The organism is Cupriavidus nantongensis (assembly GCF_041726985.1).
GTDB classification, from domain to species: domain Bacteria; phylum Pseudomonadota; class Gammaproteobacteria; order Burkholderiales; family Burkholderiaceae; genus Cupriavidus; species Cupriavidus nantongensis_A.
This window is the reverse complement of sequence record NZ_CP168303.1, coordinates 2028820-2086097: the sequence shown is the minus strand read 5'-3', so window position 1 is coordinate 2086097 and position 57278 is coordinate 2028820. Positions and strand designations below refer to the sequence as shown.

At 66.9% G+C, this 57278-nt stretch carries 48 protein-coding genes and 1 tRNA gene (2 of these 49 only partly in view); 40 read left to right on the top strand and 9 right to left on the bottom strand.

The genetic code is table 11. The features are described from left to right. Nucleotides 1–1066, top strand: the 3' portion of a protein-coding gene (rlmD, locus tag ACEI37_RS20825) for a 23S rRNA (uracil(1939)-C(5))-methyltransferase RlmD (RefSeq protein ID WP_373380291.1). The gene continues 239 nt to the left of window position 1, outside the view; only the last 1066 of its 1305 coding nucleotides appear in the window; the start codon falls outside the window, past its left edge; it ends in the stop codon at nt 1064–1066. 67 nt (nt 1067–1133) lie between these two features. Here rlmD and ACEI37_RS20820 read toward each other — a convergent pair whose 3' ends face one another. Beyond that, nucleotides 1134–1838 (bottom strand): Bax inhibitor-1/YccA family protein, encoded by a 705-nt coding sequence (locus ACEI37_RS20820; protein ID WP_012353168.1) that lies wholly within the window; start codon nt 1836–1838, stop codon nt 1134–1136. 373 nt (nt 1839–2211) lie between these two features. Between ACEI37_RS20820 and ndk the strand changes: the two genes are divergently transcribed. From ndk to ACEI37_RS20740, 16 genes are all read left to right on the top strand, one after another. Continuing rightward, nucleotides 2212–2637: a nucleoside-diphosphate kinase gene (gene ndk / locus ACEI37_RS20815; RefSeq protein ID WP_012353167.1), complete on the top strand. Its 426-nt coding sequence runs from the start codon at nt 2212–2214 to the stop codon at nt 2635–2637. 36 nt (nt 2638–2673) lie between these two features. Beyond that, complete coding sequence (gene rlmN / locus ACEI37_RS20810) at nt 2674–3828, top strand: 23S rRNA (adenine(2503)-C(2))-methyltransferase RlmN (RefSeq protein ID WP_373377994.1); 1155 nt, start codon at nt 2674–2676, stop codon at nt 3826–3828. Further along, nucleotides 3825–4604 carry a type IV pilus biogenesis/stability protein PilW gene (gene pilW / locus ACEI37_RS20805; RefSeq protein WP_373377993.1) on the top strand — a complete coding sequence of 260 codons (780 nt, stop codon included), beginning with the start codon at nt 3825–3827 and terminating at the stop codon, nt 4602–4604. The genes rlmN and pilW overlap by 4 nt, the downstream gene beginning before the upstream one ends. Further along, nucleotides 4597–5604, top strand: a complete 1008-nt coding sequence (locus ACEI37_RS20800; protein ID WP_373377992.1) for a helix-turn-helix domain-containing protein — start codon at nt 4597–4599, stop codon at nt 5602–5604. Before pilW ends, ACEI37_RS20800 begins: the two co-directional genes overlap by 8 nt. Nucleotides 5605–5652: 48 nt before the next feature. Further along, nucleotides 5653–6945 carry a flavodoxin-dependent (E)-4-hydroxy-3-methylbut-2-enyl-diphosphate synthase gene (gene ispG, locus ACEI37_RS20795; RefSeq protein ID WP_116295543.1) on the top strand — a complete coding sequence of 431 codons (1293 nt, stop codon included), beginning with the start codon at nt 5653–5655 and terminating at the stop codon, nt 6943–6945. A 38-nt stretch (nt 6946–6983) separates the two neighbouring features. Then, nucleotides 6984–8354 carry a histidine--tRNA ligase gene (hisS, locus tag ACEI37_RS20790; RefSeq protein ID WP_373377991.1) on the top strand — a complete coding sequence of 457 codons (1371 nt, stop codon included), beginning with the start codon at nt 6984–6986 and terminating at the stop codon, nt 8352–8354. A gap of 56 nt (nt 8355–8410) precedes the next feature. Next, a complete protein-coding gene (locus ACEI37_RS20785; RefSeq protein ID WP_373377990.1) occupies nt 8411–9043 on the top strand; it encodes a YfgM family protein in 633 nt (210 codons plus the stop codon). A 67-nt stretch (nt 9044–9110) separates the two neighbouring features. Next, entirely contained in the window at nt 9111–10286 is a 1176-nt protein-coding gene (gene bamB, locus ACEI37_RS20780) for an outer membrane protein assembly factor BamB (RefSeq protein ID WP_373377989.1), read from the top strand. Nucleotides 10287–10504: 218 nt separating this feature from the next. After that, complete coding sequence (gene der, locus ACEI37_RS20775; protein WP_373377988.1) at nt 10505–11848, top strand: ribosome biogenesis GTPase Der; 1344 nt, start codon at nt 10505–10507, stop codon at nt 11846–11848. Nucleotides 11849–12057: 209 nt separating this feature from the next. Continuing rightward, entirely contained in the window at nt 12058–12297 is a 240-nt protein-coding gene (gene hfq, locus ACEI37_RS20770; protein ID WP_012353158.1) for an RNA chaperone Hfq, read from the top strand. Between the two features lie 228 nt (nt 12298–12525). Continuing rightward, nucleotides 12526–13791: a GTPase HflX gene (gene hflX, locus ACEI37_RS20765; protein WP_373377987.1), complete on the top strand. Its 1266-nt coding sequence runs from the start codon at nt 12526–12528 to the stop codon at nt 13789–13791. A 164-nt stretch (nt 13792–13955) separates the two neighbouring features. Further along, nucleotides 13956–15314 (top strand): FtsH protease activity modulator HflK, encoded by a 1359-nt coding sequence (hflK, locus tag ACEI37_RS20760; RefSeq protein ID WP_373377986.1) that lies wholly within the window; start codon nt 13956–13958, stop codon nt 15312–15314. A 10-nt stretch (nt 15315–15324) separates the two neighbouring features. Beyond that, nucleotides 15325–16233 carry a protease modulator HflC gene (hflC, locus tag ACEI37_RS20755; protein ID WP_373377985.1) on the top strand — a complete coding sequence of 303 codons (909 nt, stop codon included), beginning with the start codon at nt 15325–15327 and terminating at the stop codon, nt 16231–16233. A gap of 186 nt (nt 16234–16419) precedes the next feature. Then, nucleotides 16420–17571, top strand: coding sequence for an ATP phosphoribosyltransferase regulatory subunit (locus tag ACEI37_RS20750; RefSeq protein ID WP_373377984.1), 1152 nt, complete (start codon nt 16420–16422; stop codon nt 17569–17571). A gap of 85 nt (nt 17572–17656) precedes the next feature. Then, the gene (locus ACEI37_RS20745) at nt 17657–18997 is read left to right on the top strand and encodes an adenylosuccinate synthase (protein ID WP_373377983.1); all 1341 of its coding nucleotides are present in this window, start codon (nt 17657–17659) and stop codon (nt 18995–18997) included. Between the two features lie 125 nt (nt 18998–19122). Further along, on the top strand, nt 19123–19692 hold the full coding sequence (locus ACEI37_RS20740; protein ID WP_092309225.1) for a phosphoribosyltransferase: 570 nt from the start codon (nt 19123–19125) through the stop codon (nt 19690–19692). A 12-nt stretch (nt 19693–19704) separates the two neighbouring features. On the opposite strand, the gene ACEI37_RS20735 is transcribed toward ACEI37_RS20740, so the two are convergent. The 3 genes from ACEI37_RS20735 to ACEI37_RS20725 form a co-directional block, all read right to left on the bottom strand. Further along, complete coding sequence (locus ACEI37_RS20735) at nt 19705–20316, bottom strand: NAD(P)-dependent oxidoreductase (RefSeq protein WP_373377982.1); 612 nt, start codon at nt 20314–20316, stop codon at nt 19705–19707. A 65-nt stretch (nt 20317–20381) separates the two neighbouring features. Further along, nucleotides 20382–20816 carry an Rrf2 family transcriptional regulator gene (locus tag ACEI37_RS20730; protein ID WP_373377981.1) on the bottom strand — a complete coding sequence of 145 codons (435 nt, stop codon included), beginning with the start codon at nt 20814–20816 and terminating at the stop codon, nt 20382–20384. Nucleotides 20817–21160: 344 nt separating this feature from the next. Further along, a tRNA-Leu gene (locus ACEI37_RS20725) sits at nt 21161–21247 on the bottom strand. Between the two features lie 70 nt (nt 21248–21317). On the opposite strand from ACEI37_RS20725, the gene rnr reads away from it, so the two are divergent. From rnr to ACEI37_RS20710, 3 genes are all read left to right on the top strand, one after another. Beyond that, nucleotides 21318–23912 carry a ribonuclease R gene (gene rnr, locus ACEI37_RS20720; protein ID WP_373377980.1) on the top strand — a complete coding sequence of 865 codons (2595 nt, stop codon included), beginning with the start codon at nt 21318–21320 and terminating at the stop codon, nt 23910–23912. Between the two features lie 78 nt (nt 23913–23990). After that, nucleotides 23991–24734: a 23S rRNA (guanosine(2251)-2'-O)-methyltransferase RlmB gene (gene rlmB / locus ACEI37_RS20715; protein WP_012353149.1), complete on the top strand. Its 744-nt coding sequence runs from the start codon at nt 23991–23993 to the stop codon at nt 24732–24734. A gap of 4 nt (nt 24735–24738) precedes the next feature. Then, nucleotides 24739–25506 carry an NAD-dependent deacetylase gene (locus ACEI37_RS20710; RefSeq protein ID WP_373377979.1) on the top strand — a complete coding sequence of 256 codons (768 nt, stop codon included), beginning with the start codon at nt 24739–24741 and terminating at the stop codon, nt 25504–25506. 34 nt (nt 25507–25540) lie between these two features. Here ACEI37_RS20710 and tal read toward each other — a convergent pair whose 3' ends face one another. Continuing rightward, nucleotides 25541–26500, bottom strand: coding sequence for a transaldolase (gene tal / locus ACEI37_RS20705; RefSeq protein ID WP_373377978.1), 960 nt, complete (start codon nt 26498–26500; stop codon nt 25541–25543). 171 nt (nt 26501–26671) lie between these two features. On the opposite strand from tal, the gene rpiA reads away from it, so the two are divergent. After that, entirely contained in the window at nt 26672–27358 is a 687-nt protein-coding gene (gene rpiA, locus ACEI37_RS20700) for a ribose-5-phosphate isomerase RpiA (RefSeq protein ID WP_373377977.1), read from the top strand. An 81-nt stretch (nt 27359–27439) separates the two neighbouring features. Here rpiA and ACEI37_RS20695 read toward each other — a convergent pair whose 3' ends face one another. Together ACEI37_RS20695 and argA are read right to left on the bottom strand one after the other, a co-directional pair. After that, nucleotides 27440–27712: an oxidative damage protection protein gene (locus ACEI37_RS20695; RefSeq protein ID WP_012353145.1), complete on the bottom strand. Its 273-nt coding sequence runs from the start codon at nt 27710–27712 to the stop codon at nt 27440–27442. A 98-nt stretch (nt 27713–27810) separates the two neighbouring features. Further along, nucleotides 27811–29274 carry an amino-acid N-acetyltransferase gene (gene argA / locus ACEI37_RS20690; RefSeq protein WP_373377976.1) on the bottom strand — a complete coding sequence of 488 codons (1464 nt, stop codon included), beginning with the start codon at nt 29272–29274 and terminating at the stop codon, nt 27811–27813. A gap of 23 nt (nt 29275–29297) precedes the next feature. Between argA and hrpA the strand changes: the two genes are divergently transcribed. The 6 genes from hrpA (at nt 29298) to ACEI37_RS20660 (ending at nt 38215) form a co-directional block, all read left to right on the top strand. After that, on the top strand, nt 29298–33332 hold the full coding sequence (gene hrpA, locus ACEI37_RS20685) for an ATP-dependent RNA helicase HrpA (RefSeq protein WP_373377975.1): 4035 nt from the start codon (nt 29298–29300) through the stop codon (nt 33330–33332). Between the two features lie 142 nt (nt 33333–33474). Further along, complete coding sequence (locus ACEI37_RS20680; protein WP_373377974.1) at nt 33475–34461, top strand: beta-propeller fold lactonase family protein; 987 nt, start codon at nt 33475–33477, stop codon at nt 34459–34461. 24 nt (nt 34462–34485) lie between these two features. Beyond that, a complete protein-coding gene (locus ACEI37_RS20675) occupies nt 34486–35334 on the top strand; it encodes a polysaccharide deacetylase family protein (protein WP_373377973.1) in 849 nt (282 codons plus the stop codon). Beyond that, nucleotides 35334–36308 carry a sterol desaturase family protein gene (locus ACEI37_RS20670; RefSeq protein WP_373377972.1) on the top strand — a complete coding sequence of 325 codons (975 nt, stop codon included), beginning with the start codon at nt 35334–35336 and terminating at the stop codon, nt 36306–36308. Before ACEI37_RS20675 ends, ACEI37_RS20670 begins: the two co-directional genes overlap by 1 nt. Before the next feature lie 182 nt (nt 36309–36490). Then, complete coding sequence (locus ACEI37_RS20665) at nt 36491–37378, top strand: EI24 domain-containing protein (protein ID WP_373377971.1); 888 nt, start codon at nt 36491–36493, stop codon at nt 37376–37378. A 12-nt stretch (nt 37379–37390) separates the two neighbouring features. Then, the gene (locus ACEI37_RS20660) at nt 37391–38215 is read left to right on the top strand and encodes a competence/damage-inducible protein A (RefSeq protein WP_373377970.1); all 825 of its coding nucleotides are present in this window, start codon (nt 37391–37393) and stop codon (nt 38213–38215) included. A 66-nt stretch (nt 38216–38281) separates the two neighbouring features. Here the strand turns inward: ACEI37_RS20660 and ACEI37_RS20655 are convergent, their stop codons facing one another. After that, complete coding sequence (locus ACEI37_RS20655) at nt 38282–38746, bottom strand: rhodanese-like domain-containing protein (RefSeq protein WP_092309185.1); 465 nt, start codon at nt 38744–38746, stop codon at nt 38282–38284. Between the two features lie 493 nt (nt 38747–39239). Between ACEI37_RS20655 and ACEI37_RS20650 the strand changes: the two genes are divergently transcribed. The 4 genes from ACEI37_RS20650 (at nt 39240) to ntrC (ending at nt 44218) form a co-directional block, all read left to right on the top strand. Further along, the gene (locus tag ACEI37_RS20650) at nt 39240–40655 is read left to right on the top strand and encodes a 3-hydroxylaminophenol mutase (RefSeq protein WP_115680507.1); all 1416 of its coding nucleotides are present in this window, start codon (nt 39240–39242) and stop codon (nt 40653–40655) included. A gap of 150 nt (nt 40656–40805) precedes the next feature. After that, nucleotides 40806–41390 carry a DUF4124 domain-containing protein gene (locus tag ACEI37_RS20645; RefSeq protein ID WP_373377969.1) on the top strand — a complete coding sequence of 195 codons (585 nt, stop codon included), beginning with the start codon at nt 40806–40808 and terminating at the stop codon, nt 41388–41390. A 4-nt stretch (nt 41391–41394) separates the two neighbouring features. Next, complete coding sequence (gene glnL, locus ACEI37_RS20640; protein WP_373377968.1) at nt 41395–42573, top strand: nitrogen regulation protein NR(II); 1179 nt, start codon at nt 41395–41397, stop codon at nt 42571–42573. A gap of 85 nt (nt 42574–42658) precedes the next feature. After that, a complete protein-coding gene (gene ntrC / locus ACEI37_RS20635) occupies nt 42659–44218 on the top strand; it encodes a nitrogen regulation protein NR(I) (protein WP_373377967.1) in 1560 nt (519 codons plus the stop codon). Nucleotides 44219–44294: 76 nt separating this feature from the next. Here ntrC and ACEI37_RS20630 read toward each other — a convergent pair whose 3' ends face one another. Further along, a complete protein-coding gene (locus tag ACEI37_RS20630) occupies nt 44295–45086 on the bottom strand; it encodes an HAD-IIB family hydrolase (protein WP_373377966.1) in 792 nt (263 codons plus the stop codon). A gap of 194 nt (nt 45087–45280) precedes the next feature. On the opposite strand from ACEI37_RS20630, the gene ugpB reads away from it, so the two are divergent. The 9 genes from ugpB to zapE all read left to right on the top strand — a co-directional run. Continuing rightward, nucleotides 45281–46597, top strand: a complete 1317-nt coding sequence (gene ugpB / locus ACEI37_RS20625) for a sn-glycerol-3-phosphate ABC transporter substrate-binding protein UgpB (RefSeq protein ID WP_116337259.1) — start codon at nt 45281–45283, stop codon at nt 46595–46597. A 160-nt stretch (nt 46598–46757) separates the two neighbouring features. Further along, on the top strand, nt 46758–47639 hold the full coding sequence (gene ugpA, locus ACEI37_RS20620) for a sn-glycerol-3-phosphate ABC transporter permease UgpA (protein WP_062800547.1): 882 nt from the start codon (nt 46758–46760) through the stop codon (nt 47637–47639). Nucleotides 47640–47651: 12 nt separating this feature from the next. Next, on the top strand, nt 47652–48500 hold the full coding sequence (gene ugpE, locus ACEI37_RS20615; protein ID WP_092309164.1) for a sn-glycerol-3-phosphate ABC transporter permease UgpE: 849 nt from the start codon (nt 47652–47654) through the stop codon (nt 48498–48500). Between the two features lie 10 nt (nt 48501–48510). Then, a complete protein-coding gene (locus ACEI37_RS20610) occupies nt 48511–49611 on the top strand; it encodes a sn-glycerol-3-phosphate import ATP-binding protein UgpC (RefSeq protein ID WP_373377965.1) in 1101 nt (366 codons plus the stop codon). A 1-nt stretch (nt 49612) separates the two neighbouring features. Further along, complete coding sequence (ugpQ, locus tag ACEI37_RS20605; RefSeq protein WP_373377964.1) at nt 49613–50359, top strand: glycerophosphodiester phosphodiesterase; 747 nt, start codon at nt 49613–49615, stop codon at nt 50357–50359. A 328-nt stretch (nt 50360–50687) separates the two neighbouring features. Then, nucleotides 50688–53540 (top strand): 2-oxoglutarate dehydrogenase E1 component, encoded by a 2853-nt coding sequence (locus ACEI37_RS20600; RefSeq protein WP_012353126.1) that lies wholly within the window; start codon nt 50688–50690, stop codon nt 53538–53540. A gap of 87 nt (nt 53541–53627) precedes the next feature. After that, the gene (gene odhB, locus ACEI37_RS20595; RefSeq protein ID WP_373377963.1) at nt 53628–54878 is read left to right on the top strand and encodes a 2-oxoglutarate dehydrogenase complex dihydrolipoyllysine-residue succinyltransferase; all 1251 of its coding nucleotides are present in this window, start codon (nt 53628–53630) and stop codon (nt 54876–54878) included. A 103-nt stretch (nt 54879–54981) separates the two neighbouring features. Then, entirely contained in the window at nt 54982–56406 is a 1425-nt protein-coding gene (gene lpdA, locus ACEI37_RS20590; RefSeq protein ID WP_373377962.1) for a dihydrolipoyl dehydrogenase, read from the top strand. Between the two features lie 88 nt (nt 56407–56494). Further along, on the top strand, nt 56495–57278 hold the 5' portion of the coding sequence (gene zapE, locus ACEI37_RS20585) for a cell division protein ZapE (RefSeq protein WP_111517742.1). The gene runs 314 nt beyond the window's last position; only the first 784 of its 1098 coding nucleotides appear in the window; the start codon lies at nt 56495–56497; its stop codon lies beyond the right edge, outside the window.

The following is a 57278-nucleotide window of genomic DNA, read 5'->3' as shown; positions in this document are numbered from 1 at the left end:
GCAGCTGGCCATCAAGCAGCGCGTGCTGGAGGACAACCTGTGGCACCTGTCCAAGGTGAAGCCCGACGTGGTGTTCCGCCCGATCGCCGGGCCGGACTGGGGCTATCGCTACCGCGCGCGCCTGACGGTGCGCCATGTGGCCAAGAAGGGCGGGGTGCTGGTCGGCTTCCATGAGCGCAAGAGCAGCTATGTCGCGGACATGACGCGCTGCGAGATCCTGCCGCCGCATGTGTCGGCGATGCTTGTGCCGCTGCGCGAGCTGGTGATGGGGCTGTCGATCCGCGACCGCATGCCGCAGATCGAGTTGGCCGTGGGCCAGGAGGTGACCGCGCTGGTGCTGCGCATCCTGGAGCCGCTGACCGATGCCGACAAGGACCTGCTGCGCGCCTTTGCCGATGCGCACCGAGTGCAGTTCTGGCTGCAGCCTAAGGGCCCGGATACGGTTTATCCGTTCTACCCGGCCGACGCCGAGCTGGCCTACACGCTGCCCGAGTTCGGCATCCGCATGCCGTTCAAGCCGACCGACTTCACCCAGGTGAACCACCAGATCAACCGCGTGCTGATCGGCCGCGCGCTGCGCCTGCTCGACGCGCAACCGCAAGACCGCCTGCTCGATCTGTTCTGCGGCATCGGCAATTTCACGCTGCCGCTGGCCACGCAGGGCAAGTCGGTGATGGGCATCGAAGGCAGCGAGGCGCTGACCACGCGCGCGCTCGCCAATGCCGAATACAACGGGCTCGCCGCCAGGACCGAGTTCGCGTGCCGCAACCTGTTCGAGGTCACCGCGGAAGACATCGCCGCGCTGGGCCGCTTCGACCGCTGGCTGGTCGATCCGCCGCGCGAAGGCGCGCTCGCGGTGAGCAAGGCGCTCGGCGAGCTGGCGCAGCAGGGCAGCGACGTGCTGCCGCGGCGCATCGTCTATGTGTCGTGCAGCCCCGCCACGCTGGCGCGTGATGCCGGCCTGCTGGTGCACGAGGCGGGCTACCGCCTGAGCGGCGCCGGCGTGGTCAACATGTTTCCGCACACCTCGCACGTGGAATCGATCGCGGTGTTCGACCGCGACTGAGCGCGGCGGAATGCCCAAAAGAAAAGCCGGCCAACAGGCCGGCTTTTTCATGCCGCGGCGTTTGCCGTCATTCGCGGTTGCCGCCGAAGATGCCCAGCAGCGCCAGCAGGTTGGCGAACACGTTGTACACGTCCAGGTAGATCGCCAGCGTGGCGGTGATGTAGTTGGTCTCGCCGCCGTTCACCACGCGCTGCACGTCGAACAGGATGTACGCCGAGAAGATACCGATCGCGATCACCGACACCGTGATCATCAGCGCCGGCAGCTGCAGCCAGATGTTGGCGACGCTGGCCAGGATCAGCAGGATCACGCCGACGAACAGGAACTTGCCCAGGCCGGAGAAATCACGCTTGCTGACAGTGGCGATCGATGCCATCGCGCCGAACACGGCGGCGGTGCCGCCGAAAGCGTACATGATCAGTGCCGGGCCGTTCGAGAACGACAAGGTGACGCTGATCAGCCGCGACAGCATCAGGCCCATGAAGAACGTGAAGGCCAGCAGCAGGACCACGCCCATGCTGCTGTTCTTGGTCTTCTCGATGGCAAAGAAGAAGCCGAACGCGATCGCGAGGAACAGGATCAGCGACAGGCCGGGGCTGCCCGCCATGAAGCTGAAGCCGGTGGCCACGCCGATCCACGCACCGAGCACGGTGGGGATCATCGAGAGGGCCAGCAGCCAGTAAGTGTTGCGCAAGACCCGGTTGCGAACGACGACGTCAGTGACGGTCGACGCACTGTTGCCGAAACCGTAGGTGTTCAGCTTGTTATCCATGGTGACTCCTGTCTCAAAACGGTGAGGCGCCGGCGTTGCGAGACTTCAAATGCGACGACTCGCATGGAAGCCGGACGGAACCATCGTCAATGTGGCATCGGGCAGGCCGGATTGCAAGGGCGCGGTAATTCAATCGTCACCTGCCGCTGGCTCACGTCCGTTCGACGCCGCTCACATTGGATGTTAGCGGCGGCGCTGCGTTCCAGGGATGACAAGGTTGTAATGTGCGGTGTCTGCAACTTGCCAGTGGCATGTGCGCGAGGGGCGGGCAGGCCCGTCCGGAGGTCTGCAAGACCCTCGAAACGGTCATAGTCTTCGTGCTAGAATTGCACGTTTAATCCATTTGTAACCCCTTCATTTTTCGGAGTTTTTCATGGCGATCGAACGCACCCTGTCGATTATCAAGCCGGATGCCGTGGCCAAGAACGTGATTGGCCAGATCTATGCCCGTTTCGAGGCCGCCGGCCTGAAGATCGTTGCTGCCAAGATGGTGCACCTGTCGCGCGGCGAAGCCGAGCAGTTCTACGCCGTCCACAAGGAGCGTCCGTTCTTCAAGGACCTGGTCGACTTCATGGTTTCGGGCCCGGTCATGATCCAGGCGCTGGAAGGCGAGAACGCCATCGCCAAGAACCGCGACCTGATGGGCGCCACCGACCCGAAGAAGGCCGAGAAGGGCACCATCCGCGCCGACTTCGCCGACAGCATCGACGCCAACGCCGTGCACGGCTCGGACGCCGCTGAAACGGCTGCCGTGGAAGTGGCTTTCTTCTTCCCGGGCATGAACGTCTACAGCCGCTGATCGGCTGCTGACTGACACCAAGCCGAGTTTGCCGTCATGAACACTCTCGTCAACCTGCTCGACCTCGACGCGGACGCGCTCACCGCCTATTGCGGCGAGCTCGGCGAGAAGCCGTTCCGTGCGCGGCAGCTGCAACGCTGGATCCACCACTACGGTGCCAGCCGCTTCGACGCCATGTCGGATCTCGCCAAGTCGCTGCGCGAAAAGCTCGCGACCCGCGCCGAGATCCGCGCGCCTGCCATCATCACCGACAACCTGTCGGCCGACGGCACGCGCAAGTGGCTGCTTGACGTGGGCGAAGGCAACGCGGTGGAGACGGTGTACATCCCCGAGGAAACGCGTGGCACGCTGTGCGTTTCCTCGCAGGCGGGATGCGCCGTCAACTGCCGGTTCTGTTCCACCGGCAAGCAGGGCTTTTCGCGCAACCTCAGCACCGGCGAGATCATCGGCCAGCTGTGGATGGCCGAGTTCGCCATGCGCGAGCAACTGGGCCGCGGCCCCAAGGATGACCGCGTCATCTCCAACGTGGTGATGATGGGCATGGGCGAGCCGCTGCTGAACTACGACGCGGTCGTGCCGGCCATGCGGCTGATGCTCGACGACAACGCCTACGGCCTGTCGCGCCGCCGCGTGACGCTGTCCACCTCCGGCGTGGTGCCGATGATGGACCGCTTGTCCAAAGATTTGCCGGTCGCCCTGGCCGTATCGCTGCATGCGTCCAACGACGCGCTGCGCGACGTGCTGGTGCCGCTGAACAAGAAATACCCGCTGGCCGAGCTGATGGCGGCATGCCGCCGCTACCTGGAATTCGCGCCGCGCGATTTCATTACTTTCGAATACTGCATGCTGGATGGCGTCAACGACGGCGTCGAGCATGCGCGGGAATTGCTGAAGCTTGTCGCCGACGTGCCGTGCAAGTTCAACCTGATCCCGTTCAACCCCTTCCCCGAATCGGGCCTGAAGCGTTCCAACAACGAGCAGATCCGCCGTTTCGCGCAGGTGCTGATGGACGCGGGCATCGTCACCACCATTCGCAAGACCCGCGGCGACGACATCGACGCCGCCTGCGGTCAGCTGGCCGGGGAAGTGAAGGACCGCACCCGCCTCGCCGAACGCGGCAAGTTCGGCAAGATCACGCCGCTGGTGCCGGTCACTGCCAGCGGCCAGCCGCGGGAGGCGCGCCCTGCATGATCCGTCTGATCGCTGCGGCCCTGCTGGGGCTGCTGATGTTGTCCGGGTGCCAGCTGCCGCATGCGCCGGCGCAGGATCTCCAGACCGCTTCCGACCAGACCGAGGCCAGGCGCCGGGCCGGCATCCGGCTGCAACTGGCCACCAATTACCTCGAGGCCGGCCAGAATGCGGTCGCGCTTGACGAGATCAAGCAGGCCATCGCCATCGATCCGTCGATGGCCGACGCCTACCATGTGCGGGCGCTGATCTACATGAGCATGAACGAGGGGACGCTGGCCGAGGACAGCTTCCGCACTGCGGCGTCGATGCGCGCCAATGACGGCGACCTGCTCAACAACTACGGCTGGTTCTTGTGCCAGCAAGCGCGCTACGGCGAGGCCGTGCCCATGCTGCAGCGCGCCGTGTCGGCGCCGTCGGCCGGTGGCCCGGTCAAGCCTCTGATCAGCCTGGGCGCGTGCGAACTGCGCCAGGGCCACAGCGCCGAGGCGGAGAAGAACCTGAAGGCCGCGCTCGGCTACGACCGCAACAACCCGGTGGCGAACACCAACCTGGCGCTGGTGTTCTACCGGCGCGGCGATTACGTCCAGGCGCGCCAGTACGTCCAGCGCGTCAACAACAGCCAATTTGTCACTGCGCAATCCCTCTGGCTGGGAGCGCGCATTGCCCACCGTCAGGGCGACGGCCGCACGCAGGATGCGCTGGGAGCGCAGCTGCGCAGCCGCTTCCCCGACTCGCGCGAGGTGGCCGCCTACGAACAAGGAGCATGGGATGAGTGAGCACGACCGCGCCGCAGGCCAGGCCGTACCGACGCAAACAGTCGGCGGAGGCGCGCATGAAGGAGAACGTGAAGCCGCGGCGCGCGAAATCGGCGCGGCGCTGGCGCGCGAGCGCGAGGCGCAGCGGATGTCCGTCGAGGACGTCAGCGCACGGCTCAAGGTGGCGGCCAGCAAGCTGCGCGCGATCGAGGCGGCCGACCTGAAGGCGCTGCCCGACGTGACCTTCGCCAAGGGCGTGATGCGCGCCTATGCCCGCATGCTCCATGTCGATATCGACCCGCTGCTGGCGCGCTTCCAGCCGCGCGCGGTGGCGCAGGTGGCGGAAATCGCCCGCCAGCGCGAAGGCGGTATCAACGCCGCCTTCGACGACCGCAACCGCTTCCGCTCTGGCGGCAATGGCGGCCGCTGGGTCTGGCTGGCGCTGGTGGCGGTGGTGGTAGCCGCGGGCATCTGGTTCGGGCTCGACCATATCCGCGCGTGGATCGACGCGCGCAGCGGCGCCGCCGAAACCGTGGCGGCCGAGGCTCCGGCCGCCGAAAACGCGAGCACCGAAGCTGGTATCGTGACCGCGGCGCTGCCGCCGGTGATGGCGGCCAGCGACTCGCCGGCGCCGTCTGCCGAAACCGTCCCGGCCAGCGCCGCGGCAGCTTCGGCAACGGTGGCAGCGCCGGCAGCGGCGGCAGCCACTGCGGCGCCGGCCGCATCGGCACCGGCCGCATCGGCACCGGCGGCCCCGACGGCATCCGCCGCGGCGGTCGGTGAGGGCGAGCTGCAGATCCGCTTTGCCACCGATACCTGGTTCGAAATCCGCGACAATAGCGGCAAGGTCGTGATGGGCGGCACCGCCAGGGCCGGCCAGACCATGGCTGGCGGCGGCACGGCCCCGTACAAGGTGGTGATCGGCAACGTCAAGGGCGTCGAATCGTTCACGCGCGGCGGCACGCCGGTCGACCTGAAGGCAGCCAACCGCAACAACGTGGCGCGCCTGACGCTGCCCTGATGCGGGTGCGAGGTGCGGCAAGGTGCGTCTTTGCAAGGTGGTAACGCTATGAACCAACAGCTCTGTCTCCCGGTCCTGCCGGGCCCGCTGCCGCGCCGCCAGACCCGCCAGGCGCGGGTCGCGTGGGGCGACAATGTGGTGACCATCGGCGGCGGTTCGCCGGTGCGGGTGCAGTCGATGACCAATACCGACACGGTCGACGCGATCGGCACCGCGATCCAGGTCAAGGAGCTGGCGCGCGCGGGTTCCGAGATCGTGCGCATCACGGTGAACACGCCCGAGGCCGCGGCCGCGGTGCCGTCGATCCGCGAGCAGCTCGACCGGATGGGGGTCGACGTGCCGCTGGTGGGAGATTTCCACTACAACGGCCACAAGCTGCTGCAGGACTATCCGGCCTGCGCCGAGGCGCTGTCGAAGTACCGCATCAACCCGGGCAACGTCGGCCAGGGCGCCAAGCGCGATACCCAGTTCGCGCAGATGATCGAGATGGCGTGCCGCTACAACAAGCCGGTGCGCATCGGCGTGAACTGGGGCAGCCTGGACCAGGACCTGCTCGCCCGCATCATGGACGAGAACGCCGGGCGTGCCGAGCCGTGGCCGGCACAGAGCGTGATGATCGAGGCGCTGATCACCTCGGCCATCGACTCGGCCCGCAAGGCCGAGGAGATCGGCCTGCCGGGCAGCCAGATCATCCTGTCGTGCAAGGTGTCGCAGGTGCAGGAGCTGGTCGCGGTGTACCGCGAGCTGGCGCGCCGCTGCGACTACGCGCTGCACCTCGGTCTGACCGAGGCCGGCATGGGCAGCAAGGGCATCGTGGCTTCCACCGCGGCGCTGTCGGTGCTGCTGCAGGAAGGCATCGGCGACACCATCCGCATCTCGCTGACGCCGGAACCGGGCGCGCCGCGCGAGAAAGAGGTGTACGTCGGGCAGGAAATCCTGCAGACCATGGGCCTGCGCAATTTCACCCCGATGGTGATTGCCTGCCCGGGCTGCGGCCGCACCACCAGCACGGTGTTCCAGGAGCTGGCGGCCAGCATCCAGGCCTACCTGCGCGAGCAGATGCCGCAATGGAAGACCGCCTACCCGGGCGTCGAGGAAATGGACGTGGCCGTGATGGGCTGCATCGTCAACGGCCCGGGCGAAAGCAAGCACGCCAATATCGGCATTTCGCTGCCGGGCTCGGGCGAATCGCCGGCCGCGCCGGTGTTCGTCGACGGCGTCAAGGTGAAGACGCTGCGCGGCGAGCGCATCGCGGAAGAATTCCAGGCGATCGTAGACGAATACGTTCGCACGCATTACGGCCCGGGCGCTGCGCGGGCCGGCAAAGAAGTGGCAGCCTGAGCCAGATCGGCCGGGGCCAGCAGCCTGACTAGAACAGAATGACGCAAACCGAGACCATGGCCGCCGCCGGCGCCGCCAAGACCGAACCGAAGGCACGCCCCGCCAAGGCCCTGCAGGGCGTGAAGGGCATGAACGACATGCTGCCGGCCGACGCGCCGCTGTGGGAGCATTTCGAGAATGCCGCGCGCGCGATGCTGCGCGCCTACGGCTACCAGCAGATCCGCACGCCCATCGTCGAACACACCCAGCTGTTCGTGCGCGGCATCGGCGAGGTCACCGACATCGTCGAGAAGGAGATGTACTCCTTCACAGACTCGCTCAACGGCGAGGAGTTGACGCTGCGCCCCGAGGGCACCGCCGCGGCCGTGCGCGCCACCATCGAGCACAACCTGCTGTACGACGGCCCCAAGCGCCTGTGGTACACCGGCCCGATGTTCCGCCACGAGCGTCCGCAGCGCGGCCGCTATCGCCAGTTCCACCAGCTCGGCGCCGAGGCGCTGGGCTTCGCCGGCCCGGACGTGGATGCCGAGATCATCCTGATGTGCCAGCGCCTGTGGGACGACCTGGGGCTGATCGGCGTGCGCCTCGAAATCAATTCGCTGGGGCAGGCCGACGAGCGCGCGGCGCACCGCGAGCAGCTGATCAAGTACCTGGAAGGCTTTCAGGACATCCTCGACGACGACAGCAAGCGCCGCCTGTACACCAACCCGCTGCGCGTACTCGACACCAAGAACCCGGCGCTGCAGGAAATGGCGGCCAACGCGCCCAAGCTGATCGACTTCCTGGGCGAAGCATCGCTGGCGCACTTCGAGGGCGTGCAGCGCCTGCTGAAGGCCAACAACATCCCGTTCAAGATCAACCCGCGCCTGGTGCGCGGCCTCGATTACTACAACCTGACGGTGTTCGAGTGGATCACCGACAAGCTGGGCGCGCAGGGCACCATTGCCGGCGGCGGCCGCTATGATCCGCTGATCGCGCAGATGGGCGGCAAGCCGGCACCGGCTTGCGGCTGGGCCATGGGCATCGAGCGCATCATCGAGCTGATCCGCGAGGAGGGCGTGGTGCCCGAGGCGGTCGGTTGCGACGTCTACCTGGTGCACCAGGGCGAGGCCGCCGCGCAGCAGGCAATGGTGGCCGCCGAGCGCCTGCGCGACGCCGGCCTCGACGTGGTGCTGCACGCCAGCCCGGACGGCAAGGGCGGCAGCTTCAAGTCTCAAATGAAGCGCGCCGACGCAAGCGGCGCAGCCTATGCCGTTATCATTGGCGACGACGAAGTGGCCGCCGGCGTGGTCCAGGTCAAGGAACTTCGCCAGCGCGAGCAGGCCGAAGGCGGTGGGCAACAGGCCACCGTGCCGGCCGAAGGCCTGGTCGATTACCTGATCGACGCCATGGTCGGCGCCAGCGAATAAGCGCGCCGCAGCCCCAACACCACGAGTATCCAACCAACGCAGGTGATTGCCTCGACATGGCTTACGATCTAGAAGAACAGGAACAGCTTGAGAATCTGAAGGCCTGGTGGCGCCAGTATGGCAATGCGCTGACCTGGGCGCTGATCATCGCGCTGCTCGCCTTTGCCGGCTGGAACGGCTGGAAGTACTGGGAGCGCAAGCAGGCCGGCGAAGCCGCGGTGCTGTACGAGCAGGTGCTCAAGGCCGCCGAGGCGCGCGATGTCGAGCGCATCAAGCGCGCCGCGACCGACCTGGAAGGCAAGTTCGGTCGTACCGCCTACGGCCAGATGAGCGCACTGGTCGCCGGCCGCGTGCTGTACGATGCGGGCGACCTGACTGCCGCCAAGAGCCAGCTGCAATGGGCCATCGACCACGGCGACGAAGAATATTCGCACCTGGCGCGCGTGCGCCTGGCCGGCGTGCTGCTCGACGAAAAGGCCTATGACCAGGGCCTGGCGCTGCTCAAGGATGAGCCGCCGGCCGCGTTCGTCGCGCTCTACGCGGACCGCCGTGGCGACCTGCTCGCTGCGCAGGACAAGCGCGACGATGCCCGCACGGCCTATCGCAAGGCGCTGGACAAGCTGGGCCAGGCCGAGCCGGCGATGCGCCAGATCATCCAGTTCAAGCTCGATGCGCTGGGCGCGGCCTGACCCGGCTGCCGTTTGAAACATTGCCATACCGTTGATCCCGCGGATCGAACAACAGGACCGTAAAGTTATGACGTCAGTGCTTTCCCGTGCCGTACATCGCCAGCCGACCCGCACGATTTCCCGTGCGCTGGTGGCGGCTGCCTGCCTGGCCACGCTTGGCGGCTGCGCGCTGTTCAGCAAGGAAAACAAGCACCCGCCTGCCGAACTCAAGCCGGTATCGGGCACGCTGGCGGTGCGCCAGGCCTGGAAGGCCGACGTCGGCAAGAGCGGCCCCTATTCGATGCAGCCGGCGGCGGCGGGCAACAATGTCTATGTGTCATCCAACAACGGCAACGTGATGGCGCTCGAAGGCGCCAGCGGCCGCGTGCTGTGGAAGGCCAAGACCGACGTGGACCTGACCTCGGGGCCGGGCAGCGACGGCTCGGTCACCGCGGTGGCGGGCGAGAAGGGCGCGGTCTACGCCTTCGACGCCAGCGGCAAGCAGATCTGGAAGAAGCAGGTCAACGGCGAGGTCCTGTCGGCACCGCTGGTCGGCAACGGCCTGGTGGTGGTGCGCACCACCGATACCCGGGTGTTCGGGCTGGATGCCGAGACCGGCGAGCGCCGCTGGATTTACCAGCGCTCGCAGACCCCGCTGAATCTGCGCGCGGCGATGGGCATGGTGTTCGCCGGCGACGGCATCGTGATGGGCTTCCCCGGCGGCAAGCTTGGCGTGCTGACGCCGGGCAACGGCGTGCTGCGCTGGGAAAGCGCGATTTCGTATCCGAAGGGCGTGTCGGAGATCGAGCGCCTGAACGACGTCACCGGCCTGCCCATGGTCAGCGGCCGCCAGGTCTGCGCCACCACCTTCCAGGGCCGGGTCGCCTGCCTGGAGCTGGCCAGCGGCCAGCCGCAGTGGGGCAAGGATTTCTCGTCGCCGGCTGGCCCCGCGCAGGATGACAATGCGCTTTACGCCAGCGACGAGCAATCGGTGGTGCATGCGTTCGACCGCCAGAACGGCAGCGAGCGCTGGAAGAACGCCGACCTGCGCAACCGCCGCCTGGGCGCGCCGCTGGCGCTGGGTCGCTCGGTGGTGATGGGCGACTTCGAAGGCTATGTCCACTTCCTGTCGCGCGAAGACGGCCAGGTGGTGGCACGCATGAAGACCGATGGCAGCGCCATCACCGCCGCGCCCGTGGTGGCGGGGCAGACCCTGGTGATCCAGACGCGCGACGGCGACGTCTACGGATTCCAGCCTGGCTGACAGGACCCTATGCGCGCTGCCGTACACCTGTCGGTACGGCCGGCGCCGAATCCGGTAGCATGATCCTTGGCGCGGCAATTGCAGCGGGTCGCTGACCCGCGCCGCGCCCGACAGGACAGGCGGCAGCCCGCGCCCAGGTGGCGCGGGCTGCCGTTGAAACCCTTGACTCCGGAGTTACCGGGGGGCGGCAGTTGCCGGCCCCCGTTTCCGTTTATGGCATGAAACCAGTTATCGCACTTGTCGGCCGCCCCAATGTGGGCAAGTCGACGCTATTCAACCGCATGACCCGCTCGCGCGACGCGCTCGTCGCCGACCTGCCGGGCCTGACGCGCGACCGCCATTACGGCGAAGGACGCATCGGCGAACGTCCGTTCATCGCCATCGATACCGGCGGCTTCGAGCCCGTGGTCAAGGAAGGCATCGTCGCCGAGATGGCCAAGCAGACCAAGCAGGCGGTGGTCGAGGCCGACGTGGTGATCTTTATCGTCGACGGCCGCCTGGGCCTGGCGCCGCAGGACCGCGCCATCGCCGATTACCTGCGCAAGACCGGCCGGCGCATCATGCTGGCGGTCAACAAGGCCGAGGGCATGAAGTACACCTCGGTGGCGGCGGACTTCTACGAGCTGGGCATGGGGGATCCGTACGCGATCTCCGCCGCCCATGGCGACGGCGTGCGCGAGCTGGTCGATGAAGCCATCGAGCTGGCGGTGCAGGAGCGCCCCGAGCTGGCCGAGGAGGCCTCGGACGAGGGCAAGGGCGTCAAGATCGCCATCGTCGGGCGCCCCAATGTGGGCAAGTCCACGCTGGTCAATACGCTGATCGGTGAAGAGCGCGTGATCGCCTTCGACATGCCCGGCACCACCCGCGACGCCATCTACGTGGAGTTCGAGCGTGGCGGCAAGCCCTATACGCTGATCGATACCGCCGGCCTGCGCCGGCGCGGCAAGGTGTTCGAGGCGATCGAGAAATTCTCGGTGGTCAAGACGCTGCAGTCGATCGCGGACGCCAACGTGGTGATCCTGCTGCTCGACGCGCAGCAGGATATTTCCGACCAGGACGCGCATATCGCCGGCTTTATCGTCGAGTCAGGCCGCGCGCTGGTGGTCGGCGTCAATAAATGGGACGGACTGGACGGCCATACGCGCGACCGCATCAAGCATGATCTCGAGCGCAAGCTGCAATTCCTCAGTTTTGCCAACTTTCACTTTGTGTCGGCGCGCGAGCGCACCGGCATCGGCGCGCTGCTGCGCTCGGTCGACGACGCGTATGCCGCGGCCATGGTCAAGCTGCCGACGCCGCAACTGACGCGGGTGCTGCAGGAAGCCGTGGAATTCCAGCAGCCCAAGCGCGTCGGCGCGTCGCGGCCCAAGCTGCGCTATGCGCACCAGGGCGGCTCGAATCCGCCCATCATCGTGATCCACGGCAATGCGCTGTCGGGCGTGGCCGAGACCTACCGGCGCTACCTGGAAAACCGTTTCCGTGCGGCCTTCAAGCTCAAGGGCACGCCCCTGCGCATCGAATTTCGCACGAACAAAAATCCGTACGCGGACTCGAAGGAGTGAGTCCGGAATCGGATCCGTGGCGGGCCAGTTTTCGTTTGCGTTCGTTTGGAACTGCGGCTAAATTCACGGTAGCAGGGGGTTCCCTGCGCATTGACGCCAACTTGGTACCGTTTTGATCTTTTTTCTGGCGCGTTTTTGCGCCGCCTGACTTGAACCGGGGATTTCCATCCCCATCATTCACCACTAAACCTATAAATTTGGAGTGTGCCATGAGCAACAAAGGGCAACTGCTACAAGACCCGTTCCTGAACGCGCTGCGCAAAGAGCACGTGCCGGTTTCCATCTATCTCGTCAATGGCATCAAGCTGCAAGGCAATATCGAATCCTTCGACCAGTATGTCGTCCTGCTGCGCAACACCGTGACCCAGATGGTCTACAAGCATGCGATTTCCACCGTCGTGCCGGCACGCGCCGTCAATTTCCGCGTGGATGATTCCGCCGAGGCGTGATCTGACCGATCTGCCCCAGGGCATCGTACGGGCGCCAGGCAGCGCCGCCACGATGCCCGGCGCCGGCGTGCCGACGCACCCGGTGCCGCGTGGCCCGGCGGTTGCCAATGCGCCCGCTGCCACGTTCCGCATCATGCGGCGACCTGTCCCGGCAGGGGCCAGGACAGTGTCCGAGATCCGCCATCCCTTCCCCTGAACCCGAATTTCCCTGCGCATTCGCGCCCGCCCTTGGACCCCAGAGCCACCTCCAATACCGCCCCTTCGCGCGCCATCCTCGTCGGCGTCGACTTCGGCAAGCATGATTTCCAGGAAAGCCTCAGCGAACTGGCGCTGCTGACCACCACCGCCGGCTCGCTGCCGGTGCATACGCTGACGGGCCGCCGCGCGCGGCCGGATCCGGCCTTGTTCATCGGTTCGGGCAAGGCCGAAGAGCTGAAGGAGGCCGCCGATGCGCTGGACGCCGACGTGGTGGTCTTCAACCACGCGCTCAGCCCGGCGCAGCAGCGCAACCTGGAGCGCTTCCTGCAGCGCCACGTGATCGACCGGACCGGCCTGATCCTCGATATCTTCGGGCAGCGCGCGCAGAGCCATGTCGGCAAGGTGCAGGTGGAACTGGCGCAGGTGCAGTACCGCGCGTCGCGGCTGGTCCGCGCGTGGAGCCACCTGGAGCGGCAGAAGGGCGGCATCGGCATGCGCGGCGGCCCTGGCGAGCGCCAGCTCGAACTGGACCGCCGCATGCTGGACGAGCGCGCCAAGCGGCTCAAGTCCGATCTGTCGCGGCTGCAGCGCCAGCACAGCACCCAGCGGCGCGCGCGCGCGCGCAACGACACCCTCAGCATCTCGCTGGTGGGCTACACCAACGCGGGCAAGTCGACGCTGTTCAACGCGCTGACCAAGGCCGGCGCGTATGCGGCCAACCAGCTCTTCGCCACGCTCGACACCACCTCGCGCCGGCTGTTCCTGGACGGCCTGGGCAACGTGGTGCTGTCGGATACGGTCGGCTTTATCCGCGACCTGCCCACGCAACTGGTGGCGGCGTTCCGCGCCACGCTGGACGAGACCGTGCATGCCGACCTGCTGCTGCATGTGGTCGATGCCTCGAGCCCGGTGCGCCACGAGCAGATCGAGCAGGTCAACCGGGTGCTGGCCGAAATCAACGCGCTGGACATCCCGCAGATCGTGGTGATGAACAAGATCGACGCCGCGCCCGAATTGCTGGGCGATGGCCCGCGCATCGAGCGCGACGCGGAAGGCATCCCCACGCGCGTGTTCCTGAGCGCGCGCGAGGGCCTGGGCCTGGACGCGCTGCGCGAGGCCGTGGTCGAGGTGGCGCAATGGCTGGCCAGTCGTCCGCCCGAGCCGCAACCCTACGACCCGCGCCTGGATGATGTGGCGCAGTCCGATGACGCCGGCGATGGCCTCGACGATGGCCTCGACGATGGCGTGGTGGACGACGGTGACGATGCCGATGCGGCGGACCCGCGCCGGCCGTAGGGCCCCGCTGGCCCGCGCCGCACCGGGCCGCTTTGGTGCCGGTCTGGCGCCGGTTCTGCCCAATTCCGGTGCGGTTGCCGCGGGGATTGCGCGAATTGGCCAAAAGTGGCGCCGATGACTGCTAGAATCCCCCTGTTACAAACTTCCCCGGACCCGTGCACTTCATGCCCCAGTTTCCCCGGAATGCTGATTCGAGCCTGACACCAGGCGGCCGCCTCGCGCTGCGCGCGGGCTGGCAGCGCCTGCGCGCCATCTTCTCGCTGAACGATCCGCGCTGGGGTCGGGATGGGCAGGACGATGACAAGAAGGACGGCCGCGACGACAACCGCCAGCAAAACCAGCGTCCGCAGCAGGATGGCGGCCCGCCGGACCTGGACGAACTGTGGCGCGACTTCAACCGCCGCCTGAACGGCCTGCTCGGCCGCAAGGACAACGGCGGCAACGGCAACCAGGGCTTCGGCGGCCCGCGCACCTCGGGCAAGGGCTCGGGCGTCGGCGCCGGCGTGATCGTGGCCGCGGTTGTGGGCATCTGGCTGGCCAGCGGCTTCTTCATGGTGCAGGAAGGCCAGACCGCGGTGATCCTGCAGTTCGGCAAGTTCAAGTACTCCACCGGCCCCGGCATCAACTGGCGCATGCCCTGGCCGATCCAGTCGGCCGAGGTGGTCAACCTGTCGGCGGTGCGCTCGGTCGAGGTCGGCCGCTCCACCTCGATCAAGGACAGCAACCTGAAAGACTCGTCGATGCTGACGCAGGACGAGAACATCATCGACGTGCGCTTCACCGTGCAGTACGTGATCCAGGACGCCAGCGAATTCCTGTTCTTCAACAAGACCGACCGGGGTGGCGATGAGGAGCTGGTGACGCAGGCGGCCGAGACCTCGGTGCGCGAGATCGTCGGCCGCAACAAGATGGACGCGGTGCTGTACGAAAACCGCGAACAGATCGCGCAGCAACTGGCCAAGTCGATCCAGGCCATCCTGTCGGCGTACAAGACCGGCATCCGCGTGCTGTCCGTGAACGTGCAGAGCGTGCAGCCGCCCGAGCAGGTGCAGGCCGCGTTCGACGACGTCAACAAGGCCAGCCAGGACCGCGAGCGCGCCATCAGCGAAGGCCAGGCCTACGCCAACGACATCATCCCGCGCGCCAAGGGTACCGCGGCGCGCCTGAAGGAAGAATCCGAAGCCTATCGCGCCCGCGTGGTGGCGCAGGCCGAGGGCGATGCGTCGCGTTTCCGTTCGGTGCAGTCGGAATATGCCAAGGCGCCGCAGGTGACGCGCGACCGTATCTATCTGGAAACCATGCAGCAGATCTACTCCAATTCGACCAAGGTGCTGGTCGACGCGCGCCAGGGCAACAACCTGCTCTACCTGCCGCTGGACAAGCTGATGGCGCAGGCCGAGGGCCGCGCCACGCCGCAGCCGGGCCAGCCCGGCGCGGCGGGCACACCGGCACCCGCGCCGGATGCCTCGACGGACAACCGGTCGCGCGAATCGCTGCGCAACCGTGACCGCGACTCGCGCTGAGGAGACCGTCATGAACCGACTGATTTCCTTCGCAATCGGCTTTTTCATCCTGCTGGCCGTGGTTTCGTCCATGCTGTTCGTGGTCGACCAGCGCCAGTACGCCGTGGTGTTCGCCTTCGGCCAGATCAAGGAAGTGGTGCGTGAGCCGGGCCTGCACTTCAAGCTGCCGCCGCCGTTCCAGAACGTGGTGTTCATGGACCGGCGCCTGCAGACCATCGATGTCGCCGCCAACGAGCGCTTCCTGACCGCCGAGAAGAAGAGCATGGTGGTGGACTGGTTTGTCAAATGGCGCATCACCGATCCGCGCAAGTTCTTCGTCGCCTTCGGCGGCAACCTGCGCGGCGCGCAGGACCGCATGACGCAGCGCATCGACTCGGTGGCGCGCGAAGAATTCGGCAAGCGCACCGTCGCCGACGTGGTCGCCGGCGAGCGCGAGCAGGTAATGCAGGCCATCCGCAACGGCATGAGCGAGTATGCCAAGTCGGTCGGCGTCGAGATCCTCGACGTGCGCCTGAAGCGCGTCGACCTGCTGCCCGCCATCAGCGAATCGGTGTATCGCCGCATGGAGGCCGAGCGCAAGCGCGTGGCCAACGAGCTCCGCTCCACCGGCGCCGCCGAGGGCGAGAAGATCCGCGCCGATGCCGATCGCCAGCGCGAAGTGGTGCTGGCCGAGGCCTATCGCGATGCCCAGGTGATCAAGGGAGAGGGCGACGCCAAGGCGTCGCAGATCTATGGCGATGCGTTTGGCCGGGATCCGCAGTTTGCGCAGTTCTGGCGCAGCATGGAGGCCTACCGCAACACCTTCCGCGACAAGCGCGACGTGCTGGTGCTGGAGCCCAATTCCGAGTTCTTCCGCTACATGCGTTCCAGCGGCGGCGCCGCGGGCGCCGCCGCGGGCAACGGCGGAGGCAAGCGCTAGCACCGTCGCTTGTCCGTGTGGCGAATTGACGAAACCCCGGCTTGCCGGGGTTTTGTCCGGCTGGAGCCGTCGCTGCGGAGTGATGGCGCGGGCGCGCGGTGCCCGCACCGTGGTTATGCCGGGCCAGGCCCGGACCCTGCAGGCGCTGCGCCGGCAGGCAACTGAATGACAGAGAAGAGATTCACCATGTCCAACCATTGGCTGCTGCCAGAAAACATTGCCGACGTGCTGCCGTCGGAAGCGCGCAAGATCGAAGAGCTGCGCCGCCGCATGCTGGACCTGTTCCGCACCTACGGCTACGAGCTGGTGATGCCGCCGATGCTGGAATACCTCGAGTCGCTGCTGACCGGCACCGGCCATGACCTCGACCTGCGCACGCTCAAGCTGGTCGACCAGCTGTCGGGCCGCACCATGGGGCTGCGCGCCGATATCACGCCGCAGGTCGCGCGCATCGACGCCCACCTGCTGAACCGTCCCGGCGTGACCCGGCTGTGCTACGCCGGCAACGTGCTGCACGCGCGCCCGGCGGGGTTCCACGCCACCCGCGAGCCGATCCAGATCGGCGCCGAGATCTATGGCCACGCCGGCCTCGAAGCCGACGTCGAGATCCAGGAGCTGATGCTGGCCGCGCTGACCGCGGCGGGCCTGTCGGAGATCCGTATCGACCTGTGCCATGCCGGCATCCTCGAAGCGTTGCTGGCGGGCCTGCCGTCGATCCGCAAGATCGAGGACGCGTTGTTTGCCGCGCTGGAAACCAAGGACGTGCCGGCCTTGCGCGAACTGACCGCGGGCATGCCGCAGACCGAGCGCGACGCGCTGCTGGCGCTGCCGACGCTTTACGGCGGCGTCGAGGTCATCGAGCGCGCCCGCGCGACGCTGCCGGCCAGCCCGGCCATCGGCCGCGCGCTGGATGAGCTGGCGGCGCTGGCGGTGCAGGTGCGCGGCGCCAGCGTCAATATCGACCTGTCGGACCTGCGCGGCTACCACTACCACAGCGGCGTGATGTTCGCGGCCTATGTGGCGGGCCTGCCCAATTACGTGGCGCGGGGCGGCCGCTACGACAAGGTGGGCGAGGCCTTCGGCCGCGCGCGTCCGGCCACGGGTTTCTCGCTGGACCTGCGTGAAGTGGCGGCCCTGTCACCCGTCGAGGTCCGTGCGCTGGCGATTTTTGCGCCCTGGGATGCGGACCCGGCACTTCGTGCCGCGATTACCGCGCTGCGCGCCGCAGGCGAGATCGTGATCCAGTCGCTGCCCGGCCACACTCATGAGCTGGATGAATTCAATTGCGACCGGCAACTGGTGCGCAAGGATGCCGGCTGGGCCGTGGTACCGCGCTGACGCATCGACGCCGCGGCGGCCCAAAAACCGGGAATCGCCCGGCAACAAGAGTAGAATACGTTTTTAACCTATTGACCAAAGCAATATGTCCGCATCCGCAGTAGGCCAGGGACGCAATGTCGTCGTGATCGGCACCCAGTGGGGTGACGAAGGCAAAGGAAAAATCGTCGATTGGCTTACCGACCATGCAAAGGGCGTGGTGCGGTTCCAGGGTGGCCACAACGCTGGCCACACGCTGATCATCGGCGGCAAGAAGACCATTCTCCGGCTGATCCCCTCGGGCATCATGCGCGCCGGCACGGTCTGCTACATCGGCAACGGTGTGGTGCTGTCGCCCGAAGCTTTGTTCCGTGAAATCGAAGAACTCGAGGGCGCCGGCCTGCAGGTGCAGAACCGCCTGCGCATTTCCGAAGCGGCCACGCTGATCCTGCCGTACCACGTCGCCATCGACAAGGCGCGCGAGGCCCGCCGCGGTGCCGCCAAGATCGGCACCACCGGTCGCGGCATCGGTCCGGCCTATGAAGACAAGGTGGCACGCCGCGCGCTGCGCGTGCAGGACCTGTTCGACCCGCAGCAGTTCGCCGAACGCCTGCGCGAGAACCTGGACTTCCACAACTTCATGCTGACCCAGTACCTGGGCGCCGAAGCGGTCGATTTCCAGCAGACCCTGGACGAAGCACTGGCCTACGCCCCGCGCCTGGCACCGATGGTCGCCGACGTGTCGGCCGAGTTGTACGCGGTCAACGCGGCCGGCGGCAACCTGATGTTCGAAGGCGCGCAGGGCACGCTGCTCGACGTTGACCACGGCACCTATCCGTTCGTCACCTCCAGCAACTGCGTGGCCGGTGCGGCAGCCGCCGGCGCCGGCGTGGGCCCGGGCCGGCTGAACTACATCCTCGGCATCACCAAGGCCTACTGCACCCGCGTCGGTGCCGGCCCGTTCCCGAGCGAGCTGTACGACAACGACAACCCCTCGCGCCAGGATGCGGTGGGGGTGCGCCTGGCCAATGTCGGCAAGGAATTCGGCTCGGTCACCGGCCGTCCGCGCCGCACCGGCTGGCTCGATGCGGCCGCGCTCAAGCGCTCGGTGCAGATCAACGGCGTGTCGGGCCTGTGCATGACCAAGCTGGATGTGCTCGACGGCCTCGAAAGCATCAAGCTGTGTGTTGGCTACACGCTCGATGGCAAGACGGTTGACATCCTGCCGCGTGGCTCGGATGCCGTGGCGCGCTGCGAGCCGGTCTACGAGGAATTCCCGGGCTGGAACGAGTCCACCTTCGGCGTGAAGACGTGGGACGCACTGCCTGAGCAGGCCCGGGTCTACCTGAAGCGCGTGGAAGAAGTGGTCGGCATTCCGATCGACATGATCTCGACCGGCCCGGACCGCGACGAGACCATCCTGCTGCGCCATCCGTACAAGGCCTGAGCGCCAGCGCACTACCCGCAGGGCCGCGCGCCACGAGCGCCGCGGCCCGCCAGAAAATAAATCGGCCCGCGCAAGCGGGCCGAGCCATATCGGTCAGCCGACCGCACGACATCACGAGTAAAACGATGAACCTGCCTACCAACGATGACGAGAACCTGTGGGTCTCCTGGGACGAATACCATCGCCTGATCGCACGCCTGTCGCTGAACGTGCATGAATCGGGCTGGAAGTTCGACAAGATCCTGTGCCTCGCGCGCGGCGGGCTGCGCGTGGGCGACCAGATGTCGCGCATCTTCGACGTGCCACTGGCGATCCTGGCCACCAGCAGCTACCGCGAGGCCGCCGGCACGCAGCAGGGCGATCTCGACATCGCGCAGTACATCACCATGACCCGCGGCGAGTTGAGCGGCAAGATCCTGCTGGTGGACGACCTGGTGGACTCGGGCATCACGCTGGAGCGCGTGGGCCGCCACCTCAAGGAGCGCTATCCGGCGGTGACCGAAGTGCGCTCGGCAGTGCTGTGGTACAAGGCCTGCTCCAAGGTCGAGCCGGACTACCACGTCACCTTCCTGGAGTCGAACCCCTGGATCCACCAGCCGTTCGAAGAGTACGACACGCTGCGCCCGCACAACCTTGCCGCATGGCTCAAGCGCGGCAAGCGCGCCAGCCTTCTCGATGACGGCGCGCGCGATTGAGCGCGGTCGGGCTCAGTAGCCCACCGTGAAGCGCTGGCGCGAATGCGCCGGCTTCTCGAGTTCATCGAGCATGGCGATGGCGTAGTCTTCCATCGAGATCCAGCTCTTGCCTGCTGCGTCGCTCAGCAGGTCTTCCTTGCCAAGGCGGAAATGGCCGGTGCGCTCGCCCGGCTCGAACAGCGCGGACGGCGACAGGAAGGTCCAGTCGATCTGCTGCTCGCCGCGCAGCGCGTTCAGGAAGTCGCGGCCGGCCAGCGCCTCGGCCTTGTAGGCATCGGGAAAATTCGGGGTGTCGACCAGTTGCACGCCCGGCGCGATCTGGAGGCTGCCGGCACCGCCCACCACCAGCAGCCGCGGCACGCCTGCCTGGCGCACCGCCGTGGTCACCTGCTGCGCGTTCAGCTGCGCGAAGCGCGCGGTGCTGACGACGGCATCATGGCCGGCGAGGGCGGCGCTCAGTGCCGCGCTGTCGGTCGCATCCACATCCTTGCTGGTCACGCCCGCGCGCGCGGGCAAGCGGCTGGCCTGGCGCGCGATGGCGGTCACCTGGTGGCCGCGGCGCACGGCTTCTTCGGTCAGGCGCGTGCCAACGCGGCCGGTGGCTCCAATGATGGCGATCTTCATGGTCGTTCCTTGGTTGAGTCAGGTGGATATGAAACTGATGTGGTTACATATCGGGGTAAAAAAAATCACCGCTTGCGGCGCTGGCTGCCGCGCTCGACATCGGCCAGCATGCCGGCGATGGTGATGCCGGCCAGGGTTTCGTCCATGGCCGCCTGCGCGCGGTCGGCGACCTTGCGCAGCGCACCGGTGATCTCGCGCCCAACCAGGCAGGCCGGATTGGGCGCACTCTGGTGCAGCGCGATCAGCGCGGTGGTTTCGACCGCGCGGAATACCTCCAGCAGCGTGATCGACGCGGCTGGGCGCGCCAGCGTGGCGCCGCCGGTGCTGCCCATGGTGGTGGTCACCAGGCCCGCTTCAGCCAGCTGGCCAACCAGCCGCCGGATCAGCGCCGGGTTGGTGCCGACGCTGCCGGCAATCAGCGACGACGGCACCGGCTCGGCGGAACTGGCCAGCAGGGTGAGGATATGGACGGCTACGGCAAACCGGCTGCTTGTGCTCATGGTGTCGGGTGCAATGTGAAACCATGATAGTTACATATCGGGGGTGCCGTCAAGCGTGGGGAGAGAGCGGTTGCGGCGAAATGGTTTGCAGTGGCCGCCGGAATGCCGGAATCGCCACTGAAGCTGTTACACTCCCCGACATTGCCGTAACCTTGTGGTGCGGCTGCCGCGCAGGGTACGGTGCGCGGTTTCACGGACGGGGAAAAACCCGTACGCTCGCAGGTAATGACATCGCGGCAGTGCCGCCAAGCAAGGAGTGCAAGTTGCCGGATCTGATGCGCGAAACAGGCGTCAAAAACAAAAAACCCGCAGGGCTCGAAAGCGCTGCGGGTTTTCCGGTAACTTGGTGCCCAGGAGAGGACTCGAACCTCCACAGTGTTGCCACCGCTAGGACCTGAACCTAGTGCGTCTACCAATTCCGCCACCTGGGCAGGTGTCGAAACAACCGAAGCGCTCATTATAGAGAGCGCGAGAATTTTGTCAAATAGTTTCCAGAAAAAATTGAATCAGAATAACTATCCGATCCCCAGCCGGGAAGAAATCCTGGGCGTGCTGAGAACGTCGGGATCCCCCCAGTCGGCAGGCGATATCGCCAAGGCGCTGGCGGTCACGCGCAAGGAGCATGACGGCTTCCAGAAGCGCCTGGCCGCAATGGAGCGCGACGGCCAGATCGAGCTCAACCGCAAGGGCCGCTACGAGCTGGCGCACCAGCCCAACTTCGTCATCGGCCGGGTGCAGGGCCACCGCGACGGCTTCGGCTTCCTGATCCGCGACGACGGCGAGGACGATATCTTCCTGCCCGAGCGCGAACTGCAGAAGGCCATGCACAACGACCGCGCCCAGGTGCGTGTGGTCGGCTACGACCGGCGCGGGCGCCCCGAGGGCCAGATCGTCGAGATCATCGAGCGCGCCAACCGCTATGTCATCGGCCGCCTGCTCAGCGAGGGCGGCGTGCTGGTGGTGGCGCCCGAAGACAAGCGCATCAGCCAGGACATCCTGATCCCGCCCAAGGCGCAGGGCAAGGCCCGGGTGGGGCAGGTGGTGAGCGTCGAGCTGACCGAATTCCCCGACCGCTATGTGCAGCCGGTGGGCCGCGTGGTGGAAGTGCTCGGCGAGATCGACGATCCCGGCATGGAGATCGAGATCGCGGTGCGCAAGTACGGCGTGCCGCACCAGTTTTCGCCGGCCGCCGCCCAGGAAGCCGCCGGGTTGCCCGATGAGGTGCGCCAGGCAGACCTGGACCATCGCATCGACCTGCGCGACATCCCGCTGGTCACCATCGACGGCGAAGACGCGCGCGACTTCGATGACGCGGTCTATTGCGAACCGGTCAGGATCGGCCGCGCCAAGGGCTGGCGCCTGATCGTGGCGATCGCCGACGTGTCGCACTACGTGCGTCCGGGCACGCCGCTCGATGCCGACGCGCTCGACCGCGCCACCTCGGTGTATTTCCCGCGGCGCGTGATCCCGATGCTGCCGGAGAAGCTGTCCAACGGACTCTGCTCGCTCAATCCGCACGTGGACCGGCTGTGCATGGTGTGCGATGCCGTGATCACCGCCAAGGGCGAGCTCAAGGGCTACCAGTTCTACCCGGCAGTGATGCATTCGACAGCGCGGCTGACCTACAACGAGGTCTGGGCGGTGCTGTCCAACACCAAGGGCCCCGAGGCGCACAAGCGCAGCGAGCTGGTGCCGCACCTGCAGAACCTGTACGAGCTGTTCCAGGTCCTGCTCAAGGCGCGGCGCGCGCGCGGCGCGATCGACTTCGACACCACCGAGACCTACATCGTCTGCAATGCGCAGGGCAAGATCGAGCAGATCCTGCCGCGCACGCGCAACGATGCGCACCGGCTGATCGAGGAATGCATGCTGACCGCCAACGTGTGCGCGGCCGACTTTCTCGAGCGCTTCAAGCACCCGGCGCTGTACCGCATCCATGCCGGCCCCAGCGACGAGAAGCTGAAGAACCTGCGCGACTTCCTGCGCACCGCCGGCCTGTCGCTGGGCGGGGGCGACAAGCCGCAGGCGTCGGACTATGCCGAGGTGATGGACAAGATCAAGTCCCGCCCGGACGCGCCGATGCTGCAGACCATGCTGCTGCGCTCGATGCAGCAGGCGGTCTACAGCCCCGACAATATCGGCCACTTCGGCCTGGCGTACGAGGCCTACGCGCACTTCACCAGCCCGATCCGCCGCTATCCCGACCTGCTGGTGCACCGCGCGATCAAGGCGGTGCTGGCGCACACCAAGTACCAGCCGGCCTTTGCCCACGGCACCGAGCTGAACACCGCGATCTCGCCCAAGGCGCGCAGGCTGCAGGCCAAGGACGCCGAGCAGAAGGCCGAGCTGACCGCGGCGCGCGCGCGCCGCAACGAGGCCATCTGGGACGAGCTGGGCTTGCATTGCTCGGCCAACGAGCGCCGCGCCGACGAGGCCTCGCGCGATGTCGAGGCCTGGCTCAAGTGCTACTTCATGCGCGACAAGCTGGGCAGCGACTATGCCGGCACCGTCAGCGCCGTGACCTCGTTCGGCATCTTCGTGCAGCTCGACGAGCTGTACGTGGAGGGCCTGGTCCACGTGACCGAGCTGGGCAGCGACTACTTCCAGTACGACGAGGCCCGCAACGAACTGCGCGGCGAGCGCACCGGCATCCGCTACCGGCTCACCGACCGCGTGCGCGTGCAGGTGTCGCGCGTCGACCTGGATGCGCGCAAGATCGATTTCCGCCTGGTGCAGGAGCCCTCGGCGAAAACGCTGCGCGCGCGGGTTACGGGCGCGGAGACCCAGCCGCGCGTGCCGGCCGCTCATGCGGTGCCGGCGCGCAAGAAGGGCCGCCAGCTGGCGGCGCTGCTCGGTGGCTCGTCCAAGCCTGAAGAGTCGTTCGACGAGACCCTGGACCGGGTGATCGAAGAGCAACCGGTGTTCGAGGCGGTGATCACGCCGCTCAAGCCGCATCTGAAGACCGGCAAGCCCGGCAAGCGCGCCGCTAAGCCCAAGCCCGCGCACCTGGAAAAGCCGCGCAAGCCGGCCTCCAAGGCGCGCCCGGCCAAGCCGGCGGGCAAGACCGCCGCCAAGCGCACGCCGCGCAAGCACTAGCGGATCGGCGCCGGATTGCCGTCCGGCCGCCGTCCCCGCCAACGCGGGGACGGCGGCCGGGCGGGTACAATCGCGCCCATGGCTAAACAAAAACTCCTGATCGGCTTTCACGCCGTGACCGCGCGCCTGCGGCAAGATCCCAAAGGCGTGTCCGACATCTATATCGAATCCGCCCGCCGCGACCGGCGCATGCAGGACTTTGTGCGCCTGGCCGAAAGCCTGGGCGTGCGCCTGCACCCGGTCGATGCCGAGCGCCTGCGCGGCATGGCCGGCACCGATCGCCACCAGGGCGTGGTGGCGCGTGCCGAAGACGTGGCGCTGGCGCTGAACCTGGACGAGCTGCTCGACGGCATCGAAGGCACGCCGCTGCTGCTGGTGCTGGACGGCGTCACCGACCCGCACAACCTGGGCGCCTGCCTGCGCGTGGCCGATGGTGCCGGCGCGCACGCCGTGATCGCGCCGAAGGACCGCAGCGTCGGCCTGAACGCCACCGTGGCCAAGGTCGCCAGCGGCGCGGCCGAGACCGTTCCCTATATCACCGTGACCAATCTGGCCCGCACCCTGCGCGAACTGCAGGAGCGCGGCATCTGGGTGATCGGCACCGCCGATGGCACCGAGAAGTCGCTGTACGACATCGATTTCAAGGGGCCGACCGCGATCGTGATGGGCGCCGAAGGCGAGGGCATGCGCCGCCTGACGCGCGAGACCTGCGACGAACTGGTCGGCATCCCGATGGCTGGCGGCGTGGAAAGCCTGAATGTGTCCGTGGCCAGCGGCGTGTGCCTGTACGAGGCCGTGCGCCAGCGGCGCCTGCCACGCTGAAACCATGGCCGACGATTCCAGTCTGCCGGCACTCCCGGGGCTCGCGGAAGCGCGTCGGCTGATCAATGCCGCCAGCAATATCTTCGTGCTGACCGGCGCCGGCATTTCCGCGGAATCCGGCGTGCCGACCTTCCGCGACGCGATGACCGGGCTGTGGGAACAGTTCGATCCGGAAGAGCTGGCCAGTGAAGCGGCCTACCGCCGCCAGCCGGCGCTGGTATGGCAGTGGTACCAGCATCGGCGCGAACTGGTGGCGGCGGTGCATCCCAATCCGGCGCACCACGCGCTGGTGGCGCTCGCCGCGCAGAAGCCGGTCACGCTGGTGACGCAGAACGTCGACGGCCTGCACCAGCGCGCCGGCAGCGCCGGCGTGATCGAGCTGCACGGCAACCTGTTCGCCAACAAATGGCTGGATGGCTGCGGCCGCTGCAGCGAGGCCACCGCGCTGCCCGGCATGCCGCCGCGCTGCAACCTGTGCGGCGCGCTGATGCGGCCGGGCGTGGTCTGGTTCGGCGAAGACCTGCCGCGCGTGGCGCGCTATCGCGCCGAGCATGCGGCGCAGACCTGCGACCTTTGCCTGGTGGTCGGCACCTCGGGGCTGGTGTATCCGGCGGCGGGGCTGCCGGGCGTGGCGCGCGAGCATGGCGCACCGGTGATCGTGGTCAATCCGCAGCCGTCGGCGCTGGATCAGACCGCGGACATCGTGCTGTCGGCTGCGGCCGGCGCCTGCCTGCCGCAGCTGTGGCCGCAGCCGGCGCCATCGGCCGGCTGAAGCGCAGGGCAGCGCACCGGCGCGCGGGCGGTGCTTATTGCTGCGCCAGCCCGGCGATCAGCTTCTCCAGCTTGACCGCATCCGCGGCGAACAGGCGGATGCCTTCGGCCAGCTTCTCCGTCGCCATCGCGTCTTCGTTGAGCTGCCAGCGGAACGACGGCTCGTCGGCGGTGATGCGGGCTATGTTGGCGGCCTGGGCCTGGTCCACCGACAGCTTGTGCACCACCGGACCCTCGCCGCCGGCGAGCTGCTCGAGCAGTTCGGGGCTGATGGTCAGCAGGTCGCAGCCGGCCAGCGACAGGATCTGCGCGGTGCTGCGGAAGCTGGCGCCCATCACCTCGGTGGGATAGCCGAACTTCTTGTAGTAGTCGTAGATCTGGCGCACCGAGCGCACACCCGGATCGTTGTCGCCGCCGTTGGCGGCCGCGTCCCATTGCTCGCCCGCCTGTTTCTTGTACCAGTCGAAGATGCGGCCGACGAACGGCGAGATCAACTGGGCGCCGGCCTCGGCGCAGGCCACCGCCTGCACCAGCGAGAACAGCAGCGTCATGTTGCAGCGGATGCCGTCGCGCTGCAGGATCTCGGCGGCGCGGATGCCTTCCCAGGTGGAGGCGATCTTGATCAGCACGCGCTCGCGCGCGATGCCGCGCTGCTCGTACAGCTGGATCAGGTGGCGGGCCTTGTTGACCGTCGCGGTGGTGTCGAACGACAGGCGCGCATCGACCTCGGTCGACACGCGGCCCGGCACGATCGCCAGGATTTCGCAGCCGAAGGCAATCAGCACTTCGTCCATTACCGTGTCGACGCCGCCATTGCCGTGGTGGTCCCGCACCGCGCGCTCCAGCAGGTGGCGGTATTCGGGTTTCTGCACTGCCTTCAGGATCAGCGACGGATTGGTCGTCGCGTCCTGCGGCGTGTACTGCTTCATCAGCTGGAAGTCGCCGGTATCGGCCACCACCGTGGTGAACTGCCTGAGTTGTTCGAGCTGGTTCATGGTCGCTAGGTCGTCTGCTTGAGCGTCTGCAAAAAAAGCGTTCGCGGGCTGTGAGGGGCGCGTGCGGCACCGCTGCGGTTCATTGTACCTGCGGGGTCGCGGCCACCCACGCGTCGCCCCGCTGCAATCCGCTACACTACGCCTTTTCCCCAACGCAATCTGGCTGTTGTCATGACTCAGGATGAACTCAAGGCGCTGGTCGCGCAAGCCGCCGCCGACTACGTGAAGCAGGAAGTGCCGGAAGGGGCCGTGCTCGGCGTGGGCACCGGCTCCACCGCCAACCTATTCATCGACGCCGTGGCGGCGTTCAAGGAGCGCTTCGCGGGGGCGGTGTCCAGCTCTGAGGCCTCCACGCGGCGCCTGCAGCAGCACGGCTTCAAGGTGCTGGACCTGAACGAGGTCGACGAGATCCCGGTGTACGTCGATGGCGCGGACGAGATCGATGCCAGCGGCGCCATGATCAAGGGCGGCGGCGGGGCGCTGACACGCGAGAAGATCGTCGCGTCGGTAGCGAAGCGCTTTGTCTGCATCGCCGATGGCAGCAAGCTGGTCCAGACCATGGGCAATTTCCCGCTGCCGGTCGAAGTGGTGCCGATGGCACGTGCCGCGGTGGCCCGCAAGCTGCAGGCCCTTGGCGGCCAGCCGCGCCTGCGCATGACCAAGGAGGGCGGCATCTACAAGACCGACAACGGCAATGTGATCCTCGACGTGGCCGGCCTGAAGATCGACGACCCGCGCGGCCTGGAGCAGACCGTCAACCAGGTGCCCGGTGTAGTCACGGTGGGCCTGTTCGCGCTGCGCGGCGCCGACGTGCTGCTGCTCGGCACCGGCGAAGGCGTGCAGCGCACGGACTACTGAACGCGCGGCCCGGCGCAGGGTCAGCCAATTAGCAAAATGGGGTGCCCGAGGCACCCCATTTTTCATGATCGCAAGACCGGCTCAGGACTGCGGCGGCACGTAGCCCTGGGCCTGGTCGGCGCCTTCGCCGAAGAAGTACTTCTCGGTCTGCTTGAGCAGGTACTGGCGCGCACGCGCATCGGCCATGTTCAGGCGGTTTTCGTTGATCAGCATGGTCTGGTGCTTGAGCCAGCCGGCCCAGGCTTCCTTCGACACGCTCTGCCAGATCTTCTTGCCCAGTTCGCCGGGCAGCGGCGGGAAGTCGAGACCTTCGGCTTCCTTGTTCAGCTTGATGCAATGGACCGTGCGGGCCATGGGGACTCCTTGGTATGTTCGTGAGAGCTTCGGCGCTGGCGCTATTGTAGCCAAGCAGGGCGGCCGGCCGCGGCGCGGCGGCGATTGTCCCTACGCCGTCACAGCTTTTTCATCAGCACCATCGACTTGCGCTGCCAGTTGTAGAGCTTGCGCTTGTCCTCGGGCAGGTCGTCGACCGTGGCGTGGACGAAACCGCGCTTGAGGAACCAGTGCTCGGTGCGGGTGGTGAGCACGAACAGCCGCTCCAGCCCCAGCGCGCGGGCGCGGCGCTCGATGCGCTTGAGCAGGCGCTCGCCGTCGCCGGTGCCCTGGGCCTCGGGCGATACCGTCAGGCACGCCATCTCGCCCATGTTCTCGCGCGGATAGTCGTACAGCGCGGCACAGCCGAACAGCACGCCGTCGTGCTCGATCACCGAGAAGTTCCCGATATCGCGCTCGATCAGGTGGCGCCCGCGCGGCACCAGCGTGCCGTCCTGCTCGAGCGGCGCGATCAGCTGCACGATGCCGCCGACGTCGTCCAGCGTGGCCTCGCGCAGGCTTTCCAGGTCGGTGTCGGACAGCATGGTGCCGACGCCGTCGTGCAGGAACAGTTCCAGCAGCACCGCGCCGTCGAGCGAATAGGGGATCAGGTGTGCGCGCGGCACGCCGCCCTTGAGCGCCTTGACCAGGTGCTGCAGGTAGTTGGCGACGTCGGGCGGCAGGTGGTTGTTCTGCAGCCGCTCCACCGCGGTGCGCAGCGACATTTCCTGCATCATCTTGCCGACCGGGTCGGGCACGCCCGGCACCTCGGTGATGAAGATCAGCTTGTCGGCCTTGAGCGCGGTGGCGGTGGCGCTGGCCACGTCTTCCATCGACAGGTTGAAAGCCTGGCCGGTGGGCGAGAAGCCCAGCGGCGACAGCAGCACCACCTTGCCGTGCGACAGCGACATGCGCACGGACTCGGCGTCGATCTTGCGCACCAGCCCGGTGTGCTGGTAGTCGGTGCCATGGACGATGCCGACCGGGCGCGCGGTGACGAAGTTGCCGGAGATCACCGACAGCTGGGCGCCGGCCATCGGCGTGTTGGGCAGGCCCTGGCTGAACGCGGCCTCGATGTCCAGGCGCAGTTCGCCGGCGGCTTCCTTGGCGCATTCGAGCGCGGCGTTGTCGGTGACGCGCACGCCGTCGACGAACTGCGATTCGACATGGCGCAGCGCCAGCTGCTCTTCCACCTGCGGACGCGAGCCGTGCACCAGCACGATCTGCATGCCCATGGCGTGCAGCAGCGCGACGTCGTTGACGAGTGCATTGAGCACGCCCGACTTGACCAGTTCGCCGGCAAAGGCGATCACGAAGGTCTTGCCGCGGAAGGCATGGATATACGGCGCCACCATGCGCAGCCAGTCGACGAACTGCTGGTGGTCGGGGCCGCTGCGATCGGGATCGGCCGTGACCGGCACGGGGGAGGTCGGGGCGGGGGCGGGGAGCTCGGCCGCGGCGGACGGCTCCGCCTGTGCCGGCGCGGCCGGGGCGGTGGGAGCGGAGGCAGGCGCCGTCTGCGGCGCGTCGGTTCTGGCGTTCATGCCGCGGATTATAATCCCGGCCAATGTCAGAACAACGCCCCGTCAAGCCCAAACCACCGGCGGCGCCGCGCCAGCGCGCCGGTGCCGGTCAGCCCGTTTCCCCCGCCCAGTCCCGCCCGGCGCCCGGCCCGGCCCGGCCGCAGCAGGCCGGTCCGGCAAGGCCGGCCGGTGCGCGGCCCGCCACTGAGGGCGGCCCGCGCCAGCCTCGTGGCGCGCGGCCGCCGCGGCCCCCGCGCCAGGCCAACCCGCTGCCGCCGATCACCTTCCCCGAAGCCCTGCCGGTATCGGCCCGCCGCGACGAGATCGCCGCGGCGCTGATGGCCAACCAGGTGGTGATCGTTTCTGGCGAGACCGGTTCCGGCAAGACCACGCAGCTCCCCAAGATCTGCCTGTCGATCGGACGCGGCCCCGGCCGCGACGGCGGGGGGCTGATCGGCCACACCCAGCCGCGGCGCATCGCGGCCACCTCGACCGCCAAGCGGATCGCGCAGGAACTGGGCACGCCCTTGGGCGAGCACGTGGGCTACCAGGTGCGCTTCAACGACACCATGTCGTCGGGCGCGTCGGTCAAGCTGATGACCGACGGCATCCTGCTCGCCGAAACCCAGAACGACCCGCTGCTGCGCGCCTACGACACGCTGATCATCGACGAGGCGCACGAGCGCAGCCTCAACATCGACTTCCTGATCGGCTACCTGCGCCAGATCCTGCCGAAGCGGCCCGACCTGAAGGTGATCATCACCTCGGCCACCATCGACGCGCAGCGCTTTGCCCAGCATTTCGCCACGGGCGACAAGCCGGCGCCTGTGATCGAGGTCAGCGGCCGGCTGTACCCGGTGGAGGTGCGCTACCGCCCGATCGCCGACGACGCGCCCGCCGCGGGCGCGCCGCGCAGCCCGCAGGCGCGCGAGCGCGACCTGTACGACGGCATCGTCGATGCCGTCGACGAGCTGTGCCGCGCCGGCCCCGGCGACGTGCTGGTGTTCCTGCCCGGCGAGCGCGAGATCCGCGAGGCAGCCGAGGCGCTGCGCAAGCACCACCCGCCGCATACCGAGATCCTGCCGCTATTCGCGCGGCTGTCGGTGCAGGAGCAGGAGCGGGTGTTCAGGCCGTCGAATGCGCGCCGCATCGTGCTGGCGACCAACGTTGCCGAAACCTCGCTGACGGTGCCGGGCATCCGCTACGTAGTCGATACCGGGCTGGCGCGCGTCAAGCGCTATTCGTACCGCAACAAGGTCGAGCAGCTGCAGGTCGAGGCGATCTCGCAGGCCGCCGCCAACCAGCGCGCCGGCCGCTGCGGCCGGGTCGCCAACGGGGTTTGCATCCGGCTGTACGAGGAGTCCGACTTCACCGGCCGGCCGCGCTTTACCGACCCGGAGATCCTGCGCTCGTCGCTGGCCGCGGTGATCCTGCGCATGAAGGCGCTGCGGCTGACCGATATCGAGTCGTTCCCGTTCATCGAGCCGCCGCTGGGCCGCGCGGTCGCCGACGGCTACCAGCTGCTGCAGGAGCTGGGCGCGGTCGACGACGCCAACCAGCTGACCGGCATCGGCCGCCAGCTGGCCAAGCTGCCGCTCGACCCGCGCGTGGCGCGCATGATCCTGGCCGCGCGCGAGCACCAGTGCCTGCGCGAGGTGCTGATCATCGCCAGCGCGCTGTCGGTGCAGGACCCGCGCGACCGCCCGCAGGAAGCGCAGGAAGCCGCCGACCAGGCCCACCGCAAGTTCATGGACGAGAAGTCCGAGTTCCTTGGCTGGGTCAGGCTGTGGAAGTGGTTCGAGGACGCGGTCGCGCACAAGAAGTCCAACCGCCAGCTGCAGGACCAGTGCCGCGCGCACTTCCTGTCGCACCTGCGGCTGCGCGAATGGCGCGACGTGCATTCCCAACTGCTGACCACGGTGACCGAGCAGGGCTGGCGCCTGAACGACAGCGAGCCGACCTACGAGCAGGTGCACAAGGCGCTGCTGACCGGCCTGCTCGGCAACGTCGGCTGCCGCATCGAGGACGGCGACGGCAAGGGCCGCGAATACCTCGGCGCGCGCGGCATCAAGTTCCACCTATGGCCGGGCTCGCTGATCGCGCGCAAGGTCGGGCGCTGGGTGGTCGCGGCCGAGCTGGTCGAGACCAGCCGGCTGTTCGCGCGCACGCTGGCGCGCATCGAGCCCGAATGGCTCGAGCAGGTGGGCCGCCACCTGCTCAAGATCAGCTGGAGCGATCCGCACTGGGAGAAGAAGGCCGGCCAGGTGCTGGCGCTGGAGCGCGCCACGCTGTACGGGCTGGTGGTCTACCAGCACCGCCGCGTGCACTACGGCCCGATGAACCCGCGCGAGGCGCGCGAGCTGTTTATCCGCCGCGCGCTGGTCGAGGGCGAGTTCGACACGCGCCTGCCGTTCTACGCGCACAACCAGCGCCTGGTGCGCGAGATCGAGAACCTGGAGCACAAGTCGCGGCGCCAGGACGTGCTGGTCGACGATGAGCTGATCTACGCCTTTTACGACCGCGCCATCCCCGCCGACATCTGCCAGCAGGCCGCGTTCGAGCAGTGGTACCAGGCCGAGAGCGCGCAAGACCGCAAGCTGCTGTACCTGAACCGCGACGAGCTGATGCGGCACGAGGCCGCCGGCATCACCACCGACCTGTTTCCCAAGACCATGGCCGTGGCCGGCGTGGACATGGGCCTGACCTACCACTTCGAGCCAGGCAGCCACCGCGACGGCGTGACCCTGACCGTGCCGCTGTATGCGCTCAACCAGGTGCGCCCCGAGCGCGCCGACTGGCTGGTGCCGGGCATGATCAAGGAGAAGGTGCACCTGCTGCTCAAGTCGCTGCCGCAGAAGCTGCGCCGCCACTGCGTGCCGCTGCCGGACTATGCCGCCGGCTTCGTCGCGCGCCAGCCCTTTGGCGAAGGCGAGCTGCTGGACGTGCTGATCGCCGATATCCGCGAGCAGACCGGCACCATGGTCCGGCGTGCCGACTTCAAGCTGGAAACGCTGCCCGCGCACCACGCGATGAACTTCAAGGTGATCGACGAGCACGGGCGCCAGCTCGACATGGGCCGCAACCTGGCCCAGCTGCGCGCCGAGCTGGGCGGGCAGGCGCAGCAGTCGTTCCAGCGCGTGGCCGCGCAGGCAGCGGCCCAGGCCGCCACACATGCCCCGGAACAGGCGCCGGCGCTGGCCGCGGCCGAACCTGGCAAGTACGAGGGCCTGACCGGCTGGAGCTTCGGCGAACTGCCGGAACTGCTCGAGATCCGCAAGGGCAGCCAGACCCTGTTCGGCTATCCGGCGCTGGTCGACCGCGGCACGCATTGCGACGTCGAAGTCTTCGACGACCCGCAGGAAGCGGCCCGCATCCACCACCTGGGGCTGCGCCGGCTGTTCGCGCTGCAGCTGCGCGAGCAGGTCAAGTTCATCGAGAAGAACATCCCGGGGCTGCAGCAGATGGCGATGCAGTACATGACGCTGGGCACGCAGGAGATGCTGCGCGAGCAGATCGTGATGCTGGCGCTGGAACGCGCCTGCATGCAGGCGCCGCTGCCGCGCAACGATGCCGAGTTCAACGCGCGCAAGGACGAGGGCCGTACCCGGCTGTCGCTGCTGGCGCAGGAAATCGCGCGGCTCGCGGGCGCCATCCTGGCCGAATACGCCGGGCTGCCGCGCAAGCTGCTGCAGGCCAAGCCGTTTCCCGGCGCCTATGCGGACATGGAGGCCCAGCTCGGCCGGCTGATGGGCAAGCGCTTTATCGACGAAACCCCGTACACGCAGCTGGTCCATTTCCCGCGCTACCTGAAGGGCATCGCCATGCGCGTCGACAAGCTCAAGGGCGATCCGGCCCGCGACAGCCAGCGCCTGCGGGAGATGGCGCCGCTGGTGCAGCAGTGGCAGCGGGCCGAGAAGCAGCTGCGCACCCAGGGCCGCGGCGGCGAGGATGCGCGGCTGGAGGAATTCCGCTGGATGCTGGAAGAACTGCGCATCGCCCTGTTCGCCCAGGAGCTGCGCACGCCGGTGCCGATGTCGGTCAAGCGGCTGCAGAAGGTGTGGGAATCGATGCAGCGCTGAGGATCGCGCGCCGGCATGGCGGTAAATGGTCGTGCCGGCGCAACAATCTGCCAAATACTTGTCTGCCGCCGGGCGCGACGTCAGCGGAATTAGCCGGCCAAACGTTAGAATCGCCGATTCAGTTCTTCTGGTAGCGGGTCTTATGTTCGCATTGCGGCGGTGGGTGGCTGGTGGGATCACGGTGGGCGCGTTCGCGCTGGGCCTGATGGCGGTGCCGGCTCGGGCGGAGGTGGTGGTGATCCTCAATTCGGGTGATGCCACCGTCACGCTGATCGACAAGGACACACAGAAGGTGCTCGAGACTTTCCCGATCGGCAAGGAGCCCCACCACCTGATCGCCACGCCGGACGACAAGTCGCTGATCGTTGCCAATGCGGTCGGCAACGACCTGGTCTTCCTGGACCCAGTCACGGGCAAGGTCCAGCAGCGCGTGCCCAATGTCGACGACCCGTACCAGATCGGCTTCTCGCCGGATCAGAAGTGGTTTGTCGCGACCGGTAACCGGCTCGACCGCGTCGACGTGTACCGCTGGGACGGCAAGGCGCTGAAGCTGGCCAAGCAGTATCCGCTGGCCAAGACCCCCAGCCATATCGCCTTTACCGCCGACAGCCGCATCGCCTTCATCACGCTGCAGGACTCCAACGAAGTGGCCGCCATCGACCTGGTCACGCAGAACGTGATGTGGCGCATGGAAACCGGTTCGGCGCCGGCGGGGATCTGGGTCACGCCGGACCAGAAATACCTGCTGGTCGGCATGACCGGGGCCGACTACGTGGCCGTGATCGACTGGCGCACCCGCACCGTGGTCAAGCAGATCCAGACCGGCAAGGGCGCGCACAACTTCCGCGCCGTCGGCGACCGGCGCCACCTGTTCCTCAGCAACCGTGTCACCGGCAGCATCAGCATCATCGACCAGCAAACGCTGAGCAAGGTCGGCGACATCACCGGCCTGCCGCCGGGCCCGGACGACATGGAGCTGACCGCCGACGGCAAGACCCTGTGGGTGACCTTCCGTTGGGCGCGCTCGGTCGGGCTGGTCGACGTCGCCAGCCGCAAGCTGGTCAAGACCGTGCGGGTCGGTCGCTCGCCGCACGGCATCTATTTCCGCACGCGCGCGCCGCTGTACTGACGCAAAGCGGGCAGGGCAGGGACCATGGCACGGATCAGGGCATTGCGCTCCGCAACGATCAACAAGGGGCTGGCCGCGCTGGTGCTGGCGTTCGGCCTGCCGCTGGCGCAGCAGGCGGCTGCCGCGCCGGCCGCCAGGGCCTGCCCGGCGGGCACGCTCTACCTGACCTTCGACACCGGCAGCATGAGCCAGGCGCAGCTGATCGCCGACACCCTGCGCCGCCACCAGATCCGCGCCACCTTCTTCCTGGCCAACGAGCCGACGGTGCGCAAGGACAGTTCGCTCGACCCGTCGTGGGCCCCTTACTGGAAGTCGCTGGTGGCCGACGGCCACGCCTTCGGCACGCATACCTTCGACCATGTCTACCTGCGCAGCGTGCGCGCCGGCCAGGTGACCATGCGACCGCAGTTCGGCGCGCGCGCGGGCCAGGACGTGGCGATGGACCAGGCCGGCTTCTGCAAGGAATTGCGGCGCAGCGCCGAGGCGCTGCGTGCCATGACCGGAGCCGACATGGTGCCGCTGTGGCGCGCCCCGGGCGGCCGCACCGCGCCGCAGACGCTGCAGTGGGCCGAGCAATGCGGCTACCGGCATGTCGGCTGGGCGCCGGCGGGCTTCCTGGGCGATGAGCTGTCGTCGCAGCGCTATCCCAATGCCCAGCTGCTGCAGCGCGCGCTGGCCAGCCTGCGCGACGGCGACATCGCCATGGCGCACCTCGGCATCTGGTCGCGCCAGGATCCCTGGGCGCCGGCCGTGCTCGAGCCGCTGCTCACCGGCCTGGAACGCAAGGGCTTCTGCTTCGCCACGCTGCGCGAACACCCGGCCTATCGCGACTGGATCGCGCGGCCCATCGGAACACAGGAGGGCGCACGCTGATGTGGGAGACTCTGAACGGCTGGATCGGCCAGATCGAAGGCATGCTGTTCCAGGACGTGGTGCTGCCGGTGGTCTATGACCTGGGCTTCGGCCGCTATGCCGAGGAAGCCTTCACCGGCACCGAATGGCTGCTGGTGGGGCTGGTGCAGATCGCGGTGATGGCGCTGATCCTCGGGCCTCTGGAGAAATGGCGCCCGGTCGAGGACGTGGCCGACCGGGCCGCGATCCGCACCGACATCCTCTACACCGTGATCCACCGCCTCGGCCTGTTCCGGCTGGCGATGTTCTTCCTGCTGGCGCCGCTGACCGACGCGCTCGAAGGCCACCTGCGGCTGATGGGGTGGCACCGCATCAATGTGGAAGACTGGTGGCCGGGCGTGACCTCGGTGCCGCTGGTCAGCTTCTTTGTCTACCTGCTGCTGTTCGACCTGCTCGATTACTGGTACCACCGGCTGTCGCACTCGTTCCGCTGGTGGTGGCACCTGCATGCGGTGCACCACAGCCAGCGCCAGATGACGCTGTGGAGCGACAACCGCAACCACCTGCTCGACGACATGCTGCGCGACCTGGTGTTTGCGCTGGTGGCGCTGGGGGTGGGCGTGGAGCCATCGCAGTATGTGCTGCTGGTGGCGCTGTCGCAGCTGCTGCAGAGCCTGCAGCATGCCAACCTGCGGCTGCACTTCGGCACCCTCGGCGAGCGGCTGCTGATTTCGCCGCGCTTCCACCGCACCCACCACGCGGTCGGCATCGGCCATGAAGCCGACGGTGCGCCGGCAAAGCTGGGCGGCTGCAACTACGGCGTGATCTTTCCCTGGTGGGACATGCTGTTCGGCACTGCGGTCTTCACCGAGACCTACCATCCCACCGGCATCCGCGACCAGCTGCCGCCGCCGGTGGGCAAGGGCCACGATTACGGCGCGGGCTTCCTGGCCCACCAGTGGTACGGCATCAAGCGGCTGCTGCGGCTGCGTTAATTACTGCGCCAGCGCTGCGCACAGCGGCGCTGGCGGCGCATTCGAGGCCATCCTCCAGCCGCGGCGGTCGCCGCCGCGCCATGGCGGCAAGCGGCGTATGCTAGTGTTCCGGGTTGCCGCCGGCACGTCACGCCGCTGACCTGGCCGGCTCCCCGCGACTTTCCTGTTTTGCCTTCGACCGCATGAACGATATCTTCCGCTCGTTTGGCCGCGCGCTGGTCAGCCAGCTGCATCCGCGCATGCTGATGCTGACCGTGCTGCCATTCGTCCTGGCCACGCTGCTTTGGGGCGGGCTGCTCTGGTGGGGCTGGGACCCCATCATGGGCGCCACGCGCAGCTTCCTGGAAACCTCGGTACTGACCAGCTGGATCTACAGCGCGCTCGACTGGTTCGGGCTGCAATCGTTGCGCTCGGTGGTGGCGCCGCTGTTCGTGGCGGCGCTGGCGATCCCGCTGGTGATCGCGTCGATGCTGATGTTTATCGGCGTGTTCTCGGTGCCCGCGGTGGTGCGCCATCTGGAGCGCAGCTACCCGGACCTGGCCAAGTCCCACGGCGGCAGCGTGCTGGGCAGCGTGTTCCATTCGCTGGGCAGCACCGTGGTGTTCCTGTCGCTGGTGCTGGTGACGCTGCCGCTGTGGCTGATTCCGCCGTTCTTTGCGCTGATTCCGCCGGTGCTGTGGGGCTGGCTGACCTACCGCGTGATGACGTATGACGCGCTTGCCGACCATGCCAGCGCCGAAGAGCGCAAGACCCTGGTGCGGCGCCACCGCACGCCGCTGCTGGTGATCGGGGTGGCGGTGGGGCTGCTGGGCTCGGCGCCGACGATACTGTGGGTGTCGTCGGCGGCGGTGATCTTCCTGTTCCCCTTCGTGCTGGCCGGTACGCTGTGGCTCTATGTGCTGATCTTTATTTTCTCGGCGCTGTGGTTCGGCCATTTCTGCCTGCGCGCGCTGGCGCAGTTGCGGGCCGAGCGCGCCGCCGTGCCGGCCCGTCCTCCCGCTGCCCCGTCGGCGGGCGGCGATGTCATCGACCTGGCGCCGCACGACGTGCGCCGCATCGAAAACTCCTGAAGCGAGGGCAATATGGGTTTCGGCCTGATCGTCATTGGCGACGAGATTCTGTCCGGGCGGCGCGAAGACAAGCACCTGCGCCGCACCATCGAACTGCTGGGTGCGCGGGGCCTGGCGCTGGACTGGGCCGAATACGTCGGCGACGACCGCGCGCGCATCACCGCCACGCTGCGGCGCACGCTGTCCGGCCCCGACGTGGTGTTCTGCACCGGCGGCATCGGCGCCACGCCGGACGACCACACGCGCCAGTGCGCGGCCGCGGCGCTGGGCGTGCCGCTGGTGCTGCATCCCGAGGCGCGCGAACTGATCGCGCTGCGCATCGCCGAGACCGCCGGCGGCGATCCGGTAAAGGGCGACCTGACCCTGCCGGAGAATCAGCACCGCTTCAAGATGGGCGAGTTCCCCGAGGGCGCGCGCATCATCCCCAACAGCTACAACCGCATCCCCGGCTTCTCGGTGGGCCACCATCACTTCATGCCGGGCTTCCCGGTGATGGCGTGGCCGATGATGGAGTGGGTGCTGGACCACGATTATGCGCACCTGTTCCACCAGATAACGCAGCAGGAGCGGGCCTTCTACGTGTTCGAGGCGCCGGAGTCCACGCTGACCCCGCTGATGGAGAAGGTCGAGGCGGCGCATCCGGGCATCCGCGTGTTCAGCCTGCCGTCGGTCGGCGACGTGCAGCGAGGCGACCGCTTCGCGCGCCGCCATATCGACCTGGGCGTCAAGGGCCCGGCCGAGCTGGTGGCCCCGGCCTATGCGATGCTGCTCGAAGGGGTGCAGGCGATGGGGTACGAGACCGTGGAGCAGCCGCCGCGGCAGGCGGCACCGGCCTAGACGTTCCGGCAGGCCAAAAGAGAAGGGGCAGCTTGGCTGCCCCCTTTGCATCAGGTGCGGGCGGAATCAGGCGCCATGCCAGGGCAGGCCGCGCACGCACCAGCCCTCGACGGTCTTGCGGTGGTGGTGATCGTCGCGGTTGCCCTCGAAACCTTCGAGCACATCCATCGCGAAGTGGTAGCCGGCTTCGGTGGCCACTCGCGCCGCATGCTTGGAGCGCGCCGCGCTGCGGCACAGGAACAGCACCGGCACGTCGGACGGCACGCGTGCGCGCAATTCCTCGATAAAGCGCGCGTTCTGCGCGCCGCCCGGGTAGGACATCCATTCGACATGGGCGAACTGCGCGTCGGGCACGTCGACGCCGCCGACCCAGTCCAGCTCGGCCTGCGTGCGCACGTCCACCAGCACGGCGGAAGGGTCGTTCTGCAGCAGGGCATAGGCTTCCTGCGGCGACAGTGCGCCGAAGTACGGCAACTGGTTTTGTTCCTGGCGCTGGCGGGCGGCCTGGAGAAGATCGTCTCGGGTGGTCATCGGCGTGACAAATTGAATGGGTGGAATCGTGGCGCAAGGGCCGCAACCCGTTATTCTATAGCGCCGCGGTTGCGGGGCGGTGGCTGCGCTGGCCGGAAGGGTCCGTAAAGCGCTGCCACAGGGCCGGCACAGGGCAACGGCGATCGATTTTGGTGCGGATGCACTAAGACGGTGCTGCTCCTTGATGTTTGCACCATGATGGTGTTCCATGACGCTGGCAACCGAGGTTGTGCGTGTCGTGGTAGCGCCACATGGCCGCCCCGCTTGCCGGCTGGCGTTTTCGCTGCCGGCCAGCATGGTGCGCGATTCGCCGGAGTTGCACAATTTTCGGGCCCGGCGCCGCGTGGGACGTTTGGTTGGCACGCTTTCTGCTAACATCCGACGTCCTTTCGCGGCGAGGCCAGTCAGGCGCGGCAACGATGCAGCGGCGCCGCTGGCGACAGTCCCAAGAATTGGCTTTCACAGACATTTGCCGAATACCCAGGAGATTGGCATGGCCCACAGCGTTGCAGACGTGATGAAGCTGGTGAAGGAAAACGACGTCAAGTTCGTCGATTTCCGCTTCACCGATACCAAAGGCAAGGAGCAACACGTGTCCGTGCCCGTGTCGCACTTCGATGAAGACAAGTTCGAGAGCGGCCACGCTTTCGACGGCTCGTCGATCGCCGGCTGGAAGGGTATCGAAGCTTCGGACATGCTGCTGATGCCGGATTCGAACACGGCCCACATCGACCCGTTCTACGAAGAGCCGACGCTGGTGCTGTCGTGCGACGTGATCGAGCCGTCGGACGGCAAGGGCTACGACCGCGACCCGCGTTCCATCGCCAAGCGCGCCGAAGCCTACCTGAAGAGCACCGGCCTGGGCGACACCGCCTTCTTCGGCCCGGAGCCCGAGTTCTTTATCTTCGACGGCGTGACCTGGAACGTCGACATGCAGGGCTGCTTCGTCAAGATCCACTCCGAAGAAGCCCCGTGGTCGTCGGCCAAGGAATTCGAGCACGGCAACAGCGGCCACCGTCCGGGCAAGAAGGGCGGCTACTTCCCGGTTGCCCCGATCGACACCTTCCAGGACATGCGTTCGGAAATGTGCCTGATCCTGGAATCGCTGGGCATTCCGGTTGAAGTCCACCACCACGAAGTGGCGGGCCAGGGCCAGAACGAAATCGGCACCAAGTTCAGCACGCTGGTGCAGCGCGCCGACTGGACCCAGCTGCAGAAGTACGTGATCCAGAACGTGGCCCACACCTACGGCAAGACCGCCACCTTCATGCCGAAGCCCATCGTCGGCGACAACGGCTCGGGCATGCACGTGCACCAGTCGGTGTGGAAGGACGGCCAGAACCTGTTCGCGGGCAACGGCTACGCCGGCCTGTCGGAATTCGCGCTGTACTACATCGGCGGCATCATCAAGCACGCCCGTGCCCTGAACGCCATCACCAACCCGGGCACGAACTCGTACAAGCGCCTGGTGCCGGGCTTCGAAGCTCCGGTCAAGCTGGCCTACTCGGCGCGCAACCGTTCGGCTTCGATCCGCATCCCGTATGTGGCCAACCCGAAGGGCCGCCGCATCGAGACCCGCTTCCCGGATCCGCTGATGAACCCGTACCTGGGTTTCTCGGCGCTGCTGATGGCCGGCCTGGATGGCGTGATGAACAAGATCCACCCGGGCGAAGCCGCCGACAAGAACCTGTACGATCTGCCGCCGGAAGAGGACGCCAAGATCCCGACCGTCTGCTCGAGCCTGGACCAGGCACTCGAGTACCTGGACAACGACCGCGAGTTCCTGACCCGTGGCGGCGTGTTCTCGAATTCGATGATCGATGCCTACATCGAACTGAAGATGGAAGAAGTCACGCGTTTCCGCATGACCACGCACCCGGTCGAGTTCGAGATGTACTACTCGCTGTAAGCAGCCCGTGCCCGGCCATGACCCAGGTTGTGACCGGGCAACAGTTGCACCACAAGGGGGCGGCTTCGGCTGTCCCTTTTTGCTTTGCTCGCTAGAATGGGGCATCCGATTTTGTCCCGATCCACCCCCGTTCTAACTGACGCCATGCCCATGGATGCCTCTTCACGCACGGCCCGCCGGATTCATGCCATGCCCCGTTCCGTGCACCAAAGCCGACGCCGATTCCCCGTTCTGGTGAGCGCCGCGGCGTTGGTGCTGGGCGCGTGGGCCGGGCCGTCGCTGGCGCAGTCCTCGGATGTCTATGTCTGCACCGGGCCCAACGGCGTGCCGGAGTACCGCAACGGCAATGCCGGCAAGGGCTGCAAGAAGCTGAACCTGCCCGAGGTCGTGACCGTGCCGGGCGGACGCATTGCCGCGCCAGCCAGGAGTGCCGCCAGCAACGCCGGTAGCGGGGCCGCCACCGCCGGCAGCACCGGCTTCCCGCGCGTGGACAGCGCCACCCAGCGCAGCCGCGACAGCGAGCGCCGCACCGTGCTGACGCAGGAGCTGCAGGCCGAGGAGGCCAAGCTGCAGGGGCTGCGTGCCGAATACAACAACGGCCAGCCGGAGCGCCAGGGCAATGAGCGCAACTACCAGAAATACCTCGACCGCACCGCGGCGCTGCGCGACGACATCGCCCGCAGCGAGGCCAACGCGGCGTCGCTGCGGCGCGAGCTCGGCAACCTGAAGGACTAGTCTTATGCGTCGCCTGATTCGCGGAGTGTCACGCAAGGCCGGCAGTGCCGATGGCGCGCGGGCCGAGCCGCCCGCGGCGGACCCGGCATCGCCCGAAACCGGCGCGCGCGTGCTCAGCATCGGCGCGGCGGCATTCCATGCCGGCCTCGACGTGGTTGCCAACCCGGTGCTGCTGGTGCGCCAGCCGGGGCTGCGCGTGGTGTACGCGAATCCGGCCGCCGAGGCCACCTTCGGCGTGTCGCGCAAGGGCATGGTCGAGCTGACGCTGCCCGACCTGTTCGGCAAATCGGACGAGCTGCACAACATGCTCGACACCGTGGTGACGCGGCAATTCGACGTGCGCCGGCAGGACCTGATCCTGCATCCGCCGCTGCAGGAACCGATTCATGTGCACGTGGTGATCGCCGCGCTCGAGGCGGTCGGCGACACCGTGGTGGTCGAGATCCTGCCCAACGAGCAAAAGGTGCGCAGCGACCGCGAAGAGCGCATCCTGGACCTGACCTCGGCCAACAAGGAGCTGATCCGCAACCTCGCCCACGAGATCAAGAACCCGCTCGGGGGCATCCGGGGCGCGGCGCAGCTGCTGGAGTTCGAGCTGCCCGAGCGCTCGCTGCGCGAATACACCCAGGTCATCATCAAGGAGTCGGACCGGCTGCAGACGCTGGTCGACCGGCTGCTGGAGCCGCACCGGCATCCGCATATCGTATCGAGCCTGAATATCCACGAGGTGCTCGAGCGCGTGCGCTCGGTGGTGCTGGCCGAGTTCCCCAACGGGCTGGAGATCGTGCGCGACTACGATGCCAGCCTGCCCGAATTGCAGGGCGACATGGAGCAGCTGATCCAGGCCGTGCTCAACATCGTCCACAACGCCGCGCAGGCGCTGGCGGAGCGCATCGCGCGCGGCGACGCGCAGATCGTGCTGCGCACGCGCATCGCGCGCCAGGTCACCATTGCCAAGCGCCTGTTCAAGCTGGCATTGGACTTGCATGTGATCGACAACGGCCCGGGAATCCCCGAAGACATCCGCGAACGCATCTTCTATCCGCTGGTATCGGGCAGGGATGGCGGCAGCGGACTGGGTCTCACACTCGCTCAAACCTTCGTGCAGCAGCACGAGGGCTTGATCGAATGCGAGAGCAGGCCGGGCTGTACCGACTTCCGTATCCTGCTGCCGCTGCACTAGCCTTTGCCGGCGTCCGCAAGCGCGTGCACCGACGTGGCCAGGGCATGCGGAAGACCAACTGACACCGAGCAGACAAGCGACGCACATGAAGCCGATCTGGATAGTCGACGACGATCAATCAATCCGCTGGGTCCTGGAAAAGGCCCTCGCCCGTGAAAGCCTGCTCTCGCGCAGCTTCACCAATGTGCGGGACGCGCTGGCCGCGCTCGAGGAAGACCAGCCGCAGGTGCTGATATCGGATATCCGCATGCCCGGCGGTTCCGGCCTGGACCTGCTCCAGGCGATCAAGGCGCGGCATCCGGGCCTGCCGGTCATCGTGATGACGGCGTACTCGGACCTGGACAGTGCGGTGGCAGCGTTCCAGGGCGGCGCCTTCGAATACCTGGCCAAGCCGTTCGATGTCGACAAGGCGGTCGAGCTGATCCGCCGCGCGCTGGAAGAAAGCCTGCGCGAGGAAGAGATGGACGACCGCCTGGTCGACGCGCCCGAGATCCTCGGCCAGGCGCCGGCGATGCAGGACGTGTTCCGCGCCATCGGCCGGCTGTCGCAGTCGAACGTCACGGTGATGATCACCGGCGAGTCCGGCACCGGCAAGGAGCTGGTCGCGCGCGCGCTGCACAAGCACAGCCCGCGCGCCAACGGCCCGTTTATCGCGCTCAATACCGCGGCGATACCCAAGGACCTGCTCGAGTCCGAACTGTTCGGCCACGAGCGTGGCGCCTTTACCGGGGCCCAGACCATGCGCCGCGGGCGCTTCGAGCAGGCCGAGGGTGGCACGCTGTTTCTCGACGAAATCGGCGACATGCCGTTCGACTTGCAAACGCGGCTACTGCGCGTGCTGTCCGACGGCAACTTCTATCGCGTCGGCGGTCACAACACCTTGCGTGCCAATGTGCGCGTGATTGCCGCCACGCACCAGAACCTGGAGCTGCGGGTCAAGGAAGGGCTGTTCCGCGAGGACTTGTTCCACCGCCTGAACGTGATCCGGCTGCGCCTGCCGCCGCTGCGCGAGCGGCCGGAGGACATCACGCTGCTCGCGCGCCATTTCCTGCAGAAGAGTGCCAAGGAGCTTGGCGTCGAGCCCAAGCGCATGTCGGACGAGGCGCTGGCCTACGTCAGCACGCTGCCGTTCCCGGGCAACGTGCGCCAGCTGGAAAACCTGTGCAACTGGCTCACCGTGATGGCGCCGGCCCAGACCATCGAGGTCAAGGACTTGCCGCGCGAGATGCTGGAGGCGGGCACCAGCGAGCCGGTCAATGCCCCGCGGCCGGAGCGCGCGCCCGACCTGCGCGTGGCCGAGTATGAGGGCGCCCGGGAACTTGCCGACTATGGCGGGTTTGCGGTGCCGGTGGCCGAGGCCGATACGGCCACGGCGGTCCGCGCCGCGCCGGCCGCAGCGGTGGCCCAGGCTCCGGTGCAGGCACCGGCGGCCGCCGGATGGGAAAGCCTGCTCGCCGCCGAGGCGCGCGCCATGCTGGAAGCCGGCCAGCCCGAAGTGATGGACCTGCTGACGCGCCGGTTCGAAAAGGCGGTGCTGGAAGCCGCGCTGGGCGTTACCCGCGGCCGCCGCGTCGAAGCCGCGACCCGGCTCGGGATCGGGCGCAATACCATCACGCGCAAGCTGCAGGAGCTGGGCTTCGACTGAGCCGCTACGGTTAGCGCAAGGCAAGAAAAAACCGGCCGGGATATCCCGGCCGGTTTTTTTCTTTTGCGGGGCGGGCTCAGCCGCGCGCTTCGATCAGCCGCTGCGCCATCTCCGCAAAACCCTCGCCACCCGCGGCCGCGGTGATGTAGGCGGGCGGCACCGGCAACTGCGGCAGGATATCGCGCACATTGGCCACGCCCACCGACAGCGGGAAATGCGCAAACATCGACGCATCGTTGGCCGAGTCGCCGATAAACAGCCATTCGTCGCGCCGTGCATCGACGTCCTCGCCCAGCAGCTCGGCCACGCACAGCTTGCTCATCGACAGCTTGTCATGCTGGCCGAACCAGCCGTTGACGTGGATCGAACTGACGGTGGCCGTCATGCCGGCCTCGCGCATCAGCGCAGCAATGCGCTCGACGGCGTCGTCTGGCAGCGGCACCACGTCCTCGGCATGGTCGATGGCCAGGTCGGCGGCATGCCAGGCCTGGTCGGAAGCCAGCGCGCAGCCGGGCACCTCGCGCACGATGCGCTGGCCCAGGGCGTGGATGCGCTCGAGGTTGCGCGCGCGCGTGGCTGCATCGTCGAGGAAGCGGGTCTGCAGCCGGCCGTTGTGCAGGTGCGAATAGAACGCGCCGTTCTCGCCGATGATGGCATCGACCGGCCACAGCCGCGTCAGGATCTCGGCCCACGCGATGCAGCGCCCGGTCACCGGGATTACATGCAGGCCGGCCCGGCGCAGGCCGTCGAGGGCCAGGTAAGTCGAGGCCGGCAGCCTGCCGTCGGTGGTCAGGGTGCCGTCGATGTCGGTCAGCACGCCGCGCACGTTGCGCAGCGCGGCATTAGAGAGCTTGTTCAGAGATTGCATGGCGGGCCATTGTAACCGTGGATCTGCTGCCAAGTTCTTTTATTGCACTGCAAAACGCCGCGGGCCGGCCATACTGGTGAATCTGCTGATTTGCTAGCGCAGGTGCGACGGGCGTAACATGCCGCTGTCACAAAACAATCACATGCTGTCGGATTTTCGACTGACTGCAACAGACAGACCAAGGAGAGCCACCGATGTCCGTATCCCGTACCGTGCTCAAACTCGCCGCGCTGGCAGCCCTGACCGGGGCCGGCAGCGCGCACGCCGCCGTTGAAATCCAGTGGTGGCACGCCATGCAGGGCGCGCTGAACGACAAGGTGAACGAGATCGCCAACAAGTTCAACGCCAGCCAGTCCGAATACAAGGTGGTGCCGGTCAACAAGGGCAACTACGACGAGACCATGGCGGCGGGCATCGCCGCCTTCCGCGCCGGCGGCGCGCCGGCGATCCTGCAGGTGTTCGAGGTCGGCACCGCCACCATGATGAGCGCCAAGGGCGCGATCAAGCCGGTGTCGACGGTGATGAAGGACGCCGGCGAGAAGTTCGACCAGAAGGCCTACATCCCCGCCGTGGCCGGCTACTACACCTCGTCCAAGGGCGAGATGCTGTCGTTCCCGTTCAACAGCTCGACCACGGTGTTCTACTACAACAAGGACGCCTTCAAGAAGGCCGGGCTGGATCCGGAAAAGCCGCCCAAGACCTGGCCCGAGGTGATGCAGTACTCGGCCAAGCTCAAGGCCTCGGGCACCAACTGCGCCTATACCACCGACTGGCAAGGCTGGGTCCACCTGGAAAGCTTCTCGGCCTGGCACAACACGCTGTACGCGACCAAGAACAACGGCTTCGGCGGCACCGACACGCGCCTGGTCTTCAACAGCCCGCTGCACGTCAAGCACATCACCAACCTGCAGGACATGGTGAAGAAGGGCTACTTCAGCTATGGCGGGCGCAAGGCCGAATCGCAGGCCAAGTTCTATAACGGCGAATGCGCCATGTTCACCGGTTCGTCGGCGTCGCTGGCCAATATCCGCAAGAACGCCAAGTTCGCGTTCGCGGTGGCGCAGTTGCCGTACTACCCGGACGTGCAGGGCGCGCCGCAGAACACAATCATCGGCGGCGCCTCGCTGTGGGTGATGGGCGGCAAGAAGCCTGAAGAGTACAAGGGCGTCGCCAAGTTCTTCAATTACCTGTCGCGCCCCGAGATCCAGTCTGACTGGCACCAGGCCACCGGCTACCTGCCGGTGACCATGGCCGCCTACGAGGCCACCAAGAAGTCGGGCTACTACGACAAGAACCCCGGCGCCGACGTCTCGGTGCAGCAGATGGTGGTCAAGACCACCGACAAGTCGCGCGGCGTGCGCCTGGGCAACATGGTGCAGATCCGCACCGTGGTCGACGAGGAGCTGGAAGCCGTCTGGGCTGGCAAGAAGGAGCCCAAGGCGGCGCTGGATTCGGCTGTGGCACGCGGCAACGACTTGCTGGAGCGCTTCCAGAAGACCGCGCGCGAATAAGGCGCCGGGTCTTGCCAGCAGGCTGACATGACAGGCGGGCGGCGGCGAAACCTCCGCCCGCTTGCTTTGTGGCCGGCACCGATCGGGTGCCGCCCGCTGCTTTGTACCTATCCGTACCTAGTCCGATGCCGCCATCCGCGGCATCCGCCGGAATCCGTTCATGGAAAAACGCGTCGTTTTCCGTTCGCCGTGGCTGCCATATCTGCTGGTGTTGCCGCAGATCGCGATCACGCTGATCTTCTTCTTCCTGCCCGCCGGGCAGGCCCTGTACCAGTCGATGCTGCAGCAGGATGCCTTCGGCATCAACCTGGAATTCGTCGGCCTGGACAACTTCCGCATGCTGTGGAACGACCCGCTCTATGTCGAATCGTTCCAGGTCACCGCCATCTTTGCCGTGGGCGTGACCGTGGTCGGGCTGACCACCGCGCTGGCGCTGGCCTATTTTGCCGACCGCGTGATCCGCGGCGCGGTGGGCTACAAGACCCTGCTGATCTGGCCGTACGCGGTGGCGCCGGCGGTCGCGGGCGTGCTGTGGATGTTCATGTTCAACCCGACCCTGGGGGTGGTGTCGTTTGCGCTGCGCAAGCTCGGCGTCGAATGGAACTTCCTGCTCAATGGCAATCAGGCCTTGCTGCTGGTGGTGCTGGCCGCGGCGTGGAAGCAGATCAGCTACAACTTCCTGTTCTTCCTGGCGGGGCTGCAAAGCATCCCGCGCTCGCTGATCGAGGCCGCCGCCATCGACGGCGCGGGCCCGTGGCGCCGCTTCTGGTCGATCGTGTTTCCGCTGCTGTCGCCCACCACTTTCTTCCTGATGGTGATCAACGTGGTCTATGCGTTCTTCGACACCTTTGCCATCATCGATGCGGTCACGCACGGCGGACCGTTCAATTCGACCAACACGCTGGTCTACAAGGTCTTCCATGACGGCTTCCGCGGCATGGACATCGGCGGCTCGGCAGCGCAGTCGGTGGTGCTGATGGTGATCGTGATCGCGCTGACCGTGGTGCAGTTCCGCTACGTGGAACGCAAGGTCCAGTACTGACGGAGACAGCCCATGGTAGAACGTCGTCCCTTTCTCGATTTCCTGACCCACGCGGTGCTGATCCTGGGCATCGTCATCGTGGTGTTCCCGGTGTACCTGACCTTCGTCGCCTCGACGCTGACCGCCGAAGAGGTGCTCGACGCGCCGATGACGCTGATCCCCGGCAGCCACCTGATCGACAACTATCGCACCGTGCTGTTCCAGGGCGTGGGCGAGGCCGCGTCGCCGGTCTCGACCATGATGAAGAACAGCCTGATCATGGCGCTCGGCATTGCGCTGGGCAAGATCGCGATCTCGATCATCTCGGCCTTTGCCATCGTTTATTTCAAGTTCCCACTGCGCAAGACCTTCTTCTGGCTGATCTTCATCACGCTGATGCTGCCGGTGGAGGTGCGCATCCTGCCGACCTACAAGGTGGTGTCGGACCTGGGTCTGCTCGACAGCTACTTCGGGCTGACGATCCCGATCATCGCGTCGGCGACCGCGACCTTCCTGTTCCGCCAGTTCTTCCTGACGATTCCCGATGAACTCGCCGAAGCGGCGCGCATCGACGGCGCCGGGCCGCTGCGTTTCTTCTGGGACGTGGTGCTGCCGCTGTCGCGCACCAGCATCGCCGCGCTGTTCGTGATCCAGTTCATCTACGGCTGGAACCAGTACCTGTGGCCGCTGCTGATCACCACGCAGAAATCGATGACGCCGGTGGTGGTGGGCGTGACGCAGATGATCTCGCGCTCGGGCGATGCCGCCACCGACTGGAACCTGGTGATGGCCACGGTGATGCTGGCGATGATCCCGCCCGCGGTGGTGGTGGTGCTGATGCAGAAGTGGTTCGTCAAGGGCCTGGTCGAAACCGAGAAATAAGCGGAACACAATGGCAAAACTGTCACTACGCAACGTTCAGAAAACCTACGCCGGCGGCGCCCAGGTCGTGCATGGCATCGACATGGAGATCGCCGACGGCGAGTTCATCGTCATCGTCGGGCCCTCGGGCTGCGGCAAGTCCACGCTGCTGCGCATGGTGGCCGGGCTGGAAACCATCACCGGCGGCGAGATCGATATCGGGGACAAGGTGGTCAACCAGCTGGAGCCGGCCGAGCGCGACATCGCCATGGTGTTCCAGAACTACGCGCTCTATCCGCATATGAGCGTGTACGACAACATGGCCTACGGGCTGAAGATCCGCGGCATGGGCAAGGCGGAGATCGCGCAGCGCGTCAACCACGCCGCCGGCATTCTCGAGCTGGCCCCGCTGCTCGAGCGCAAGCCGCGCCAGCTTTCCGGCGGGCAGCGCCAGCGCGTTGCCATGGGCCGCGCCATCGTGCGCGAGCCGGCGGTATTCCTGTTCGACGAACCGCTGTCCAACCTCGACGCCAAGCTGCGCGTGCAGATGCGGCTGGAACTGAAGGAATTGCACCGGCGCCTGGGCACCACCAGCCTCTATGTGACCCACGACCAGGTCGAGGCCATGACGCTGGCCGACCGCATGATGGTGCTCAACGCCGGGCGGGTCGAGCAGATCGGTACGCCGCTGGAAGTCTATGCACGGCCGGCCAGCACCTTCGTGGCCGGTTTTATCGGCTCGCCGCCGATGAACCTGATTCCGGTGGCGCGCAACGCCGGCGGCGACACCAGCGCGCAGATGCGCGTGGTGGCGAAGGAGGGCGAAGCCGCCAACGCCACGCTGGGTCACCTGCCGATGGGGCTGCACCTGCCGGAACAGGCGCTGCTGGGACTGCGGCCCGAGCATATCGAGCCGTGCGCCGCGCATGAGGCGATCGCCGAGGTCGATGTGCGCGTGGTCGAGGCGCTGGGCGCGGACTCCTTCGCCTATGGCTCGCTCGGCGGGCAGGCCGTGGTGGTGCGGCTGGACAGCCATGCGCGCGTGCGCGCCGGTGAGCGCCTGCCGGTGACCTCGTCGGCCGAGCACCTGCATTTCTTTGCGCCGGACACCGGCAAGCGCATCGAGGCCTGACATGACCACGGCAACCGACAACGCCTGGCGCTATCCCAGCCATATCGCGCACCGCGGCGCCGGCAAGCTGGCGCCGGAGAACACGCTGGCGGCGTTCCGCCACGGCGCCGGCTTTGGCTACCACATGTTCGAGTTCGACGTAAAGCTGTCGGCCGACGGCAAGCCGGTGCTGATGCACGACGCCACCCTGGATCGCACCACCAGCGGCCAGGGCAGGGTGGATGCGCTGACGCTGGGCGAACTGGCGCTGCTCGACGCCGGCAGCTGGCACGGCCCGGCCTTTGCCGGCGAGCCGGTGCCGACGCTGGCGGCGATCGCGCGCTACACCCGTGCCAACGGCTTCCTGGTCAATATCGAGGTCAAGCCGATGCCCGGCACCGAGACGCGCACCGGCGCCGCCGTGGCGATCGATGCCCAGTCGCTGTGGGACGGCGCCGAGGTGCCGCCGCTGCTGTCCTCGTTTTCGGAAGACGCGCTTGCCGCCGCGGCGCGTGTCGCGCCCGGCCTGCCGCGCGCGTTGCTGCTGGACAAGCTGCCCGGTGACTGGCTGGAGCGGGTGCGCCGGCTCGGCTGCGTCGCGCTCGATGCCAACCATCGCGAGCTGGATGCCGGCGTGATCGCCACCGCGCATGCGGCCGGCCTGCGCGTGCTGGCCTACACCGTCAACGACCCGGCACGGGCGGCGCAGTTGCTGGAATGGGGGCTCGATGGGGTGATCACCGACGCCGTCGACCAGATCGTCCCCTGACTCGGATTGTTGTGCGGCTGTGGCGAATTCGCTGAACGTGGTTGGAATTGTCGCGCGACTGTGTTTCGTATCGCGAAAAGTCCACATTGATCAAACGCAATCCGTGCTATCCTTACCGCCGTGAAGACTTAAGGTCCTTCCCCGCACAACTTGCCCTTTCGCGCCTTGTGAGGCGGCCATCACATGCGGCACCCTGGTGGTGCCGTTTGCGTAAGTGCCTCCACTGGCTCCCAAGAGTTGTTTGCGATCCGCTAACCGGTCAAGCCGTGTCGCGGAAGGTTGAATAACCCGCTGAACTCCGGCAGACCCGGAGAAAAGTGAGCGTCCCATGATGCAGCAGTACCAGAGCAATTCGTACCTCTTCGGCGGTAACGCCCCCTATGTCGAAGAACTGTACGAAGCCTACCTCCAGAACCCCGCCTCGGTTCCCGACAATTGGCGCGCGTACTTCGACGCCATGCAGAACGTTCCCGCCGTCGACGGCTCGAACGGCCGGGATATCCCCCACGCTCCCATCGTTGCCTCGTTCGCCGAGCGCGCCAAGCAAGGTCCCATCCGCACCATCGTTGCATCGGCCGATTCCGACATGGGCCGCAAGCGCGTCGCTGCCACCCAACTGATCGCCGCCTACCGCAACATCGGTTCGCACTGGGCCGACCTGGACCCGCTCAAGCGCCAGGAGCGTCCGCCCCTGCCGGATCTGGACCCCGCCTTCTACGGTTTTTCCGAAGCCGATCTCGATATCGTCTTCAATGCCAGCAATACCTACTTCGGCAAGGAGTCGATGAGCCTGCGCGAGCTGCTCAACAACCTGCGCGAAACGTATTGCGGCACCATCGGCTTCGAATTCATGTACGTGAGCGACCAGGCGCAGAAGCGCTGGTGGCAGGAGCGCCTGGAAACCACGCGTTCCAAGCCGGTGTTCACGCTGGAAAAGAAGAAGCACATCCTTGACCGCCTGACCGCGGCCGAGGGCCTGGAGCGCTTCCTGCACACCAAGTATGTCGGCCAGAAGCGCTTCTCGCTGGAAGGCGGCGAGAGCTTCATCGCCGCCATGGACGAACTGATCCAGCATGCCGGTAGCAAGGGCGTGCAGGAAATCGTGATCGGCATGGCCCACCGCGGCCGCCTGAATGTGCTGGTCAACACCCTGGGCAAGATGCCCGCCGACCTGTTCGCCGAGTTCGAAGGCAAGCACGTCGATGACCTGCCGGCCGGCGACGTCAAGTACCACAAGGGCTTCTCGAGCGACGTCTCGACCGAGGGCGGCCCGATCCACCTGTCGCTGGCATTCAATCCGTCGCACCTGGAAATCGTCAACCCGGTGGTCGAAGGCTCGGCCAAGGCCCGCCAGGAACGCCGCGGCGCCGTCGGCAACATGGAAGTGCTGCCGGTGCAAGTGCACGGCGATGCCGCCTTTGCCGGCCAGGGCGTGGTGATGGAGACGCTGAACCTGGCGCAGACCCGCGGCTATGGCACGGGCGGCACCATGCACATCGTCATCAACAACCAGATCGGCTTCACCACCTCGGACCCGCGCGACGCGCGTTCGACGCTGTACTGCACGGACGTGGTCAAGATGATCGAGGCCCCCGTGCTGCACGTGAACGGCGACGATCCCGAAGCCGTGGTGTACGCCATGCAGCTGGCGGTGGACTTCCGCATGGAGTTCAAGAAGGATGTCGTGGTCGACATCATCTGCTTCCGCAAGCTGGGCCATAACGAGCAGGACACGCCTGCGGTCACGCAGCCACTGATGTACAAGAAGATCGCCCAGCACCCCGGCACGCGCAAGCTGTACGCCGACAAGCTGGCCGCGCAGAACCTGGTCCCGGCCGACTTCGGCGACGAGAAGGTCAAGGAATACCGCGCCGCGATGGACGCCGGCAAGCACACCGCCGATCCGGTGCTGTCGAACTTCAAGAACAAGTTCGCGGTCGACTGGATGCCGTTCCTGAACCGCAAGTGGACCGACGCCGCCGACACCGCCGTGCCGGTGACCGAGCTCAAGCGCCTGGCCGAACGCATCACCGCCATCCCCGAACACCTGAAGCTGCACCCGCTGGTCGAGAAGGTGGTCAAGGACCGCGCCAACATGGGCCGCGGCGACCAGCCGCTGGACTGGGGCATGGGTGAGCACCTGGCCTTTGCCTCGCTGGTGGCCTCGGGCTACCCGGTGCGCATCACCGGCCAGGACGCCGGCCGCGGCACCTTTACCCACCGCCACGCCGTGCTGCACGACCAGAACCGCGAGCGCTGGGATGCCGGCAGCTACGTGCCGCTGCAGAACGTGTCGGAAAACCAGGCACCGTTCACGGTGATCGACTCGGTGCTGTCCGAAGAAGCCGTGCTCGGCTTCGAATACGGCTACTCGACCGCCGAACCGAACGCGCTGGTGATCTGGGAAGCCCAGTTCGGCGACTTCGTCAACGGCGCCCAGGTGGTGATCGACCAGTTCATCTCGTCGGGTGAAGTGAAGTGGGGCCGTGCCTCCGGCCTGACGCTGATGCTGCCGCACGGCTACGAAGGCCAGGGTCCGGAGCACAGCTCGGCGCGCATCGAGCGCTTCCTGCAACTCTGCGCGGACCACAACATGCAGGTCTGCCAGCCGACCACGCCGGCGCAGATCTTCCACCTGCTGCGCCGCCAGATGATCCGCCTGTTCCGCAAGCCGCTGGTGATCATGACGCCGAAGTCGCTGCTGCGTAACAAGGATGCGGTGTCGCCGCTGTCCGACCTCGCCAAGGGCCACTTCGAGACCGTCATCGGCGACCACGAAGAACTGAACGCCGGCAAGGTCAAGCGCGTCATCATGTGCTCGGGCAAGGTCTACTACGACCTGGTCAACACGCGCAAGGAACGCGAGGCCAACGACACCGCGATCATCCGCCTGGAACAGCTGTACCCGTTCCCGCACAAGGCGCTGGCCGCGGAACTGAAGAAGTACCCGAACGCCAACGAGATCCTGTGGTGCCAGGACGAGCCGCAGAACCAGGGCGCCTGGTTCTTCGTGCAGCACTACATCATGGAAAACATGACGGATGGGCAGAAGCTCGGTTATGCCGGTCGTCCCGCGTCGGCTTCGCCGGCGGTGGGCTACTACGCAAAGCACAACGAGCAACAGAAGGCGCTGCTGGACGCGGCCTTCGCCAAGCTCAAGGGCTTTGTTCTGACCAAGTAATCAGTCGGCAGCCACGGCGGCGCGCGCAGGCGCCCCGTGGCCTCGCCAGCATCACGACAACACGCATAACACGAGGAATTCACCACCATGGCTATCGTTGACGTCAAGGTTCCGCAACTCTCCGAATCGGTCGCCGAAGCGACCATGCTCAACTGGAAGAAGAAGCCCGGCGAAGCCGTTGCCCAGGACGAGATCCTGATCGAAATCGAAACCGACAAGGTCGTGCTGGAAGTGCCGGCCCCGTCGGCCGGTGTGCTGTCGCAGATCGTGAAGAATGACGGCGACACCGTCGTGGCCGATGAAATCATCGCCAAGATCGACACCGAAGCCACCGCTGGCGCCGCCGCCCCGGCCGCTGCTGCCCCGGCTCCGGCTGCTGCACCGCCGGCGCCGGCTGCTGCTGCCGCTCCGGCCGCCGCCGGCGCCGTCGCGATGCCGTCGGCCGCCAAGCTGATGGCCGAAGCCGGCCTGTCGGCTGGCCAGGTTGCCGGCACCGGCAAGGACGGCCGCATCACCAAGGGCGACGTGCTGGGCGCGGCCGCCGCACCGGCCCCGGCGGCCAAGGCCGCTCCGGCCCCCGCCGCCAAGCCGGCGCTGCAACAGGTTTCGGCCCCGGTCGACTTCGCCGCGCTGGGCGACCGCCCGGAAGAGCGCGTGCCGATGAGCCGCCTGCGTGCCCGCATCGCCGAGCGCCTGCTGCAGTCGCAAGCCACCAACGCCATCCTCACCACCTTCAATGAAGTCAACATGAAGCCGGTGATGGACCTGCGCAACAAGTACAAGGACCGCTTCGAAAAGGAACACGGCGTGAAGCTGGGCTTCATGTCGTTCTTCGTCAAGGCCGCGGTGCACGCGCTGAAGAAGTTCCCGCTGATCAACGCCTCGATCGACGGCAACGACATCGTCTACCACGGCTACTTCGACATCGGTATTGCGGTCGGCTCGCCGCGCGGCCTGGTGGTGCCGATCCTGCGCAACGCCGACCAGATGAGCCTGGCCGATATCGAGAAGAAGATCGCCGAGTTCGGCGTCAAGGCCCGTGACGGCAAGCTGTCGCTGGAAGAGCTGAGCGGCGGCACGTTCTCGATCTCCAACGGCGGCGTGTTCGGCTCGATGCTGTCGACTCCGATCATCAACCCGCCGCAATCGGCCATCCTGGGCGTGCACGCCACCAAGGACCGCCCGGTGGTGGAAGACGGTCAGATCGTGATCCGCCCGATGAACTACCTGGCGATGTCCTACGACCACCGCATCATCGACGGCCGCGAAGCCGTGCTGGGCCTGGTCGCCATGAAGGACGCCCTGGAAGATCCGGCGCGCCTGCTGCTGGACCTGTAATCGCTGGTCCCTCCGCGCACGCGCTGGCGTGCGCGGGCAGCACTCTCCCCGTGATCACGGCGCGCTGGCACAAGTTGCCGCCGGCGCCCAACAAGGAATTTCCATGAGCAAACAATTCGACGTGCTGGTGATCGGCGCCGGCCCCGGCGGCTATATCGCCGCGATCCGCGCCGGCCAGCTGGGCCTGAACGTGGCCTGCTGCGAAGGCAATGCCTACGACGACCCCAAGAACGAACCGCGCCTGGGCGGCACCTGCCTGAACGTGGGCTGCATCCCCTCCAAGGCGCTGCTGGCGTCCTCGGAAGAATTCGAGAACGTCCAGCACCACCTGGGCGACCACGGCATCACCGTGGGCGACGTCAAGGTCGACGTCGCCAAGATGCTCAAGCGCAAGGACGATATCGTCGGCAAGATGACCAAGGGCATCGAGTTCCTGTTCCGCAAGAACAAGGTGACGCTGCTCAAGGGTTACGGCAAGTTCGTCGGCAAGACCGCCGAAGGCTTCCAGGTCGAGATCGCCGGCGAAGTCGTGACCGCCAAGCAGGTCATCATCGCCACCGGCTCCAAGGCCCGCCACCTGCCGGGCATCACCGTCGACAACGACCTGGTCAGCGATAACGAAGGCGCGCTCAAGTTCCCGTCGGTGCCGAAGAAGCTGGGCGTGATCGGCGCCGGCGTGATCGGCCTCGAGCTGGGTTCGGTGTGGCGCCGCCTCGGATCCGAAGTGACCGTGCTGGAAGCGCTGCCCGCCTTCCTGGGCGCCGCCGACGAAGGCGTGGCCAAGGAAGCGCAGAAGCAGCTGACCAAGCAGGGCCTGAAGTTCAGCCTGGGCGTGAAGGTGGACGAAGTCACCACCGGCAAGAAGGGCGTGACCGTCAAGTACACCGACAAGGACGGCGCGGCCCAGACCCTGGAAGTCGACCGCCTGATCGTGTCGGTGGGCCGCGTGCCGAATACCGACAACCTGGGCCTGGACGCAGTCGGCCTGGCGGTCGACCAGCGCGGCTTTATCGAGGTGGACGACCATTGCGCCACCAAGGTGCCGGGCCTGTGGGCCATCGGCGACGTGGTGCGCGGCCCGATGCTGGCGCACAAGGCCGAAGACGAAGGCGTGGCCGTGGCCGAGCGCATCGCGGGCCAGAAGCCGCATATCGACTACAACTGCATTCCGTGGGTGATCTACACCTTCCCGGAAATCGCATGGGTCGGCAAGACCGAAGCCCAGCTCAAGGCCGAAGGCCGCGAGTACAAGGCTGGCCAGTTCCCGTTCATGGCCAACGGCCGTGCGCTGGGCATGGGCCATGCCGACGGCTTCGTCAAGATGCTGGCGGATGCCAAGACCGACGAGATCCTCGGCGTGCACATCGTTGCCGCCAACGCCTCGGACCTGATCGCCGAAGCCGTGGTGGCGATGGAGTTCAAGGCCGCCAGCGAAGATATCGGCCGCGTCTGCCATCCGCACCCGTCGATGTCGGAAGTCATGCGCGAAGCCGCGCTGGCCGTCGACAAGCGCCAACTCAATATGTAAGGCGCGTGTCCGCCGTTGCCTGAGTACCGGCGCGCCGTCCTGCGGCGCGCCGTTTTCACTTGCGGCGCGTGCCGCGCGAGCCCCGAGCATGAACGTCACCGAGTACTACGAGAAGGAACTGAAGGAGCGCGGCTACCAGTCCGACGAGGCCCAGCTGCGCGCCGTGGCCCGGCTGCAGCAGTGCTACGACGAATGGGTCGCCTACAAGGGGCGCCGCAACAACGCGCTGAAGAAGCTGCTGGTGCGCCCCGATGTGCCGCAGGGCGTCTATATGTGGGGCGGGGTGGGGCGTGGCAAGTCGTTCCTGATGGACAGCTTCTATACCTGCGTGCCGGTGGTGCGCAAGACGCGGCTGCATTTCCATGAATTCATGCGCGAGGTGCACCGCCAGCTGGAAGAGCTGCGCGGCCGTCCCGATCCCCTCGACGAACTGGCCAGGCGCATCGCGCGCCGTTTCCGCCTGATCTGCTTCGATGAATTCCATGTCAGCGACGTCGCCGACGCGATGATCCTGCATCGCCTGCTGCAGCAGTTGTTCGACAACGGCGTGCAGTTCGTGATGACCTCCAACTACCGGCCCGACCTGCTATACACAGATGGCTTGCACCGCGACCGCGTGCTGCCGGCTATCGCGCTGATCCAGCAGAAGATGGACGTGCTGAATGTCGATGCCGGCATCGACTACCGCAAGCGCGCGCTGGAACAGGTGCAGGCCTACCACACCCCGCTGGACGCCAAGGCCAACTCGGCGCTGCGGGATGCGTTCACTTCCATTGCCGGCGTCGCCGACGAGTCCCCGCTGCTGCATATCGAGCACCGCGAACTGCGCTCGCTACGCAAGGCCAACGGGGTGGTGTGGTTCGACTTCGCCA

What these genes read in the sequence shown, in the direction of transcription:
- ACEI37_RS20820 (WP_012353168.1), bottom strand. Translation starts at nt 1,838, where the DNA reads ATGGATAACAAGCTGAACACCTACGGTTTCGGCAACAGTGCGTCGACC.
- ndk (WP_012353167.1), top strand. Translation starts at nt 2,212, where the DNA reads ATGGCGATCGAACGCACCCTGTCGATTATCAAGCCGGATGCCGTGGCC.
- rlmN (WP_373377994.1), top strand. Translation starts at nt 2,674, where the DNA reads ATGAACACTCTCGTCAACCTGCTCGACCTCGACGCGGACGCGCTCACC.
- pilW (WP_373377993.1), top strand. Translation starts at nt 3,825, where the DNA reads ATGATCCGTCTGATCGCTGCGGCCCTGCTGGGGCTGCTGATGTTGTCC.
- ACEI37_RS20800 (WP_373377992.1), top strand. Translation starts at nt 4,597, where the DNA reads ATGAGTGAGCACGACCGCGCCGCAGGCCAGGCCGTACCGACGCAAACA.
- ispG (WP_116295543.1), top strand. Translation starts at nt 5,653, where the DNA reads ATGAACCAACAGCTCTGTCTCCCGGTCCTGCCGGGCCCGCTGCCGCGC.
- hisS (WP_373377991.1), top strand. Translation starts at nt 6,984, where the DNA reads ATGACGCAAACCGAGACCATGGCCGCCGCCGGCGCCGCCAAGACCGAA.
- ACEI37_RS20785 (WP_373377990.1), top strand. Translation starts at nt 8,411, where the DNA reads ATGGCTTACGATCTAGAAGAACAGGAACAGCTTGAGAATCTGAAGGCC.
- bamB (WP_373377989.1), top strand. Translation starts at nt 9,111, where the DNA reads ATGACGTCAGTGCTTTCCCGTGCCGTACATCGCCAGCCGACCCGCACG.
- der (WP_373377988.1), top strand. Translation starts at nt 10,505, where the DNA reads ATGAAACCAGTTATCGCACTTGTCGGCCGCCCCAATGTGGGCAAGTCG.
- hfq (WP_012353158.1), top strand. Translation starts at nt 12,058, where the DNA reads ATGAGCAACAAAGGGCAACTGCTACAAGACCCGTTCCTGAACGCGCTG.
- hflK (WP_373377986.1), top strand. Translation starts at nt 13,956, where the DNA reads ATGCCCCAGTTTCCCCGGAATGCTGATTCGAGCCTGACACCAGGCGGC.
- hflC (WP_373377985.1), top strand. Translation starts at nt 15,325, where the DNA reads ATGAACCGACTGATTTCCTTCGCAATCGGCTTTTTCATCCTGCTGGCC.
- ACEI37_RS20750 (WP_373377984.1), top strand. Translation starts at nt 16,420, where the DNA reads ATGTCCAACCATTGGCTGCTGCCAGAAAACATTGCCGACGTGCTGCCG.
- ACEI37_RS20745 (WP_373377983.1), top strand. Translation starts at nt 17,657, where the DNA reads ATGTCCGCATCCGCAGTAGGCCAGGGACGCAATGTCGTCGTGATCGGC.
- ACEI37_RS20740 (WP_092309225.1), top strand. Translation starts at nt 19,123, where the DNA reads ATGAACCTGCCTACCAACGATGACGAGAACCTGTGGGTCTCCTGGGAC.
- ACEI37_RS20735 (WP_373377982.1), bottom strand. Translation starts at nt 20,316, where the DNA reads ATGAAGATCGCCATCATTGGAGCCACCGGCCGCGTTGGCACGCGCCTG.
- ACEI37_RS20730 (WP_373377981.1), bottom strand. Translation starts at nt 20,816, where the DNA reads ATGAGCACAAGCAGCCGGTTTGCCGTAGCCGTCCATATCCTCACCCTG.
- rlmB (WP_012353149.1), top strand. Translation starts at nt 23,991, where the DNA reads ATGGCTAAACAAAAACTCCTGATCGGCTTTCACGCCGTGACCGCGCGC.
- ACEI37_RS20710 (WP_373377979.1), top strand. Translation starts at nt 24,739, where the DNA reads ATGGCCGACGATTCCAGTCTGCCGGCACTCCCGGGGCTCGCGGAAGCG.
- tal (WP_373377978.1), bottom strand. Translation starts at nt 26,500, where the DNA reads ATGAACCAGCTCGAACAACTCAGGCAGTTCACCACGGTGGTGGCCGAT.
- rpiA (WP_373377977.1), top strand. Translation starts at nt 26,672, where the DNA reads ATGACTCAGGATGAACTCAAGGCGCTGGTCGCGCAAGCCGCCGCCGAC.
- ACEI37_RS20695 (WP_012353145.1), bottom strand. Translation starts at nt 27,712, where the DNA reads ATGGCCCGCACGGTCCATTGCATCAAGCTGAACAAGGAAGCCGAAGGT.
- argA (WP_373377976.1), bottom strand. Translation starts at nt 29,274, where the DNA reads ATGAACGCCAGAACCGACGCGCCGCAGACGGCGCCTGCCTCCGCTCCC.
- hrpA (WP_373377975.1), top strand. Translation starts at nt 29,298, where the DNA reads ATGTCAGAACAACGCCCCGTCAAGCCCAAACCACCGGCGGCGCCGCGC.
- ACEI37_RS20680 (WP_373377974.1), top strand. Translation starts at nt 33,475, where the DNA reads ATGTTCGCATTGCGGCGGTGGGTGGCTGGTGGGATCACGGTGGGCGCG.
- ACEI37_RS20675 (WP_373377973.1), top strand. Translation starts at nt 34,486, where the DNA reads ATGGCACGGATCAGGGCATTGCGCTCCGCAACGATCAACAAGGGGCTG.
- ACEI37_RS20670 (WP_373377972.1), top strand. Translation starts at nt 35,334, where the DNA reads ATGTGGGAGACTCTGAACGGCTGGATCGGCCAGATCGAAGGCATGCTG.
- ACEI37_RS20665 (WP_373377971.1), top strand. Translation starts at nt 36,491, where the DNA reads ATGAACGATATCTTCCGCTCGTTTGGCCGCGCGCTGGTCAGCCAGCTG.
- ACEI37_RS20660 (WP_373377970.1), top strand. Translation starts at nt 37,391, where the DNA reads ATGGGTTTCGGCCTGATCGTCATTGGCGACGAGATTCTGTCCGGGCGG.
- ACEI37_RS20655 (WP_092309185.1), bottom strand. Translation starts at nt 38,746, where the DNA reads ATGACCACCCGAGACGATCTTCTCCAGGCCGCCCGCCAGCGCCAGGAA.
- ACEI37_RS20650 (WP_115680507.1), top strand. Translation starts at nt 39,240, where the DNA reads ATGGCCCACAGCGTTGCAGACGTGATGAAGCTGGTGAAGGAAAACGAC.
- ACEI37_RS20645 (WP_373377969.1), top strand. Translation starts at nt 40,806, where the DNA reads ATGGATGCCTCTTCACGCACGGCCCGCCGGATTCATGCCATGCCCCGT.
- glnL (WP_373377968.1), top strand. Translation starts at nt 41,395, where the DNA reads ATGCGTCGCCTGATTCGCGGAGTGTCACGCAAGGCCGGCAGTGCCGAT.
- ntrC (WP_373377967.1), top strand. Translation starts at nt 42,659, where the DNA reads ATGAAGCCGATCTGGATAGTCGACGACGATCAATCAATCCGCTGGGTC.
- ACEI37_RS20630 (WP_373377966.1), bottom strand. Translation starts at nt 45,086, where the DNA reads ATGCAATCTCTGAACAAGCTCTCTAATGCCGCGCTGCGCAACGTGCGC.
- ugpB (WP_116337259.1), top strand. Translation starts at nt 45,281, where the DNA reads ATGTCCGTATCCCGTACCGTGCTCAAACTCGCCGCGCTGGCAGCCCTG.
- ugpA (WP_062800547.1), top strand. Translation starts at nt 46,758, where the DNA reads ATGGAAAAACGCGTCGTTTTCCGTTCGCCGTGGCTGCCATATCTGCTG.
- ugpE (WP_092309164.1), top strand. Translation starts at nt 47,652, where the DNA reads ATGGTAGAACGTCGTCCCTTTCTCGATTTCCTGACCCACGCGGTGCTG.
- ACEI37_RS20610 (WP_373377965.1), top strand. Translation starts at nt 48,511, where the DNA reads ATGGCAAAACTGTCACTACGCAACGTTCAGAAAACCTACGCCGGCGGC.
- ugpQ (WP_373377964.1), top strand. Translation starts at nt 49,613, where the DNA reads ATGACCACGGCAACCGACAACGCCTGGCGCTATCCCAGCCATATCGCG.
- ACEI37_RS20600 (WP_012353126.1), top strand. Translation starts at nt 50,688, where the DNA reads ATGATGCAGCAGTACCAGAGCAATTCGTACCTCTTCGGCGGTAACGCC.
- odhB (WP_373377963.1), top strand. Translation starts at nt 53,628, where the DNA reads ATGGCTATCGTTGACGTCAAGGTTCCGCAACTCTCCGAATCGGTCGCC.
- lpdA (WP_373377962.1), top strand. Translation starts at nt 54,982, where the DNA reads ATGAGCAAACAATTCGACGTGCTGGTGATCGGCGCCGGCCCCGGCGGC.